The organism is Arenibacter troitsensis (assembly GCF_900177645.1).
Lineage (GTDB): Bacteria > Bacteroidota > Bacteroidia > Flavobacteriales > Flavobacteriaceae > Arenibacter > Arenibacter troitsensis.
In genome coordinates this window covers 57,672-111,212 of the sequence record NZ_FXAO01000012.1, presented here as the reverse complement: position 1 = coordinate 111,212, position 53,541 = coordinate 57,672, and the positions used below count along the sequence as shown (strand labels likewise).

Here is a 53,541-nt window from a genome sequence, read left to right as displayed (position 1 = left end):
CTCGCCGCCGTCAAGGACCAGTACTACCTTGTCCGTACCCTTGCCGTCCACGGTGGCCGTGGTCCTGGCAAAATCGGATATAGTGGCAGTGGGACTTTCCCTTAGAAACACCAAACCGGCAATAATGGCCAGGGAAGCGGCCATGGCCATGCCTAGGGCATACCTGGCCCGACGCCTTCTGGTATTCAGCGAACGGACGGACCCTAGGATCCGTGTTCTTAACTCTTCCCTTTCCGCCTCGGTCAGCACTACGGGATCCATGGATCGTGACTTATCTTTTCTCAAAATACATTGTTTTAAAGGTAATCCCATAAAAAATGGGACCCCCCTACAATACTATAAGTAAATATTACTCCCTATATAGACAGTATTGACAAAAAAATATGAAAGTGATTCATTCTAAATCAACAGTTAACCATTGGAACTGCACTAATGGAACCAAGCTTCAAGGCACACAATATACCTGATTACCCCCTTGGTAACTGCCAACCGTTGTGGTAATGGGCGTTTATCAGTGTATTCGAAGCAGCATCCGAAAATTGCCCGGAAGTATTGTCCCAATATATCCTATTGCCGGTTTTAAAAGCTATATTTCCCATATGGCAAACCAAAGCCGCGTCATACCCCACTTTTAAAGGAGCTTTTAATTTAGATCCGTCCCTAGATTTCACAGCTTCAATAAAATTCACGGTATGTTTATCCAATCCGCTACCTTGGTTTTTTTGTAATGGAATGCTCTTCATCTTATTCTTTTCCGATATTACCTCCCAACCATTTCGATCCAAAACTAGTGTTCCGTTATTGCCAATAAAGGAAATACCATGATTGCGACCGTAATTACCATTATCTATCCCTGTAGCATGTTCCCACAAAATTGAAAAACCATCGTACTCATAGACGGTCTGCAAGGTATCCGGTGTTTCCGAAGCATCTTCGGGATAGGCAAACTTACCGCCCAGGGCCATCACCGATTTAGGAGTGTGGGCCTTCATTCCATATAGGGCATAATCCATTAAATGAACTCCCCAATCTGTCATTAAACCTCCGGCATAATCCCAGTACCATCTAAAATTAAAATGAAACCTATTGGCATTAAACGGTCTTTTCGGAGCGGGTCCCAACCACATGCCATAATCCACTCCAGCAGGAGCTGCAGTATCGGGCAAAACAGGAATAGACCCCTTCCAACCCTGATAGGCCCACGCTTTTGCCAAACGAATTTCCCCTAATTTTCCGGAATGGACAAATTCTATTGCATCCACAAAATGAGGCTGACTTCTTTGCCACTGCCCTATTTGTACCATTCTGTCACTTGCCTGAACAGAATTTAACATAAGGTTGCATTCCTCTATGGAATTGGCCAAGGGTTTTTCACAATATACATCCTTACCAGCGTTAACGGCATCGGACAGCTGTAGACAATGCCAATGGTCGGGCGTCCCTATAATTACCACATCAACATCCTTATCCTCCAATAATTCCCTATAATCCTTATATAACTTTGGCTTTTTTATTCCTGCCTTATCCAAATCGGATGTTCTCTTTTTTAAAACACTATCATCTACATCACAAAGTGCCACAACTTGTATTTCACTCATTTTAAGCATGGAAGTCAAATCGCTAAAGCCCATACCATTACACCCTATCAGGCCTACACCAATTTTGTCGTTTGGACTTATATTCCCCCGTATGGAAGCCAATAGCTCCATCGGAAATAAAAATGCCGCTCCGGTCCCCATTGCCATAAGACCGCTCTGCTTAATGAATTTTCTTCTGTTGTGAATCATGAAATTATGGATTTAATAAGTCCTTAATGTACAAAATTTTACAACAAAAAAGCACCAACTTTTGGTTGGTGCTTTCTAAATTATTTAAGAAAAAAATTACTTCTTTTCAGGTGCGTTTACTTTTTTGCTCATCTCCATAGATATGGCAGTACGGTCAAATTTTATTTTCCCGGCCATGGTTTCTATAACACAGGAAAAATCACTGTCATTTAAATCCACAACTTTTCCGTGCATACCACTCTTGGTAACAACTTTATCTCCCCTTTTTAATTCTTCGGCAAATTTCTTCTCTTGTTTTTGACGTTTTCTCTGCGGTGCGATCATAAAAAAATACACCACCACAAACATTAATATCAGTGGAAGATATGGATATTGTTCTAACATAATTTTATCTACTTATTTAACAGGACCTACCGGACCTGCTCCTTTTGGAGTTACAAATGCTTTAATTGTAAGAGTTTCAGTACCTTTGCTAGTGTTGGCGGTAACGGTAATATTTTTGGTAACCTGATTTTGTCCAGAACCGTTAAACTTAACCAACAACTCACCTTTTTCACCTGGCGCTATTGGAGTATTTTTTGGATATTCCGGAATAGTACAACCACAGCTACTTTTTGCATCCGTAATAATCAAAGGAGCATCACCAGTATTCGTAAATGTAAAAATTGTTTCCTGCGGGGCATTTTGATCTATTGATCCAAAATCGTGCTCAACTTTATCGAACTCCATAACAGGAAGACTTTTTGCAGCCGCATCCCTTTCGGCAGCAACTTCTACATTGGAAGCTTCAATTTTACTGGAGGCCTTTTCCTTACAGGAAGAAAGGACAAGAACAGAAATAATACTTAAGGTTAAGAATATTCTTTTCATCTGTTTAAATTTAATTATTTATTAAAAGGTAAAATGTAATTCGCCATTAATAATCTTGGTGGATTTCAAGAATTAATATGGTTCTTTTCATCCCTATTAATTTTTATTTGCGCAAAATTAAGGAATATTTGTTTATAACAAACCCCTACCAACTTTTTTTAGTTTTCCATCGTCCTTATATTCCCTTACCAGCTTATCCAAAATTCCATTAATGAATATGCTACTCTTGGGAGTGGAGTATTCCTTGGCAATCTCTAAAAATTCGTTTATGGTAACCCGTTCCGGTATGGATGGAAAATTGAGCAGCTCGCAGATTGCCATTTTTAAAAGTATGGCATCAATGTCCGCAATTCGATCCTTATCCCAATTGGGGGTTTTCCCCTCTATCTCCTGTTCCAATTTGGAATTGTTCAACAATGTTTTCGTTAAAAGCCTATTGGCATATACCATATCGTCCTCATCCTTAAATAGGGGCGGCAAAAAATAAGACGGAACAGTGCTTTCCTTCACTTTTTTAAACTGCTTTAAAAGAAAGGTATTTACAATGGGGATGTCGTCTACCCATGTTAATTTGTCATCTTCAAAATAATCGTATATCTTCTCGTTGGGTGCAATTATATCCCGGAACAAATCTATAATAAGCTTTTTGTCCTCTTCATAAGTGCTATCCGGATTGGACATATATTTGGCATATATATCGCTTTCCATAACCTCATTGTAGATTATCCTGATATACTCTTCGTTCAAATACCAGTTGTTCAATTTTCTTTTGGACAATTCATCCTTTAGCGTCTTGTTCTCGGCAATTTGAAGCAAAAGTTTATTCCTCAGGAATTTTTCCTTGTTGGGATAAGAATCCGTAGTGTTTTTTAGATATTTTTTTGAGGAAAGGCTTAACTGATTCTCTGCCCTTTCATGCAACTCTATAAAAAGGCTCAGCATCAACAGGTAAAGCGTGTACATGTTCTCTATGCTTACTTTTAAAAATTTCTCTTGTTTTTCAAGGGAATCATCCTTCGATTGCGTCAATGCATAAATACATTGCATAACTTTAACCCTAATGTGCCTTCTTGTAAGCATTTTTAAAGAACTTTAGTAAGATATATAAAACTTTCGGGTACAAAAATAGGATTATATTTTTTAATCCTAACTACCTTTTTGGGTATTATCTTATGTGTTTTATAACATTTGGTTAAGATTCAAAAAACTATCTTTGCCGAATTGTAATCCAAATTCCTGCAATTCCTGTTTCATAACCGATGAAAGAACTTCAACATCTAAATAAATATTTTAGGAAGTACCGATTTAAGCTTCTTGTTGGTATCATAATTACTATGGTTGCCCGTATTTTTCAATTGGTCATGCCCTCATATGTAAAAAAATCCATTGAAGTTGTTGAAGGTTATATAGGTAATAATATCCTGAAGTCCGAAGCCAAGGAAATGTTATTGGAATACATACTGATTATAGTAGGAGCAGCACTGTTGTCCGGTTTTTTTACATTTCTGATGAGGCAGACCATTATTAATGTTTCCCGGTACATTGAATATGATTTAAAGAATGAAGTATTTGACCATTACCAACTATTGAGTCTTAATTTTTACAAAAAAAATAGGACAGGTGATCTAATGAATAGGATAAGTGAAGATGTAAATCAGGTAAGATTGTATGGTGGGCCGGCCATTATGTACGGCATACAAACACTAACTCTTTTTGTTTGCCTGGTGCCGCTAATGTTTATCAAGGCTCCCGTTCTGGCTTTATATGCCTTGCTACCCTTACCCATACTTTCCGTATTGATCTATCAGATCAGCAAAATCATACATAAACGCAGTACAATTGTACAGGAATTTTTGTCAACCCTTTCCACTTTTACCCAGGAATCCTTTTCAGGAATTTCGGTCATTAAAGCGTATGCCTTGGAACCCAAAGTAAATGCCGAGTTGAACAATTTGGCACTGGACGGAAAAAGCAAAAGTATGGATTTGGCCAAAGTCAATGCCTGGTTCTTCCCACTGATGATTCTGTTGATCGGGATCAGTAATATTTTTGTCATCTACATTGGTGGCAAACAATATATAGATGGAGAAATAGCCTCTATTGGAATCATAGCCGAGTTTATCCTATATGTAAACATGCTTACCTGGCCGGTAGCCGTTGTGGGTTGGGTTACCTCCATAGTGCAACGGGCGGAAGCCTCGCAAAAACGTATAAATCAATTTTTGCAGGAAGAACCCAACATCGTAAGTACGGTTAAGGAGGAAACCCCTATTAAAGGAAAAATTGAGTTTAAAAATGTAACCTTCACCTACGAGGACACCAACATTACTGCCCTTAACAACATATCTTTTACGGTAAACAAGGGCCAGACAGTTGCCATATTGGGAAAAACCGGTTCAGGGAAATCAACCATATTGGACCTAATTGCCCGTTTGTACGATATTGACTCCGGAGAAATCCTTATAGATGACGTACCAATTAAGGAATTAAATCTGCAAAGCCTGCGACAATCCATTGGGGCGGTACCCCAGGATGCTTTCCTTTTTTCGGATACCATAAAAAACAATATTAAGTTTGGAAAAGAAAATTCAACAGATGAGGAAATTATTGCCGTTGCCAAGAAAGCGGTAGTACATGAGAATATCATGGGTTTCAACAAACAGTACGAGACGGTTTTGGGAGAAAGGGGCATCACTTTAAGCGGGGGTCAAAAACAACGTGTTTCAATTGCACGCGCCCTTCTTAAAGACCCGCAAATCTATCTTTTCGATGATTGTCTTTCCGCTGTGGATACCGAAACGGAAGAAGAAATTTTAAACCAACTAAAAAAAGAATCCAAAAACAAGACCACCCTTATAGTAAGCCATAGGGTTTCATCAGCTAAAAACGCGGATAAAATTATAGTTTTGGAAAATGGAAAATTAATACAGGAAGGTACACATGAAGAATTAAATTCCGTAGAAGGATACTACAAGGAGCTTTATATGCACCAACTTTCTGAGAAAGAAAAATAGAAAAATGTTGTTATATTAGGTTTTTTTTTCCACTTTTGACAGATATATACCTATGAAAAATTAACTATACACTAGACGAAATGAGCGATAAAGATTTAATGGACCAAGAAGAAATTTATTCAAAAGTTTTAAGAGCAGGAAGAAGAACTTATTTTTTCGATGTTAGAAGCACAAAGGCAGGAGATTACTACTTAACGGTTACCGAAAGCAAAAAGTTCACCCATGACGATGGTTCTTTTCATTATAAAAAGCACAAGATTTATTTATACAAGGAAGACTTTACTGCCTTTAAGGAGAATTTGGATGAGATGATGGATTACATTATCGATGAAAAAGGAGTTGAAGTTATTTCCGAACGTCACCAAAAAGATTTTAAAAAGGAAGATTCCGAGGAAAATGGATCTATCAGCTCTACAGATAGTTTTACAGATGTAAGCTTTGACGATATTTAATCATCCTATTTTTTATAAGAGCATAACGGTCCCAGTAAATTGGGGCCGTTTTTATTTTAACCCGGTTTTTAGTCTTTCCACCACAATTTAACCAGGATCACGTATAGAGCTATATGGGCAATGCACACAGTTAAAGCAAAAGGCCAATTCAGGAAAGTAAGCAAGCCGGCAAACAATAAAAGATAAAAAAAAGGAAAAAATATTAAGCCGTACATAAATCGCACCGTACTCAAAAATTCCGGTTCACTTACCTTTGGTTTAATCACTTTTGACCAAATAACGATCATTGGAATATTCAAAACAAAAAGTAACCCCCTTAAAATGTAATACTTTGGCCCAATTTCTCCTTTTCCAATTGACCCATGGACAGGGAAGGCCTCTTTTTCCAAAATAATATTAACCCGCACAGGATCTAAATAATCTACATTGGCCCTATCCAATTTACCTACTATGTCCCCATAACTTGATTCTTCATCTATATGGGTGGTGAGCTTTTTTAATTGATGATACACCTCCTCCTTAAGTCGGCCTACAGATCCTGTCAAATCCTCTTTATTGAAAAAATCCTGGACCCTTATCTCTTTGCCATAATACAATGCAGCCTTGTCGGGAAACTTTTCGGCGTTGGCATAATTCACACCAATGGGCACAATACCGATATCCAATGACGGATTATTTTCCAAAGCCAGAAATAAAATACGGGTAAACCCTTTGCTCAATGGCCGAACCCGACGTTTTAACGAATGGTTTCCTTCTGGAAATAGAAGAATGGCCTCTCTTCCTTGGAGCAATTTGGAGCAGCGTTCAAAAATGGCATTATTGCCCGCCAGTGAATTCTTTCCGTCCCTAATCCTGTACACGGGAATCATCTGTAAAAATTCGAAAAAGGACTTTAGAACGGCCGTCTTAAATACATCGGACCTAGTTAGGAAATAAGGTTTACGACTACAATGGGTTGCTATCAATAAGGCATCTAGCAAAGCGTTTTGATGATTTGCCAAAAACATTATTGGTTTTCCCGAAGGTACATTTTGCAACCCTTCGATCTTTATTTTGGAAAAATAAAAAGTCAAGGCCGTACGTATCCAAACCCAAATAATAAGATAGCCCAGTCTTCTCAAACAAATTCTTCTTTATCAATTGGAAAATAACCCCAAAAAGTAGCGATGGCCAAACCGGATATCAAGTGCCATATACCCCAAAAAGCAGCCAAAAGTGCCATGCCGCCCATTCCGTCAAAAAAAGTAAATATGAGCAATAATCCCAGACCTGAATTCTGAATTCCGGTTTCAATGCCAATTGTTCTTTTATCCTTCTGCGAAAGCCTAAAAAAATTGGCCACCGAATAGCCTGTAACAAAAGCCAACAGGTTGTGTAAAACTACTATCCAGAATACATAGAGCACATATTCCATAAAAATATCCCTATTATCATACAAGGCAATAAAAATGAGGGTTATAAAAAACACCAAGGAAAGTACTTTTAGAACCTTGGCAATTTTAGAAGCAAATTTTGGTCTGATATGGTTTAACCACATCCCTAAAAACAATGGCAATGCCAAAAGCAATGCCACCAATTTCACCATGGAAAAAGGTGCAATGGCTACTTCTTTAAGGATTGATGCTGTTGGCCCATAAAGGGAACCCCACAACTGTAGGTTCAATGGGGTCATAAAGACGGCCAGTAAGGTGGCCATAGCCGTTAAGCTTACGGACAAGGCCGTATTGCCCTTGGCCAAATGAGTGATAAAATTGGAAATATTGCCCCCGGGACATGCGGCTACCATGAACATTCCCAAAGCAATACTCGGCAGGGGTTCCACCAACAAAACCAATATAAAGGTTACGGCCGGCAATAACACAAACTGGCTCAAAACACCCACAAAGAGTGACCTGGGTTTTCTTGCCAAACGTTTAAAGTCATCTACGGAAATATCCAAAGCAATCCCAAACATCACTAGGGCCAACGCCATATTGAGCACCCAGAGTGATTGTTCGTTAAAATCTATATGAATCTTATCCAGGGGGATAGTTACCAAAAATTACGAAATTTTAAGTCCATTGTCAACTTCGGCCTGCGGCTGCAACAATATTACATCGGAACCGTCAACAGCCCCTAATATAAGACATTCGCTCATAAAATTTGCAATTTGTTTTTTAGGAAAATTAACCACCGCAATTATCTGCTTCCCCAATAGTTCTTCCTTGGAATACCTTTGCGTTATTTGTGCGGATGTTTTCCTAATGCCTATATGCTTGCCAAAATCCACATGAATTTGATAGGCAGGTTTCCTAGCCTCTGGAAAATCTTTAATTTCAATAATAGTGCCCACTCTCATATCTATTTTGGAAAAATCGGGCCAAGTAATAGTTTCGTTCATCTAACAATTCAAAGTTTATCAATTATTTTACAGGGAACAATTACATCCTGTGTCCATACAACATGCGCCAAAAGTGGCAACTTCTTTGCCAACCCTTTGGTAATCCAGTTCGTTTGATCCTACACATCCACCATAGTAAATCACATTTATCATCAACCCACAAAGGTACCCCAATTCTTATTTATACTCCAGTGCTACATATTACATGTAACCGCATTTTATTTTGAACGCGTATAGCCTCTTTCATCTTTAATCAGCTTTTAACTTTTTACAGTTCATCACAAAATAACAAATGCCGGAACTGTATACAAGTATCTAGCATTTCCTTTAACTTTGTATAAGACCTATAAAAAAAATTAAAGTCATGGCCAATACACCCAGTAATATGCTTCCTTTGGGCACATTAGCACCCAACTTTAAACTACTCGATACCACTACGGACCAACACAAAAGCCTCCAAGACTTAAAAGGCTCCAAGGGCACCGTAATATTGTTCATCTGCAATCACTGCCCTTTTGTTAAACATTTGAACGCCGAAATCGTCAAAACCGCATCGGAATATCAAATTAAAGATATTTCTTTTATAGCAATTTCAAGCAATGACGTAGAAAACTATCCTCAGGATGCGCCCCATTTAATGAAACTTATAAGTAAAGAACAGAAATACACCTTTCCTTATTTGTACGATGAGAGTCAAGAGGTGGCCAAAGCGTATGATGCGGCATGTACCCCTGATTTTTATTTATTCGATACCGATTTAAAGTTGGTATATAGAGGGCAGTTTGATGACTCCCGCCCCGGAAATGGTCTACCCGTTACAGGGGAAGATCTAAGAACGGCGATGGATGCCCTTCTTAGTGGTACCGAAATAAGTGCGAAACAAAAACCGAGTATGGGCTGTAATATAAAATGGAAAAAACAGTAGCTTACAGCTGCGTTTTTAAACTACTGGCTAGGTCAGGTAAATGGCTATACCACCAAATTATACCCTAAGAAATTATGGGCAACTCCATCCCTTCCTATCAATGATTCCTTCTATATGGGCCAAATGATGATTGCCGTGCCAGGCGTATTTTCCTATATTCTCCAAAAGGCTTACAGCTATATGACCATCGGGATGTATGTATACCCTTTCCAAATCTGCCTTGGACAAACCTTTTAATAGATATACCAACTTTGCATGCAGTGCCTTAAGATAGTTTAAGGAAAGTATTATTGGGGCATTATTGGCATCAGATAGCTTGCTCCATTCCTTCTCATCATAAGCTTTGATAATAGGATTATCCTCGGTCAAAGCCCATTTAAATCTAGTATAACTATTGTGATGGCTATCTCCAATATGATGTACCAACTGCCTAATTGTCCAACCACCTGGCCTATACGGTGTATTTAATTGCTGTTCGCTTAGGTGAACTACCAAGTCCTCCAAACGGGTGGGCAATGCCTCCAATTCGGAGATCCAATCGGACAGCGTTACATCATTTACCATCTTTGGAAATACAAAATGGCCAATGGGATATTTCAATTCTTCTAAGGTGCTTTCTTCCATAATATAAAATTAAAGAAGTAAATTGAATAAAAACAGTAAACACAATAAATAATAGGGCTCAATTTTAATATTGCTCCCGTATATTATTAGGGTTGGAATATTGTTGGCGCAATGGAAGCCCTCTATTCACAAAAAGGAGAACTTCACAAAAAAAACAAAGCATATGATGCAATAATAATTGATAGTATCTGAATTTCAGTAATTTAAAAAACAAGGGCGAAATATGCGATCAAACAAAAAAAAGACTAGGAGCCAGCTATTTTTTGTTAAATTTTAATACATTTTTAACCTTAAAAAAAAGTTGGTTCCAATATAATCTACTAATTTTATAGGATAATAAAATTTTAATTAAAAACACTAAAATATGGCAACAATAAGATTGGGCGACGTAGCCCCTGATTTTACAGCTGATAGTTCTATGGGAATGATCAATTTATATGATTATTTGGGTGATGGATGGGGAATTTTATTTTCACATCCGGCGGATTTTACCCCAGTATGTACGACCGAATTGGGTACTGCCGCAAAATTCAAAGGTGAGTTCGATAAACGAAACGTAAAAATGCTGGCACTAAGCGTTGATGGGGTTGCATCTCATGGTGAGTGGATTAAGGATATTAATGAGACACAACATACCACAGTTAATTTTCCCATTATTGCCGACGATGATAAAAAGGTTTCTACCCTATACGATATGATCCATCCAAATGCGAACGACAGTTTAACCGTACGTTCCGTTTACATCATAGCCCCGGACAAAACGGTAAAACTAATAATCACTTATCCTGCATCCACAGGACGTAATTTCCACGAATTGCTTAGGGTAATAGATTCCTTGCAATTAACCGCTTACCACAAGGTAGCCACCCCTGCAAACTGGGAAAATGGAGATAGGGTAGTAGTAAGTCCGTCTATCAATACAGACGATGCCAAAAAAATATTCACCAAAGGCGTGGAAGAGATTAAGCCGTATTTAAGGATGACGCCACAGCCGAACCTCTAATTTTCAAGTAATGTAACTATAAGCATTATCAAATAATGGAGTCTTCCCTAAACCGGGAAGACTTTTTTATTTATAACCCAAGGTAATCTCCCCACCTCTCCAAAAATAAATTGTGTGTACCTATAGAAATAAATTTCCCCTACACCTTATTAGATAACAAGCGGAACAAAAGAAAGGTAAAAAAAGAGGAAAACAATTATGGAATCAACACCTGTAACACACAGTTGTATAGCCCGTTACTTTCTTACACACAAGTCGTGAAAGATGATCTAAAAAAATATAACTATCAAAAAATCATGTAGTTAAATTATAAAACCTTATCTTGTCGGCTAATTTAATTTTTTTAATATTTTATAATGAATAAAGGAACAGTAAAATTCTTCAATGACTCCAAAGGTTTCGGATTTATCACTGAAGAAGGCTCAAGCGAAGATCACTTTGTACACATTTCAGGTTTAATCGACGAAATTCGCGAAGGTGATGTTGTAGAATTTGAACTACAACAAGGTAAAAAAGGATTGAACGCAGTAAATGTAAAAGTGATTTAATAATTACGGTACAATTTTTTTTAAAAAATAGAGCCCATCCTATCGGATGGGTTTTTTATTGGGCTTGGGCACCAATATTGATCTTACGACAACAATTTACAACCACTTCTTTTCTATTCCAGATCTTCTATAATTTCACCTCAAAATGTAATATTTATAATTTTTACGCAACCATTCCCATCATTTATCATCTTCACTAAAAACACTATACATACACCATTATAAATATCTTGAGCATGACCACTTTTTTCACCATTCTACTGTCATTATTGGTAATAAATATAGCCCTTTTGGTTTTAAGCCTTAATAGGACCAAAAGGTAAAAAGCTATTAAGAAATTGCCAATTATGGTTTAACCCCATATTTAACAGCATGGGGTTGAATATTTTTGTCGACTCTAAATTTTACAAAACTTTAGAAAAAAAAAAAAGACCCCAATTTCTTGGGGTCTTTTTTTTTTACATAATAATTGGAATTTATCCTATCCCCATTAATTCAACATCAAATATAAGGGTGGCATTTGGCGGTATAACTCCTCCTGCACCTGCACTTCCATAGGCTAAATTGGAAGGAATAACAAATCTAGCTTTGTCACCAACCTTCAATAAACCAATACCCTCGTCCCATCCTGGAATAACTTGGCCTACACCCAATTGAAAACTAATGGGTTCCTTTCTCTTATAGGAGGAATCAAAAACTTGACCGTTCAACAAGGATCCTTCATAATGGACCGAAACATTTTTTCCATTGACAGATTTGGGTCCCTTTCCCTCTTGCACTATTTTATATCTAAGTCCGCTTTCCGTTTCATTGAATCCTGCGGCTACCTTGTCCAATTCAGCAGCTATTTTTTTCTTTTCCTCGGCCAGTCTTTTTTCCCTCGAACCCTCAAAAGTCCTAAAGGCCTCAACCGCGTTCCATTTATCGGCTTCCGCGCCAATTCTTTCTATGGTCAAGCTTTCTATTTTATCACCTTGTTTAATGGCATCTACCACCTCCTGACCTTCTACTACGTGCCCAAAAACAGTATGTTTGTTATCTAACCACGGAGTAGCTACATGGGTAATAAAGAATTGGGTTCCATTTGTACCTGGACCCGCATTGGCCATAGAAAGTACACCTGGTCCGTCATGGGTAAGGTCTGGATGAAATTCATCATCAAACTTATAACCTCCGTCACCCGTACCAGTTCCCAGCGGACAGCCACCTTGAATCATGAAATCGGGAATAACCCTATGGAATTTTAATCCATCATAGTAAGGCTTACCTTGAGCTTTGATACTATTTTCTAAATTACCTTCCGCCAAGGCTACAAAGTTACCCACAGTTCCAGGGGTTTTATCATGGGTAAGCTTTACCAGTATTTCTCCTTTCGAAGTATTGAATTTTGCGTAAATTCCGTCTTGCATATCGCTGTTTTTTAATTAGTCCGCAAAGGTAAGGATAAGTTTTCTGTTTATAAAAAGCTCTGTAAATTAGAAAACATTCATCTTTCTTCTTTTAGACATAAAAATCTATAAACTTTCTTCCGCCACGTAGTCTTCTTAAAAATACAGGAAGCTAGTAACTATTTAATGCCATATTGATCAAAAAGGTAGATTAAACTGGCCATTGAAGCAGCTCCAAGTTCCAATTCCCGTTTATTTACATGGGCAAAGGTGTCGTTCGCTGAGTGGTGGTGATCAAAATACCGCTGACTATCCGGTCTTAAACTGGCTAAAACAATAGTATCATTTTTTAGCGGTCCAATATCCGCTCCACTCCCGCCTTTTACAAACAGATGTACCAAATAAGGCTCAAACAAATCTTTCCAACTCTCTACCTGTTTAAAATTGGCCTGGTTACAATCAAAAGAAAAACCTCGGGGTGTAAACCCTCCGGAATCACTCTCGAGGGCAAAAATATGTTTCTCATTGTTTTTGGCTGCTTGCTCCGCATAGGTGGTTCCTCCTCGAAGTCCATTTTCCTCATTCATAAAGAGCACCACCCGTATGGTACGCTTTGGCCTATACCCTGTGGCTTTAAGCAACCTCAGTACTTCCATGCTCTGCACACATCCAGCTCCATCATCGTGCGAACCATCACCCAAATCCCAAGAATCCAAATGTCCGCCCACTACCAAAATTTCATCTGGATAGGTACTCCCTTTTATTTCCCCAATTACATTGTAGGAATCCACATCTGGCAATATTTTACAATTTTGCCTAAAGAAAAAATTTATGTCCGGGTTCAGTTTTAAGGTGGCACTAAGCAATTCGGCTCCGTTAGTACTTATGGCTGCTGCGGGAATCCTGCTTGCTATGGGGGTGTCCCCATAACTCATGGCCCCCGTATGGGGAAAATCGTCCAATCGAAGGTTCAACGACCTTACTATAACCCCTACCGCACCGTATTTGGCAGCTTCGGCCGCACCCGAGTATCTTTGGTCGGAGCAACTGCTATAGGAATGAAAGGTGTTAACATTGGTTGGGTCCATGGCCTTATTAAAAAACACGATCTTCCCTTGAATTTTTTCTTTCCCTAATACCTTTAAGCCTTCAATACCCTGCACTTCCACCACTCCTGCCTTAACACCGCCAAGAGGCGTTGCTACAGATCCTCCCAGGGCACAAATAGGGACATTGTTTGTCAATCCAGGATCGCTCTCTATATAAGCAAATTCCGGAGCTCCCCTCACCCACTTCGGGACTTTTACAGGCTGAAGCCAAACACGGTCCAGACCCATGGAATCCAATATTTTTTTTGTGTAATCCACGGCCTTTTGAGCCTGCAAAGAACCAGAAAGTCTTCCGCCGATCTGGTTGGACAAATAATTTAACCAAACATAACCTCTTCCACTGGTGAGGGCCGTTTTATATATTTCATCAATTTGTTTTTGATCTTTGTTCTGCGCTTCAACTTGTATAGCAATTAGTAAAAATACCAACAATAAATACCTCATTCGTTTTCCAGTTGTTTTTTATATTCTTCTAAATTAGCCTTTATTTTTTCATCCAGTTCCGGTTCCCTTATATCTTTGTATTTTTTTAACTCTTCAAGTAAAATAGTGGCTACTATTAACCGTGCCGCCTTTTTGTTGTCCGCAGGAATAACGAACCAAGGTGCATGCGGATTTGAGGTATTGTTAAGAGCTTCTTCATAGCATTTTTGGTATTGATCCCAAATAAGTCTTTCCTTTAAATCGCCAGGGGAAAACTTCCAATTTTTCTTTTTCAGTTCCAATCTTCGCAATAATCTTTGTCGCTGCTCTTCTTTGGACAAATGAAGAAAGAATTTAAATATGATAGTCCCATTTTCCGCAACATGGCGTTCAAAATTATTTATCTGTTCAAAACGTTTGTCCCAAAAACTTTGGCCTATATCATCTACACTGGCGATCCCTGGAATATGTTCGTTCATTATGTATTCCGGATGCACCCTTGTCACCAAAACATTCTCATAATGTGTACGGTTAAAAACCCCAAATTTTCCCTTAGCAGGCAGGGCAATATAATGTCGCCAAATATAATCGTGTTTTAATTCCAGTTCAGTGGGCACCTTAAAACTGTGGACCACCACTCCCCTTGCATTAAAATCTTTAAACACTTCCCTGATCAAGCTGTCCTTCCCTGCAGTATCCATACCCTGCAAACAAATTAAGACACTGTACTTGGAGTGGGCATACAAGGTGTCCTGAAACTCTCCCAGCTCAATCCTAACGCTTTCCAGTGCTTTCCTTAATTTTTTATCGGAAGATTCTAAATCTTCCCTCGTATTTAGATCGGATAATCTAATTTCGCTATCCACCCTATAGGTCGCTGCTTCTATGTTCTTCATGAATTGGTTTTAGTGCTACATTGCTGAGCAATTGAAAATAAAAAATATATGAAATTTTTCAAATTACCTAAAAGTTAGGGCCTGAATGCCCTAAGCAGTCAAATTTCCTCAATTATTGCCCAATTCTAGCTGTCACCGAAATCAAATCCCTTGGCAGGCCATTAGCACTAAAACCAATTAGGAATCATCTTAACTTTCAATAGGGTAACGTAATCCATAATGGACTTCATCGATGCTTAATAAAGGATTCCAAATCAAAACCTAACCTTATATCCATGAAAAGTTTCAGTTGGTCTAAAAAAATGGTCCAATTCTGTACTTCGTCGAAAAAATCATAAAATAATAAAGTCGGACGATTACCTTTACAAGGTTATATTTCCCAGTATAACAATGAACTAAAACCTACTTTATGAGACTTTCCGTTATAGCTGTTGGTTCTTTGGCAGTGTTTATTTTTTCATCTTTTAGAAGTAACAAAGCCTGTGAGTATGCCGGTTCCAACATTGGCTACATTCAATCACAAACTGAAAAGGCAATAGCCACAGAGGATATTAATATGTCCAAATATTTCGCGTATAAGGCGCTGAACGCCATAGTGAAATCAAAATCGCAATTAGAGGATTGTGGATGTGAGCACGCCATGGAGCTTTTACATGAAAGTTCTACCAACTTAACCAACGCCACTAAGGCCACCTCTATGCCAAGTGTAAAGATTTTATTAAAAAAGGCATTGGATAATGCTTCGGGAAGCATGGAGGCATTGGACGAACATGATTCCCACAACAGCAAGTACAATAATGATGTTTTGGCTATGAACACCAAGACTTCCATTGCCGAAAAAGATTCACAAAAGCCTATGGATAAGAACAACATGCAAATTAAAGTGGATATTGCTTTGGAAAAGTTCAAAGCATCTTTGGACAAGGTGGTAGAATCCGTAGATTGTAAGGAGGCCAAGGCATTTACACAAAATGTGTACGATATTTGTGAACAGCAACTTCTTAAGCCCAATCTTTCGGAAGGTAAAAAATATTACAACCTAAAAACCAAGGAAATTGCGGCCAATGCCCTTAAGAAGTTGAGTAGCTGCAAAAACTAGAAATTTGTACGCATCCATAAATAAATTATGTGTGCATTACATCCTAGGCAGCCAATGATGTTTCAGTCTTTTTTTTTTAGATACACATTGATAGCTTTTCAATATTCATTAACATCCTGAATTATTTTGAAAGACTTTCTACAATATAACCAAAACTGTTTATTTACTGGCAAAAGATTTTACGTCTTCATCGGTTACTTCATTGCCCCCAAGTATTATAAGGCGCTCCACAACATTTCTCAATTCCCTAATATTTCCAGTCCAATCATATCCTTTTAATAGGTCTATTGCCTTTGCCGAAAATTTTTTGGGTGCGGTACCCTGTTCAGCGGCTATTTTTTCCGAGAAATGCTTAATGAGTAAAGGAATATCGTCCCTTCTATCGTTTAGGGCAGGTACCTTAATAAGAATTACAGCCAACCTATGGTATAGATCTTCACGAAACCTTCCGCCTTCTATTTCCTTTTTTAAATCCTTATTGGTTGCGGCCACTACCCTAACATCTACCTTAATATCCTTATCCGATCCAACCCTGCTTATTTTATTCTCCTGAAGTGCCCTTAAAACCTTTGCTTGGGCGGAAAGGCTCATATCGCCTATTTCGTCCAAAAAAATGGTGCCATTATTGGCGGCCTCAAATTTACCTGCCCTATCCTTAACAGCAGAAGTAAAAGCCCCCTTTACATGTCCAAAAAGTTCACTTTCAATTAATTCTGAAGGAATTGCCGCGCAGTTGACCTCTATCAAAGGATTGGCATTGCGTTCGCTTTTTTCATGGATCCAATGGGCCACAAGTTCCTTACCGGTACCATTGGAACCCGTAATGAGCACTCTCGCATCGGTTGGGGCCACCTTCTCTATCATTTCCTTGATTACGGAGATTTCCTTACTATCCCCGATCATTTCATAGTTTTTACTCACTTTTTTCTTTAAGATCTTGTTCTCAACCACCAAATCCTTTCTATCCAAAGCATTGCGCACTGTGGTCAACAACCTGTTTAGGTCCGGTGGTTTTGAAATATAATCGAAGGCCCCGAGTCTCATGGTATTCACGGCCGTATCCAGGTCTCCGTGTCCGGAAATCATAATAAAAGGAATTTCAGGCTTAATTTTTCTCGCAGCTACCAAAACCTCTACCCCATCCATTTTTGGCATCTTTATATCGCACAGGACAAGATCGAAATCCTCTTTTTTTATTGCTTCCAATCCCATCAACCCATCTTCCGCCTCCTCTACTTTATAGTTTTCATTTTCTTCCGAAAGGATTTTCACCAAAACCCTTCTAATGGCCGATTCATCCTCTATAACTAGTATTCTAGACATATTAAATTATTTTAAATTCCAATTCTAAAACCTGTCCTAAAATAGAAACTAGGTTGGTCGTTCAATGTAAAAATATCATTTCGGTCCTCATCCCTAAGCACCCCTGCCTGAAACAAGGTGTGGCCTGCGTAACCATAAAAGAAAACATTTTTGGCCACTGCATATTGGTACCCCAACGTAAACAAAGCCACCGAGGTGGAAATGGAAGAGGCAACACCAGAATCCGAGCTAATCACCGTATTTTGTAAATTAACGTAATATCCATCCAAAATAAACTCTGTTTGCAGCATATGGTTATCGTTAAAAAAATACTTCATACCACTTTTTGGAGCTCCAACCACATAGGCCCAATTGGGATGAAATCTCTTTTCATAATAGACCAAGGGCAAGGGCACTCTAACGGCCACTGTAGAGTTATAAGCTATTCCCAATACCAAACGGGTTGGTTTCTCAATTTTTGGCCTATCCCGAAGCGCCCCTATGGTCATATTTACGGAGACATCTCCCTGACCAATATCGTTGGTCAAAGTTGAAGACAATCTTGGCGTTACAACCCCAACAAAGCGCCAATCCTGATTGTATTGCAATATGTAGGCCATATTTAAATCGGCTACATGAAATGTTTCGGTTATTACATCGTCATAAGGTGTTTTACGGTTTAGATCGTATTCTATGCGATTGTATTCGCCCCCTACAATAATATTGTCGTTCTTCCCCACTTTAATTGGTAAATTGGCTACCAATTTAATTCTGGACAATTTTGCTTCCGCCGTATTTCTTGGCATTAGCATATACTCTAACCTAAAAACATCCGGTGTTTGGGCAGAACAAAAATTGATCGACAAAAAGAATCCCAATAAGAATTCCCATCCTTTTATTCTAATTCCCATTCCCAATATTCTTATTTTCAACTTGCTTAGTTTCCATTGGACCGGATTGAAACACGTGAACATCCCTTTGGGGAAATGGAATACTTATATTGTGTTCCCTAAATTTAGCATCAATGATATACCGCATAGCACTTTTAATTTTTGGATCTCCATAACTATCATTAATGAAAAAATTGATGGAAAACAATAAGGCAGAATCCCCAAAATCTTCAAATAATACAAAAGGCTTAGGATTTTTTAAGATCCCTTTTTGTTCACTAGCGATATCTTCCAAAATTTTTGTCACCAAAACAACATCGCTTCCATAGGCTACACCAACCTTAACGCTCTCCCTAGTACTTTTATGATTTTGGGTGTAATTATAAATACTATCCGTCAAAAATTGGTGGTTGGGGATTATGATTACCTTGTCATCCCTTGTAAGCGCCCTGGTAGTCCTTAACCGTATTTCAAAAACCCTACCCACTTTTTGATTTACCTCCACGATATCCCCTACACGTAAGGATTGATCCGTAATGATTAGTATACCAGAGATGATATCCTGAAACAAGTATTGAAGGGCAAATCCCAAACCTACAAACAGTGCCGCAGATGCGGTCAATAAAACCGTGAGATTAACTCCAGAGGTATGTAGGATGACCAATACCACAATTATGTAGAACAGGTATCTTAAAAATCCAAAGACACTGATAAATTTATTCTTGTCCTCCTCGGGCAACTTTGCAGTGACCAATTTGTGAATCAGTTTTAATAAAAAATTCACTACGATTATAGAAATTATAATGGTTAAAAAGGTAGCTGCCGTTAAGTCCACCTTATCCCCATTCCAAATTTTATAGCTTAGGAATTCATTTAGGCCATCAAAAAAATTCTTTAATTTTTCCATACTAATATTTCAGCCATTTAAGCAAATCCCTATACGAAGGCTTTTTTCCGTACATCAATATGCCCACCCTATATATTTTGGCCGCCAACCACACGATACCTATAAAAGTGATCATTAAAAGAAGAATTGAAACGGCAACCTCCCAAACAGGTACACCTCCTTCACCGATACCCCCGGGAAGACGCATGAGCATTACGATAGGCGATGTTAACGGAAATAATGAGAATCCTACAGCTATTGGGCCATGAGGGTTGTTGAAGACGGAAAAGAAACCTACATAAATGGCCAACATTAAAGGTAATATAATAGGAAATATAAACTGTTGTGTATCCGTTTCGTTGTCCACCGCTGCCCCGATTGCCGCATATATTGAGCTGTATATTAGGTAGCCCAAGACAAAATAGATGACAAAAAAACAAATAAGCATTATCCAAGGAATCCTAAATAGTTCGTTCGCATATAATTGCATGGCAGAATCGGATGCTGCCACATAGGCAGCCCCCCCTATCAAGCCAGGGGTATTACCTGCCCCGGAATTAAGGGCGGATGGATCAATATCGAATACCAGAATCAATACACCGAACATTACAAAAGCGGATATAATCCAGATGGCAAATTGGGTAACTCCTGCCAAGGAGGTCCCTATAATTTTTCCCAGCATAAGCTGAAATGGTTTCACCGAAGAGATAATGACTTCTATTATCCTGGTTGTTTTTTCCTCAATTACACTACGCATAACAAAACCACCATAAATAATAATGAACATCATAATCAGGTATCCGAATGCCCCCCCTATAAAAGCCTTGATTTCGGTTATTCCTTTCAAGTTCTGTTCCCCGGTAAAGGTAGCAGTCTTGATTTCAAAATTATTGTCAACACTTTCAAAATCGGATACCGACACCCCTAATTTCTGTAATCGCTGCAAACGCAAACGGTCTTTAAACACATTTTCCAAATTATTTAATAGGGAAGAACCCGGAGCATCTTTGCTGTAAAAAAAGGATCTACTTGCCACTTGTTCCAAGTCCTGTTCATTAGGAATGTATAGCAAGCCGTAAAATCCCATTTTTTGAATTGAATCCTTAGCCGCCTCCAAGCCAATGCCCTTAAACTTTACAAACGAATTGCTTTCCGTTCCCTGAAAATCCGTAGAAAAATAATTGCTTTCATTTAATATGCCAATAGTCCTTATTTCGTTATCATTGATCTTGGTCAAATAAACAATAAGTACCACCATCCCTACCATGAGGATAGGACTCAGGAAAGTCATGACCACAAATGATTTATTTCGAACTTTTGCTAAATATTCGCGTTTTATGATTAGCGATAACTTACCCATAAATATTATTTGGATTGAACGGTTCTAATAAATATGTCGTTTGCCGATGGAATCGTCTCCATGAAATTATTGACATTTGCCTTACCCGACAAATGCGATAGAAAGGGGCCTGTATCATCGGAGGGCAATTGTACCGTAAAATTTAGTTGCGATCCACCGTCCAGATATTCCGAAGATAGAATCTCGAATTTATCCTTTAGATCCTCCAAGAGTCCATTGGCACTTTGCACACCTAGCCCTACCTTGTAAATATTATTTTTATACGCCTTTTTAATATCGCTAAGTTTACCATCCAATATTTTCTCAGATTGATGCACCAAGGCAATATACTCGCATAATTCCTCAACAGATTCCATTCGGTGGGTAGAAAAAATTATAGTAGTTCCCTTATCCCTTAGTTGAAGGATTTCATCTTTAATAAGGTTGGCATTTATAGGATCAAAACCACTAAAGGGCTCATCAAAGATCAGAAGCTTTGGCTCGTGCAAAACCGTAACAATAAATTGGATCTTTTGGGCCATCCCCTTGGAAAGTTCCTGAATTTTCTTGTTCCACCAATCCCCAATCTCCAATCTATCGAACCAATATTTTAACCTGATTTTGGCGTCGGATTTGGACAGTCCCTTTAATTGGGCAAGATACAGGGCCTGCTCCCCTACTTTCATGCTTTTATATAATCCCCTTTCCTCTGGTAAATATCCAATCTTGGCAATATGCTGGGCCTGCAAAGGCTTACCATCAAAGTATATGGACCCTTGATCCGGATAGATTATCTGATTAATTATACGTATTAAGGTGGTTTTCCCCGCTCCGTTGGGTCCTAACAGACCGTAGATACTATTTTTGGGAATTTCCAATGAAACTTTGTTGAGAGCTATATGGCTCCCAAACTGCTTGGAAACTTCCTTAGCGACCAATATATTATTCATGCACGCAATTTCCCCAAAGATATATAATTGCGATTTAAGAGATAGGCTGGATATTTATAAATTATTCCTTTTTAAGTTTTTTGGCACATTTTAACTTCGATCATTGTAGTAGGTCTGATACTCTGTAGAATTATGAGACAGGCAATTCCAAAAAACGTAGAAATCAGAAGTCTTCAAAATTGTGAAGTAATTCCATGTTTTGCTGAATCCATACTACCCACCTTGCCTATTCAACCCCCTTCGGAGCTTGGATACACTCCAACCAAGAGATCCCGCCAAGGGGCGGGATTAGTTCATCCGGCCATGTTCATTGCGATCTTACGGAGCTTACAGACACTCCAACCAAGAGATCCCGCCAAGGGGCGGGATTAGTTCAACCATCCATTTTTATTGCACCCCTTCGGGGCTTACAAAAACGGGGTTTCACTAACATAACCCACCCGGCATAACGTTAAGATCCCGCCGAGGGGTAGGATTAGTTCATCCTGCCATGTTCATTGCGATCTTTCAGAGCTTGCAGACACTCCAACCAAAAGATCCCGCCAAGGGGCGGGATTGGTTCATCCTGCCATGTTCATTGCGATCTTACGGAGTTTGCAGACACTCCAACCAAGAGATCCCGCCATGGGGCGGGATTAGTTCATCCTGCAATGTTCATTGCGATCTTTCAGAGCTTGCAGACACTCCAACCAAGAGATCCCGCCAAGGGGCGGGATTAGTTCAACCATCCGTTTTTATGACACCCCTTCGGGGCTTAAAAAAATGGGGTTTCACTAACATAACCCACCCGGCATAACGTTAAGATCCCGCCGAGGGGCGGGATTAGTTCAACCATCCGTTTTTATGACACCCCTTCGGGGCTTAAAAAAATGGGGTTTCACTAACATAACCCACCCGGCATAACGTTAAGATCCCGCCGAGGGGCGGGATTAGTTCAACCATCCGTTTTTATGACACCCCTTCGGGGCTTAAAAAAATGGGGTTTCACTAACATAACCCACCCGGCATAACGTTAAGATCCCGCCGAGGGGCGGGATTAGTTCAACCATCCGTTTTTATGACACCCCTTCGGGGCTTACAAAAACGGGGTTTCACTAAAAAACAAAACCCACCCTCAACGAATCAAGGATGGGAAAAAAAATTGCTATGAAAAAGAAAATAATATTGGTTTCCCAATATTATCTCAAATATACGTTTTTTATTTAAAACGTTAATACCTGTGCTAAGAGAACATGTCCTTGACCTTTTCAAAGAAAGATTTATCCGATTTCTCGGGTCTTGGCTCAAAATTCTCGTTGTTCTGCATACGTTCGAAAAAATCTTTTTGCTCCTTGTTCAATTCTTTGGGTGTCCAAACATTTACGTGAACCAATAAATCTCCACTGCCATATCCGTTAAGACTGGTAATTCCTTTACCTCTCAGTCTTAATATTTTACCGGACTGTATCCCAGCTTCCAGTTTAATCCTCACCTTGCCACCTACGGCATCAATTTCTTTGGACGTACCCAAAACTGCTTCAGAAATACTGATATATAGATCATAATGAAGATTATCCCCTTCCCGTTTTAGCGTATCATGCTCTTCTGTCTCAATGGCCACCAATAAATCCCCTGGAACTCCATTTCCGGGGGCATCGTTTCCTTTGTTGGGCACTTTTAACTGCATACCATCCTCTACCCCTGCTGGTATATTGATACTTACAGTTTCCTCTGCAACCTTTAATCCATTGGCATCCGCATCACTGGGTTTCTTATCTATTATTTGTCCACTACCGCCACAGGTACTACAGGTAGCGGCAGTCTGCATTCTTCCCAGGATGGTATTGGTTATTTTGGTAACCTGTCCACGACCTCCGCAGGTCCCACAAGTCTGATAGGTTACCCCTTCTGCCTGAACTTTTCTCCTTACTTTTATTTTCTTTTCAACTCCATTGGCAATTTCCTCCAAGGTCAATTTAACCCTGATTCTTAAATTGCTACCCTTAACCCGCCGTTGGCCACCGCCACCACCAAATCCGGAAAAGCCACTAAAACCTCCGCCGCCAAAAGCGCCGCCAAATATATCTCCGAACTGACTAAAAATATCATCCATGTTCATACCGCCACCGCCAAATCCGCCGCCGCCTTCAAAGGCCGCATGGCCATATTGGTCATAGCGCGACTTCTTATTGGGGTCACTTAATACTTCATAAGCTTCGGCAGCTTTTTTAAACATTTCCTCCGCCTTGGCATCCCCGGGATTTTTGTCAGGATGGTACTCGATTGCTTTTTTGCGATAAGCCTTTTTTATTTCAGCCGCAGTAGCATTTTTACCAATGCCCAAGATGTCATAATAATCCTCCTTCATAAAATATTTTTAATTTCCAACAACCACTTTTGGATGGCGTATAATTTTGTCACCTAATTTAAAACCCTTTTCAACCACATCCACTATTTTCCCCTTCAACTTCTTGTTTGGAGCTGGAATTTGTGTAATGGCGTCATGTATTTCCGCATCAAAAGCATCTCCTTGCGTGACTTCAATTTCTTGAAGACCCTTATTTTTTAAGGTTTCCTTGAATTTGTTGCTGATTAATTCCACTCCCTTGAACATTTCCTGATCCTCGGACTTGGAAATTTCCTTCAAAGCCCTATCAAAATCATCAATAACAGGCAATAAAGACACTATAACTTCTTGACCAGCCGTTTTAAACAAATCCATTCTCTCCTTGGAAGTACGTCTTTTGTAATTCTCAAATTCTGCAAAAAGACGTAAGAATTTGTCCTTTTCTTTACTAAGATCTTCCTTCAATTGCTCTTCCAGGCTGAGTTCTTCGCTATTTTCCAAGTCTTCGCTTTCAGTAGATGAACTATCTTGTTCCGAATCTTGATTCTCTATATTGTTCAGAACATCATCTTCCATCTCTTCCGTTTTATTTTCGTTGCTCATTTAAAATACATTTATATACTTCCGATTTCAGATGGCAAAAGTACTGCCAATTCTTTAAAAATGTCATAATGTCATAAAACTTTATAAAAAAACATCCGCCAGTGGCGGATGTTCATTGATTATAAAATAATTCCAATTGTTATTCCTAGGAGATAAACTCATTGCGGTAAAGTGCATCTGTTGCCGTTTGCCCTCCCTTATCCAAATAAATATTTTCCAATGCCCTGCAGATATTGGGATATATAAAATCAAATCCCGAATCTTGAATTTTTTTACTACTTACACGCTGACTTGCAAATAACAAATAGGCCATTTCACCCAAAACCAAATGCATTACCGCTCTTGGAATATTGGGCAAAAACAATGGTCTGTCCAAAACTCTTGCCAATTCTTTGGTAAGCTTTACATTGGTTACCGGATTGGGAGCTACGGCATTATAAACCCCAGTTAGATCCTTTGAAACTACATGTAAAAATACGCGCCCAAGATCCTGTAGATGAATCCATGATTGCCATTGATTGCCCGATCCCACAGCAGCCCCAACGTAATATTTAACAGGTTTGGCCATTTCTGGCAAGGCCCCACCTTTATTGGACATCACCAATCCTATTCTAATCTTGGCAGTTTTAATATTTAATTTCTCAAAGGCATCCACTTCCTTCTCCCAAATGGACACCACCTCCCCCAAAAAACTATCATCCACTTCTTCTACATCTTCCCTGTAATACTGGGACAGGGAATTGGGGTATATCCCTATTGCCGAAGCAGAGACTATTGTTTTTATGCCATGGGCTTTCACCTTGGATATAGCTTCCGATAAGGTCCTAAGGGATTTAACCCTACTGTTAAGAATCCTTTTTTTATTTTTTCCTGTCCATCGCTTGGAAATACTGGACCCTGCGAGATTGATAATTGTAGTTACACCACTGAAGCAATTTGCATCTATTTCATTCTTATCCGGATTCCAGTAAAAGCCATTATAACCCGTCTGGAAAACGATTTTATCCTTGTTGGTGGTCAAGTAATTAACCGAGATATTGTTTTGCTTGCACAATTTTACAATTTCACTTCCCACCAAACCCGTTGCACCTGTTAACAAAACCTTCATACCCTTGCTCTCTTTCTGTCGACTACGATATAAATATATGGGTTTTAAAGAATTAAACAGTTGACTTTAGATTAGGTTTAACAGTCCAAACCCTTTAGTTGTTAAGTAATTTATAATAATGTCCCAACAATTATGAAACCTTTAAGGCCCGTAGCATTTCTCTTTTCCCTGGAGGCCCCTGTAAACGCTCCACAACAAATCCTACAGCCTGCATAGCCCTCCTAACACTTCCCTTCGCCGAATAGGTAACCAGCAAACCATCTTTTTTCAGTGCTCTGAACATTATGGCAAAGACTTCCTCCGTCCAAAGTTCTGGTTGCACCCGGGCGCCGAAGGCATCAAAATAAATCAGATCAAACTGATCAACGTCTGCTATCTCCCTAAAATCGATCTGTTGTTTTATCAAAGAAAAATTGGGCAAAATTAGGTGTGGTTGCCCCCATGAAATTTGGTGCATATTAAAAAAACAATGTTCCATGTCCCCTGCATCCAATGCTTCTATATAATCCAATTGTTTCAGTTCTTCCCGAACAACGGGATAAGCCTCTATACCCTTATAAACTATATCCAAACCTCGTTTTTTAGATTCCAATAAGGTTATAAGTGCATTTAAACCTGTTCCGAAACCTATTTCCAAAATAGATAATGGTTGGTCATGGAATAAGGACAAACCGTGCTTTATAAAAACGTGATAGGCTTCCTGAATTGCACCATGAACCGAGTGGTACTGCTCGTTCCAATCCTCTATCTGAATGGTTTTGGAACCGTCTGCCGTGGTTATTATTTTTCTTTTCAAATTATTCTTTTATCAGTACGCCATCCGCCTCAAAGGCATATTTTTTCTCTACATGGATGATACCCGCAATTTCCTCTTCCGTTTTTCCCGCATCACGGGCATAATGTCTTTGATCCTTTATATTCATTTCTTCAACAAAGGCCAAACCATTAACAATCACTTCTTTCCCAACAAGTTCCTTTGGCACAAAGAATCCATAGTCCTTAAATTTAACCATTGTTTCTTTGCCCTCCCCCAATTGCAACTTCATCCAACATCCTTTTACCTTGCATACCTCCATGACTAGACCGGAAAACTTGGATGCCAGTGTATCCTTTGTGGACATTTTTTCATAATTCCCAAGCATTTTATCACTGGTTAGCACATCGGCATCGGTAAAGTGGGTTCCAAAATAAGAGTTCCCACCATCAATCTGGGATGCTTTGGCATTTACCAAGGGCTTATTTTGAGCCATACCGGCCGAAAACACCATAAAAGTCACAATCAAAATGTTAAATTGTCTCAAAATATTCAGAATTTATATCACTTTACAAAACTGGGTATTTTTAGACGAAAAAAGAAGTACTACTAATGATATTTGCTTAATTTTATTGCTTTAAATCAGAATTGTATGCAAACTGTTTCAAATTCAATAATAGTTGAGAAAGTTAAACACTCGAAAATTGATAAAGTAGATTTTAATAATTTATCGTTTGGAAAATATTTTACAGATCATATGATGGTCTGTGATTTTAAGAATGGCGCATGGGAAGTACCAAGAATAGTTCCATATCAACCCATTTCGCTTGATCCGTCCGCCAAAATATTTCATTACGGACAATCTGTTTTTGAAGGAATGAAGGCCTATAAGGACAAGGATCAAAATGTTTGGCTCTTTCGTCCTTTGGAAAACCAAAAGCGGATCAACATTTCGTCCAAAAGACTTGCCATGCCGGAATTCCCTGAAGATTACTTTATGGACGGCTTAAAAGCACTTTTAAAATTAGACCAGAAATGGATCCCAACTGCCGAGGGAAGCTCCTTATATATTAGACCATTTGTATTTGCCTCTGGATGCGGATTCCACGCTTCCCCCTCGGATGAATACAAATTTATTATTGCCTGTTCCCCATCAGCCTCCTATTTTGCTGGGAAGGTAAAGGTTTTGATAGAAGAGAAATATTCACGATCGGCCAATGGTGGTGTAGGTTTTGCCAAAGCAGGCGGCAACTACGCAGGACAGTTTTACCCTACACAGTTGGCAGTCGAAAAAGGTTATAATCAGGTAATCTGGACAGACGACAATAACCATGAATACATTGAGGAGGCCGGTGCCATGAACATTTTTGTTAGGATAAACGACACCTTGATTACCAGTCCTACAAGTGATAGAATATTGGATGGCATAACCCGAAAGAGCATTATAGACATTGCCAAGGACGAAAACATAGCTGTAGAAGTTAGAAAAATTACCGTAAAGGAGGTGGTTGAAGCTTCAGAAAATGGTAGCCTCAAAGAAATGTTCGGAGCAGGTACCGCCGCAGTAATTTCCCCTATTGCCACTTTTGGCTACCAAGGAAGGGATTATGACCTACCCGAAATTAAAAATAGTTATGCCTCCACATTAAAGAAGCGTATCACGGATATTCAATATAATAAGGCGGAAGACAAATTTGGGTGGAGATACCAAGTAGAAGTGTAATTCAAACTTTTATGACCTTATAACAAACCCCTCGTCTTTTAAAGTCGAGGGGTATTTTATTCTAAAACAAGGCCTTGCCTCCTTTGAGGCCTACCTTTTATTAAGAATATCCACAATATTGGGCTTGAAATAATTTGGTCCCTTAAGCACTTTTCCATCCTCCCTGTAAATTGGTTTACCATCTTTCCCCAATTTACTCATGTTACTTCGCTGTATTTCCTCAAATACTTCCTCTATTTTATACTGCATACCGTGTTCCAAAATAGTTCCACACAATATGTACAGCATATCACCAAGAGCATCGGCAACTTCAACCAAATCATTATTGTTTGCCGCTTCCAGATACTCCCTATTCTCTTCATCCATCAAATTGAAGCGAAGTAAATTCTTAGCCTTGCCCAAATCGGCCCTTACTTCTTTAGATACACCCAACCCAAACGAATTATGGAACAATTCTACTGCATCAAGTTTACTTTTCATAATTGTATTTATTTAAGTTAGATTTGCGTAAAAATATAAATATGTTCAGTACGGGACAATTAATTTTTGCCGGGCTTTTTTTTGTTGGTTTTGTAGTAATTACCATACTTTCTTATCAAAAAGACAGAAAACTTCATGAAAAAAACTATAGAGGCGTTAAATGGGTAGGATTTTTCTTCACAATATTCATAGTAATTTTGTTTGTTATTAAGTTTTTTCTTAAAAATTAACATTATTTTTACGTTCGCTACAAAAAGAGCCCTTCCGAATATCATTCCTAATTATTACATCGTTTAATATACGAAAAGACGTAATTTTGCGTTGAATAACTAAATCATTTAGTTGTATGGTAACTTTTTTCAGTATTTTGTTAGTTCTTATTGGTATAAATGCATTGCTTTTTTTAGTAAGTTTTAACAGTAGTTCCAAAAAGAAAGAAAAGTCCGTCAAAAATATTTCAGAATCTACCACAGTAATCTTCCCCCTAGATTTAATTAACTCGAAATATAAGAAGGCAGTTTAATTCTTGTCTAAGGAAATTTATGCATCTTTGCCTAAATACTATATATCCATAGTATTTATAGTTGCGCTATACCTATTGTTAAGATCTTTATATATGATAATTTTTATTTACTTTGAACAAGAAATAAAAACTATTTGTACATGAAGCAATTTCTACTCGTCTTTCTTGGAGGGGGCCTAGGTAGTGGCTTACGGTTTTTAATAAGCAAAACTTTCAACCACACGTTTCACAATTTTTTTCTCGGCACTTTTATAGTCAATATAATAGGTTGCCTACTTATTGGTTTTATACTGGGCCTTTCCCTAAAAAACAATTTCCTTACCAACAATCAGACATTATTATTGACCACAGGTTTCTGTGGTGGCTTCACTACTTTTTCCACATTTGCCCTGGAACAACACTCCTTTTTAAAAACCGGGGACTTTATCAACTTCGCCGCTTATACCCTTTTAAGTATTGTAATTGGAATCCTTGCAGTTGCCTTCGGATTCTGGTTTTCCAAGCTTTAAGCTTCATTTTAATTTTTTAACACATTTAAGGTCTATCTACTTTTTTTAATGTTATTGGCCATTTTTCTGCATTATCAATAGCAAATTACCTAAAAAGACGCGATTTTTTCAGTTTTTAACCTTAACAAGTGTTAAAAGTTTTAACATATCAACATTATATTTAGTCTGAAACACAATACCCTTAAAATTTAAGGGTCATTTTTATATAAACCATAAATCTGAAGCTAATACCCCTCAAAAAATAGGGGGGTATTAAATTAATATATATTTTTGTTTCATAAATAATAAATCAATTATGAAAAAAATCGAGGCAATTATTAGGAAGTCAAAATTTGATGACGTAAAGAAAGCGCTACATCAAATTGGAGTAAACTTTTTTAGTTACTGGGACGTAACTGGAGTCGGAAATGAAAAAGAAGGGCATGTCTATAGAGGCATCTCCTATAGCACATCCGACATTCAACGTAGGTATCTTTCCATTGTAATATCGGACGATTTCTTGGAAACTACTGTAAACACTATTCTGGATACAGCATATTCAGGTAACGTAGGTGACGGTAAAATTTTCGTTTCCGAAGTTTTGGAAGCTTATCGAATCAGAACAAAGGAAAGCGGAAAAGCAGGAATCAACTAAAAAATTTAAGAACCAACAAACAAATAACAACATGGACGTAGGATTATTTACAGCAAATAACGTTTGGATGATGATATGTACGGCTCTCGTATTCTTCATGCATTTAGGGTTTTCTCTTTTGGAAATCGGACTAACCAGACAAAAGAACACAATTAACATCTTATTTAAGAACGTATTCATTATATGTATAGGCTTGCTCCTATATTATATTGGAGGGTTTAACCTTATGTATCCCGGTGATTTCAATGGTTATCTTGGTTTTGCAGGATTCGGCATTGAAGCCCCAATACTACCAGATGGTAGTTTGGATCTTACCTACAATGAAGGATACACGTATTGGACAGATTTTCTTTTCCAAGCGATGTTTGCGGCAACCGCTGCAACCATAGTTTCCGGAGCAGTGGCAGAACGTATTAAGCTTGGTGGATTCATGATATTTACGATTATTTACGTAGGCTTGGTATATCCTATCGTAGGATCTTGGCAATGGGGTGGTGGATTCCTTTCCACTCTTGGCGGTGATGAAGGCGGTTTCCACGATTTCGCAGGATCTACATTGGTACACTCCGTAGGGGGATGGGCAGCTTTGATTGCCATATACATATTAGGACCAAGGATTGGCAAGTTTGGCGAAGATGGAAAACCAAATGCGATTCCAGGACACAATATTCCTTTGGCAGCAGCAGGGGTACTTATTCTATGGTTGGGCTGGTTCGGCTTTAACGGTGGATCAGTATTATCCGCGGATCCAGCTGGAACTTCAATAGTATTGGTTACCACATGTTTGGCAGCTGCCGCAGGGGGAATAGCGTCTTTTATTTTCTCTACTATACTATACAAAAACTATGACGTTACCATGATGCTAAACGGTATCTTGGGCGGTTTGGTAGGAATTACTGCCGGAGCCGACCTAATGTCTCCCTTTGAATCCATTATTATAGGTCTAATAGCCGGTGTAGTTATTGTATTGGGCGTTGCCTTGGTGGACAGATTAAAATTGGACGACCCCGTTGGAGCGGTTGCAGTACACTTAATCTGCGGAATCTGGGGTACTTTGGCCGTAGGAATCTTCGGTGTTAAAGCCGGTGTAACTCAATTTTTGTATCAATTAACAGGAGTAGCCGCTGCAGGTGTATTCTGTTGCCTGACAGCATTTATAATTCTTTTCGCTATCAAGAAAACTTCTGGAATAAGAGTTTCCAAAGAAGAAGAATTGGAAGGATTGGATATACATGAGCACGGAATGGATGCTTATGCCGACTTCAGAATGAACCAACACTAATAAACACAACAAAAGGTAACGGAGCGTTTTGCAGAACGCTCCGTTTATAACCCTTTTTCATTACAACAACTCAATAATAAGCTAACATCCTTTAAAAGGATATAAACAATTGAATTATGAAAACGATTATTTATACAAAATACGTAAAAAATTTACTATTATTTGCATTTGCCCTTGCCTCAACAGCAACTTTCGCTCAGGAAGAGGAAGAAGCCAAGAAATTTAGCCTAAGCGGAAGTGTGGATGCCTACTACAGAACCAACTTGAACGGTGACAACGGTTTTGACGATGCTTCTGGCCTGCCTAATGCAGCTCCAGGATCTTCATTCGCCAACTTACCCGGGTTTGCTTTGGGAATGGCCAATGTTATAGCCGCATATGAAGGGGAAGATGTTGGATTTGTAGCCGACCTTGTTTTTGGACCTAGAGGAACAGACGCTATCTTTGCTTCCCCTCTATATTCAGCTACTGGGAATATTGTAAACCAATTATATGTTTATTGGAATTTAAGTCCATCGGTGAAATTAACATTTGGTAATTTCAACACCTTCTTAGGCTACGAAGTAATTTCTCCTGTTGCCAATTTCAACTACAGTACCTCTTATTTGTTTTCTTACGGCCCTTTCTCCCATACAGGTTTAAAAGCAGACTTTACATTATCTGATGACTTTAGCCTTATGTTGGCGATCATGAACCCAACAGATCAAACTGAATTGAACCCTACCGAAAAATATGCTTTCGGAGCCCAATTGGGATACAGTGGTCAATTCCTGAATTTCCTTGCTGATGACGGGGCGTTTGAAATTGACTTCACAGGTGGTTTCGATTTGTCCGATGAGTTCTTCTTGGGAATCAATGCTGCCCTTTACGATAATGACGATATTGGATTTGCCGGTGTAGCCCTTTATCCACAATACGCTACTTCCGACAACTTCACCATAGGATTAAGGGGAGAATATTTCGCAGAAACAGGAGACTATGGCGCTATTGGAACCGGAGTTGAAGATTCCAGTGTTTTCGCTGTAACACTTACAGGTAGTGCCACTATAGGTAATTTAATCATCAAGCCTGAATTGCGTTTGGACAGCGCATCCGATGATTCCTTTAATTTCCTTGATTCGGATCTGGCCGCACAAAAGAGTTTATCTTCATTTGTACTAGCTGCCGTATACTCTTTCTAAATAGAATTGACTTTATTATTTATAGCCCCGCTTAGAGCGGGGCTTTTTAATTTTTAACCCTTTTTAAACGCCTTTACCCCAGCCGCAATAGCAATATCCAATCTGTTCTGCTTGGGAACCAACGGACAGGAATACTTTGGATTGTAAGCACAGTATGGATTATAGGACTTATTAAAATCCAAAAGAATGGTATCTCCCTGGGGAATGGTCAGGTCTAAATATCTGCCCCCACCATAGGTTTCTTCCCCATTGGTAAGGTCCGCAAAGGGTAAAAACAAATAATCCCTATATTTCTCCTGCTGCCTTAATTCCTGATTTTGATAAACTTCCAATTTGTGGGTACGGCCATGCAGAGTAAAAGATATAATCCCAAACACAACCTCCTCTGTCTGCCTTTCTGTAGTGGTCGGCATCATAAAAGGTATGGCCTCGGGGGTTCGGGTAAATTTTGCCATGACCCTATAGGACGTATCCGGCTCAAAAAAATCCAAAGTCGTAAAATCCTTTCTGTACCTATCTGGCAAGGGAGAGGTTTCGGGATCCTTGAATTCCATGTTCATTTTTTTCTGGAATTGCATAATGTCCTCCATGGCTCCGGACACATGTTTCGGCACATTGTTTTGCTCCTGATCATGATACCTTTTTTCCTTACAACCCAAGGACAATAAGAATAAAACCAAAAATAACTGCTTCATTTTCCTGCTTTTGGTATAAAAATACAACATCCATTTTTCTGGATAAAAGAAATTTGGACACCAATCCTAGCCAAGGCCGTTTTAATATGTCAAAAAACCTTAGCATAATATACCATTATTATACCTCTAAAAAAAGTTGGTACTTACATGATGAACCCACCTCTATGGAACGGGCGGGCAATGGTCGAGTTATTGAACCTAGATCCCACCGAAATAGGTGGGATTGGTTCCACTTGCAATTTTAAGTGCGTCTCACCGACTTCTCAAAATTGAGTTTCACTAATAAATACAAAACTATTGACGGTAGGTTTTTTACACAAATAAGATACAGTTAAAATATAGGTAAGCCATTACTTGTAGGCAGCCATCAAATCGGATCTAAATCCGTCATATGGCACATTATTAAGGATACGGCCGTTAAAAAAATATTATCTCCTCCAAGACAACAGCTTATTCTTCGATGATGTCGTAACGGGCATCTTTTAAGTATTTTGCCACAATTTCGTTGAATTCCGGGGTAATGCGCAGCAATGCAGTATTTTCCAAACTATATAATTCGGCTTTGTCCGTATACCCTTTCTTCAATAATTCCTCCAAATAAAAGAGGGAGGTTCCATAATCTTCCATTTGAGCACTATTCGCAATTATTTTAAGGTAATAGCTATAATCCGCAGGCTCTGTTATGGTCTTTAGCATCCATAGCAGACTCAAGACCTCTTGATCTACCTGACTTCCTGAATTGACTATGTCCAAATTATCTTCGATCAAGGCATTTACATAACCCAAAAGGCGTTTGCCCATTTCTCTTTCTGCCTCTATTTTACTGTTATCGTATTTCTTCAACTCACCCATTTGATAAATCCACCAACCCAAGTTATTATAATTATAGGTCGCTAAATCTTCCTCCAAATAATAGACATAATCTTCCTTAATAAAAGATTCCTTCATTAAAGTATTGTTCTCATTTCGGGTCATGGTTTTAAAAAGCTTATTTTTATTAAGCTCCCGCTTTATTCTTTTAAGGGAATCGCTATCCTTCAGCACCCTATATACAGCAATGACTTCATCCAATACATTATCGGCCTGAATTAATTTGTTGGACCTGATTAAACGATCTATTTCCTCCAAATTTTGGGCATAAGTTTCATTTATATAAACTTCATCTTTCTCTAATTGGCCCTTCGCCATGGCAGATAAATTGAAAATTTCCAAGGCCTTTTCAAGATATTGGCTATTGGGCCATTCATGCCCCCCATTGAACACCAACAAATGATTAGGAAATTTTAAACGTCCCATAAGGGACTTCCCTGCCAGCATTTCTGGATAGGCATAATCTTCCTTTCCTACAATACCTATAAATTGAAATAAATTGTTCGTATTCAATATGTCCATATTGGGGTACACGGCGCCACAAGAAATTACTCCGGCAATAGCTTTTACAAAAATGGGCAGCACAGATGCAAATCTAGCTCCGCTATCAAACCCAGCACTATAGCTCCTATTCTTATGAATGGGCAAAAGCCTAATAATATCGTTGAACATTCTTCCCGTAACCAAAATATTCTGGGAAGTGGATAAAGAATCATTTACATTGTTCGGGGCCGCTAGAATATAGCCTTGTTTCTCAGCTGCTTCCTGGAACATACGTACGGCCCTTTTACCTTTACCTTCCATATCAAAAACTAAAAGTATGGGCCAATTCCTATCCATTTCAAAGCTGGTAGGCAGAAATAGGGAATAACTTTCGGAAATGGAATCCTTTACCGGAATGGAATCGATTACGATACCTTTTTTCAAGGTCATCTGTTGTGAATTGCCCCATAAACCTGCCCCTAGAAACAGAAATAATATAATTTTTTTCATAGAATTATAGTCATCAAATATCTAGCCAAATTAAAAAAGTATTACATCCATTCCTATACGCAATTGATACAAGCAATATTTCCCAAGGGTTACAAGGCCACTAACTCCTTTTGCACCTAAGCTTTACAATGCATTAAATTTAATAATAAAAATATAGCGCCAAAGCCGCTTGGTTATTTTAATTCCAATTTACCAATAACCAACTACTGTTACACCTCTCTCTTTTTAATGGGGGCATTGGACACTACGTCCGACAGGATAATATGAGTGCGTGTCTCCCCATATTGTATAAGCTTATCTATAAATTTTTCCAAATGAAATTGATCCTTTAAGACCACTAGCATTATAATATTTTCATTACCCGTAATCCTATAACAATTAACCACCTCTTCGTAAGTGTTTACTATATCTAAAAAAGGCCGTAACTTCCCCATAAAGGCACGAAGCGTAATTATAGCTTTTAATTGATATCCGGTATGCGAATGGGATACTACAGCCTTGTATCCTGAAATAACCCCAATATCCTCCATTTTCTTCACCCTTTCCGCAACGGCAGGGGGCGTTAAACCCACTTTCCTACCAATATTGGCAAAAGATTCCCTGGCATTTTCCTGAAGTAATTTTAGAATCTTCCAATTAAGGACATCTATCTTTGTATTCAAAATAAAATGTATTAAAAATATTAACTTTCAATAGCTAAAATACAATTTTACTTTGTTATATAAACTCAATTTTACTAATTTCGACGTAATTTTATATAACAGAATTTGTCATAAAAATGCCTTACAAAAACTTAAGTACGATTCCGATTTATCGCAAATCCTTGGATCTTTTACAGATGAGCAGGGAAATTGCATCGTACCTATCCTATAACAAGGATCTTCTTAAGTTATATCAATCCAACAGCCATAGGGATATTATGGTAGATTCCTTATTGACCGATTCCATCTTGATTCCCCAACAAATTGAAGCAGCCGAGCGCTCAGAATGCTATGCTGCCCGAATGAGAAGCGCTACCTTTATCAATGTGATCATAAGAAATATAAATTCTTATTGTACCGGTTTGGAAAAAGACGGTGTAAAGGAAAAGGAATATTTAAACCTTTTAAGGAGCGAAATAAAAAGTTTCAGAAGATTGTACAAAGTATGGCGACGATCTATTCGAAGCTAAACCTTCCCAAATACCTTCTAAATAATTAAATAGCCTATATTTTACCCAAACGGTATTAAGAATTGGCCTATTGGTAATTATAACCCTATCCTTACAACTACATATTTCTCCTGTACTGACCCCCTACCGCAAATAGTGCATCTGTAATTTGTCCGAGGGAACAGTACTTGGTAACCTCCATCAACTTTTCAAAAATATTCCCATTTCTAATCGCCAGTTCCTGTAATTCCTTTAATTGGGTCCCGGCAGATACCCCCATCATAGCATGTAAATGCTCCAAGGATTCTATTTGTGCCTTTTTTTCCGAATCTGTTGCACGGATAATTTCTGCCGGCAAAATGGTTGGGGACCCTTTAGAACTTAGAAATGTATTTACTCCAATAATGGGAAATTCGCCATTGTGCTTTAGCGTCTCGTAGTAAAGGCTCTCCTCCTGAATTTTAGATCTCTGATACATGGTTTCCATGGCCCCCAATACACCGCCCCGTTCGGTTATTCGGTCAAACTCCAATAACACGGCTTCCTCTACCAGATCTGTTAATTCTTCAATTATAAAGGAACCTTGCAAAGGATTTTCGTTTTTGGCCAAGCCCAATTCTTTGTTTATAATCAATTGAATGGCCATTGCCCTGCGAACCGACTCTTCCGTTGGAGTGGTTATTGCCTCATCATAGGCATTGGTATGTAATGAATTACAATTATCATAGATGGCATATAAAGCCTGTAATGTAGTTCGGATGTCATTAAAATCTATTTCTTGCGCATGCAAGCTACGCCCCGAGGTCTGGATATGATACTTTAACATCTGCGCCCTGGGGTCTGCTCCATATTTAAGATGCATGGCCTTTGCCCAAATGCGACGCGCAACCCTTCCGATTAGCGCATATTCAGGGTCTATCCCATTGGAAAAGAAAAACGACAGATTGGGACCAAATTTATTGATATCCATCCCCCTACTTAAATAATACTCAACATAGGTAAAACCGTTGGACAGCGTAAAGGCCAATTGGGTGATTGGATTGGCTCCTGCTTCCGCAATGTGATATCCCGAAATGGAAACAGAATAAAAGTTCCGTACCGAATGCTGAATAAAGTATTCCTGCACGTCCCCCATAAGTCTTAAGGCAAATTCAGTTGAAAAAATACAGGTATTCTGAGCCTGATCCTCTTTTAGTATATCTGCCTGCACCGTACCCCTAACCGTATTTAGGGTATTCATTTTAATTTCCGCATATATATGTTTGGGCAAGACCTGGTCACCAGTAACCCCCAATAGCATTAAACCCAGACCGTCATTTCCTTCCGGTAATTGACCCCTGTATTTTGGCCTTGCAAGACCTTTAGCCCCATATAACGCAGCAATTTTACCTTCAACTTCATTTTCCAAACCATTTTTCAAAATATATTTCTCACAATTCTGATCAATGGCGGTATTTAAAAAATAACCCAGCAACATGGGTGCAGGTCCATTGATGGTCATGCTGACCGAGGTAGTAGGACTACAAAGATCAAATCCTGAATACAACTTTTTAGCGTCGTCCAAACAGCAGATAGACACCCCGGCATTGCCAATTTTTCCGTATATATCTGGCCTGTAGTCTGGATTTTGACCATACAACGTTACCGAATCAAATGCAGTGGATAAACGTTTGGCAGACAATCCCATACTAACATAATGAAAGCGCCTATTGGTGCGTTCAGGACCACCTTCTCCCGCAAACATTCTTGTAGGATCTTCCTCTGTTCTCTTAAAAGGATAGAGTCCGGCCGTATAAGGAAATTCCCCAGGCACATTTTCCTGGAGGATCCAACCCAAAATATCGCCCCATGCCCTGTATTTAGGAAGGGCTACCTTCGGAATATCGGTTTGTGCAAGAGATTTTGTATGGGTTTCCAATGTAATTTCCTTTCCCCTTACCTTATATATAAAGGTTGGCTCTTGGTACCGTTTTACCTTTTTTTCCCAATTTAGGATCAATTCCCAGTTCTGGAAATCCAAATTCATTTTTATTTGGTCGAACTCTTTGAACAAAAGCCTCAATAATTGTTTTTTGTCCTCGGTCAGGGAAAACTCCAAAATTGCTTCCGTATTTAATCCTTTCTTGTCAAGAAATAAATTAAACTCCAAATTGGAATCTACCTGGGATATAGTTTGAATGGTCTTAAAAACACCATACAACCGTTGGGCCAATTCCGCCTGCTGAAAGGACTTTTTATCATAGGCCCGATTGCTTTCGGCTATTTCCGATAAATAACGTGTACGCGAAGGAGGTATTATATAAACCTTCCCATCATCGATATTTCCATTCTGGAACTGTGAATTAATGACCGCTCCGATTTTTGAAGCCAATTTATCCATTACGGACAAATACAATCGATTCATCCCCGAGTCATTGAATTGAGAGGCTATGGTTCCAAAGATAGGCAATTCATCCTGATCCGCCTCCCAAAGACCATGGTTGCGCACGTATTGTTTTTTAACGTCCCTAAGTGCATCTAGCGCTCCTCTTTTATCAAACTTATTAATAGCCACGACATCCGCAAAATCCAACATATCTATTTTTTCCAACTGGGTAGCTGCCCCAAATTCCGGTGTCATAACATATAAGGATACATCACTGTGTTCTATGATCTCCGTGTCCGACTGACCAATCCCTGAAGTCTCCAAGATAATCAAATGGAACCCTGCCACTTTTAGAACTTGAACTGCCTCGTCAACGTGTTTGGACAAGGCCAAATTGGATTGTCTAGTAGCCAAAGATCTCATATAGACCCTAGAGTCGTTGATGGCATTCATACGTATTCGATCTCCCAACAATGCACCGCCCGTTTTCCTTTTGGACGGATCAACAGAGATGATTCCAATGGTCTTATCGGGGAAATCCAACAAAAATCTTCTTACCAGTTCATCTACCAAACTTGATTTTCCAGCACCACCCGTCCCAGTTATACCCAGTACGGGCACAGCACCTTGTATTACCTTTAAACCTGAAAAATGACTTACAAAGTCCTCGTGCCTATTTTCTGCCAAGGTAATGAGTCGTGCCATGGCATTTACATTCCTTTCTTCCAATAATTGCAAAATAGACCGGCCCTCAGGAATTTCCAAACAAGGAACAGGAAAATCACTTTGTTCCACCAAATCGTTTATCATTCCTTGTAGCCCCATGGTCCTGCCATCATCTGGAGAATAAATTCTGGTTATACCATAATCCATTAGTTCTTTTATCTCCTCAGGAAGAATTACCCCGCCGCCGCCGCCGAAAATCTTAATGTGGCCGGCACCCTTATCCATTAATAGATCGTACATATACTTAAAATACTCCATGTGCCCACCTTGATACGAAGTTATGGCAATGGCGTTTACATCCTCTTGGATGGCACAAAAAACCACCTCGGACACACTACGATCGTGGCCCAAATGAATTACTTCCACCCCAGTGGACTGAATTATACGCCGCATCATGTTAATAGCTGCATCGTGACCATCGAACAAGGAGGCTGCTGTTACGATACGAACTTTATTTTTAGGAATATATGGTGGCTTCCGGTTCATAAAAACAATTCTAATTTCCTTTAATCAATTTAATAAAATACCCCTATTCACCCGAACCCTTAAAGGCGATTGTTGAAAGATTTGAATTAACGAGGCGCTATTTTTTTAAAAGACAAAAAAAGGACCATTATACGGGTGCAATTTAACAAAATAGCAAAAATTAGATTGATATAATTAGAATTTTATAAAAATATTCCTCAACCAGAGTACTTCATTCCTAAAATCCTAATTTTGCCACCTAAAACCGTTAAACTTTGAAGACAACTATCCTCATAAATTGCCCCGACCAATCCGGAATTATCAGTTCTGTAACCGGATTTATACACAGAAAAGGTGGTAATATTATTTATATCGATCAGCACGTAGATAAAGAAGCGGGTGTGTTTTTCATGAGACTGGAAAGCGATTTTGAAAAGAACATTCCAGCCGTTAAGAATTTAAAACAAGAATTTGAAGAAGAATTGGCCATACCACACCAAATGGAGTGGAGTTTGTATTTGGGATCTGTAAAACCTAAAATGGCGCTTTTTGTTTCCAAATACAACCATTGCTTATACGATTTATTAAGTAGGTACAATTCCGGGGAACTAGAGGTTGAAATACCCTTCATTTTAAGTAACCACAGCGATTTGGAATATGTGGCCAGACAATTCGATATTCCCTTTTTTCATGTACCTGTAACAAAAAGTACAAAAAGTGAAGCAGAAAATAGGCAATTGACACTACTGAAGGAATATCAAATAGATTTTATAGTATTGGCCAGATATATGCAAATTGTTAGCAGCAAGGTTATTGACCACTATCCCAATAAGATAATCAATATTCACCATTCCTTCCTCCCTGCCTTTGCCGGTGCTAAGCCATACCATGCCGCTTTTGAGAGGGGGGTTAAGATAATAGGTGCCACTAGTCATTACGTTACCGAGGAATTGGATGCCGGCCCCATTATTGAGCAGGATGTTACCACAGTAACACATGCACATAGCATCAAGGACTTTATTACCAAGGGTAGGGATTTGGAAAAAATTGTACTATCCAGGGCCGTAAAGCTTCATATTAACAGGAAAACCATGGTCTACAACAACAAGACGGTAATTTTCTCTTAGCTTAGGCACTAAATCGTATCAGGATAAGTTATAGGTATAACTTTAAAATTATAAAATGAAAAAAATAATATTAGCCGTAGTCTTATTCCAATTTATTGGATGTTCGGAATTACAACAGGTAGTCTACCAATTACCTCAAGGAGGCTCTTTGGGCAATGACGAAATTGCAAACGGATTAAAGGAAGCCCTTAATATGGGAATAGACAAGCAGGTAAGCAAACTAACCCAAACCGATGGTTTTTTTATGAACGAACTGGTAAAAATTATGCTTCCCGAAGAATTACAGAAAGTAGACAAGACCCTCAGGGACATTGGACTTGCCAATCTAGCTGATGAAGGCCTAAAAATATTGAACAGGGCTGCAGAGGACGCTGTTGGTGAAGCCACGCCCATATTTGTAAATGCCGTAAAGGGAATGACCTTTAATGACGCCAAAAACATTCTTTTGGGTTCGGACAATGCAGCAACCATGTACCTTACCAATGCTACGCAAACAGAACTCTACAATAAATTTAACCCAGTAATTAAAAATTCCTTTTCAAAAGTTGGAGCGGACAAAATCTGGAACAACCTAATTACGCGATACAACAGCATACCGCTTACCAATAATGTAAATCCAGACCTAACAGATTACGTTACTCAAGAAGCCTTAAAAGGCGTATTTACGATGATTGCCGTTGAGGAAAAGGAAATAAGGAACAAGGTTTCCTCAAGAACCACAGAGGTGCTGAAAAAGGTTTTTGCCCTACAGGATTAAAAATGATCTATTTATAGTCAATTTACACAATATATCCAATTGCGTTACGTTACATTTAAACAAGCACAGATTACAACTTTTTAGTTGTCTAAAATTGCAATCTAAGTTATACCAAAAGAATTTGAGTTAGTATTTTTTGAGTTAGTTAGTTTAAAACCGGTGGGAGCACCGGTTTTTTTGTTGGTACACCAATCCATTTGCGCTGATTACCACATACACAAGGCCCCTGGCATATGGTAGGATACAATTTGCGCCATTCCTGAAGGCAATGGTTACATTATTTTATCAAGAGGTAGCGTATAACCGTATCGTTAAAGAACTGGGGCTGCTCCACATTCACAACATGCCCACAGTTCTGGACCACTATCAGCTCTGCACTTTTATGATCCTGCACTATTTGTTGAATAGTAGGCAAGAACAAATAGTCCTCTGCCCCCATTACGTACAGCGTAGGTATTTTTATATCTACCGTTCTAAAAAAATGTAGCAATGGGTTAATCTCCGAGGTTAACTTAAACCATCGAATAAATTCCTTTTGGTACAATTTTTTAGCCTCTCGAACAAAAAGTAATCGCGATTCCTTATGGTTCTTATTGGGCATTATTACAAAAGCAAAAAACTTGTACAGCCATAAATAAGGGACTATAGATTTTAAAATTACACCGAGTCTCATCAATATTTGCGACCTGAGGTTCAATTTCATAATGGCCCCTCCCATAATCATGCTCTCTACCCGATGGGGATGCTTCTCTGCCAAATTTCGAATTAAAATTGTTCCCAGGGAAATTCCAATAAAATGGGATTTTTCAATCTTTTCAAAATTGATCACCTCCAATATATCCTCGGTAATATTGTCAAAAGTATACTTGCTCTTAAAGGCGTCCTTTAAATGCATCTTGGAGTTCCCATGGCCCCTAAGATCCAATAGAAGTACATTAAAATGTTTTTTAAATTCCCTAAGCTGCTTGTACCAAATAGTGGAACTACCTCCTGCACCATGCACAAAAGTCACCCATTTTTGGGAGGTATCATGACTATGTATATTATAACTGATCAATATTCATTTTTTATAAATGTAGTGTTAATTCCAATGCACTTGAAGTGACCCTAAAAGTTCAAAATATATTTCCCAACATTAACCCAAGGTTAAAAAATAGACAAATTACCTGATTATTAGATAAATGCGCTTACCCACAACCTCCATTAAACCCTTATTCCAATTATATTTGTTAGTAAAAAAAAAAATATGGAAAATCAATATTGTAAAGTGGGTTCCGTATCCACTATTACCAATGCTTATAAAGAAATAAGTTTTTTGGAGCACCAATATCAAAGTTTCATGGACAAGGCTAGCAGTACAAAATACTCCAATTCAAAACTTGCCGAATTTTTTGAATTGAAGGCCGCTAAGATCCAAAAAATCATTCAAACCTTAGCGCATTAGGCATCTTAGCGCTTTTTAAGCTCCAAACTCATTTGCTGCTGCAATTCTTTTGCCTTTTCGGCAGAGGCCTGCGCAAAATTTTCTTGGTCCGAAGCATAAATAATTCCTCTGGATGAGTTCACCAAAAGACCTACATTATCACTCATTCCGTATTTGCACACTTCCACCAAACTACCTCCTTGTGCCCCTACACCTGGTACAAGAAGAAAACTATTTGGAATAATATTTCTTATTTCCGTTAAAAAAGTTGCCTTGGTAGCACCTACCACATACATTAGATTTTCAGAATTTTCATAGGTTTTGGAAATCTCCAGTACTTGCTTGTACAATTCCTTTCCTTCTAGCTTTTTTGTTTGAAAATCGAACGCTCCTTTATTGGAAGTTAGTGCCAGTAATATGGTATGTTTATCCTTAAACGCCAAAAATGGCTCCACGGAATCCCTTCCCATATAAGGTGCAATAGTTACAGAATCGAATCCCAAATCCTCAAAAAAGGCTTTGGCATAACGAGTGGAGGTATTGCCAATATCCCCACGTTTGGCATCTGCAATTGTAAATATTTCCGGATAATTGCTATTTAAGTAGTGGATAGTTTTTTCCAAGGCCTGCCATCCTTTTATCCCATAAGCCTCATAAAAGGCGGTATTGGGCTTATAGGCCACACATAAATGATGTGTGGCATCAATTATAGCCTTGTTAAAAGCAAAAATGGGATCTTCCTCTTGTAATAGATGCTTTGGAACCTTATCCAAGTCCGTGTCCAACCCAATACAAAGAAAGGATTCCTTTTTTCGAATCTGTCCAACTAAAAAATCAGTGGTCATAGGAATTAAAAAATCTCAGAGGCTTCCTTTAGTTTCTCCGTATTCTCAACCAAACTTAATTCGTCTATAATACGTTGAATATCGCCGTTAATAATGTTTTGCAAGTCGTATAGCGTTAATCCGATCCTATGATCCGTTACCCTACCCTGTGGGTAATTATAAGTTCTAATTTTAGCCGAACGGTCACCACTACTTACCTGCGAATTTCTCTTGGCAGCATCCTCCTCTTGTTTTTTGGCCAATTCCATGTCGTACAAACGGGAACGCAATACCCTAAATGCCTTTTCCTTGTTTTTGTGTTGTGATTTCTGATCTTGGCACTGCGCTACCAAACCTGTTGGAATGTGGGTTAATCTTACCGCAGAATAGGTGGTGTTTACGGATTGACCTCCAGGTCCCGAGGAACAGAAAAAATCTATACGCACGTCCTTGGGGTCTATCTGCACATCAAAATCCTCGGCCTCGGGAAGTACCATAACCGTAGCGGCACTGGTATGTACCCTACCTTGGGTTTCGGTCTGTGGAACACGTTGTACGCGGTGTACGCCCGCCTCAAACTTAAGAGTGCCATACACATCCTCACCGGTAACCTCGAACTGAATTTCCTTGTAACCACCGCTCGTACCTTCACTTAGGTCAATGACATTTGTCTTCCACCCTTTAGATTCACAGTATTTGGTGTACATTCTAAATAGATCGCCCGCAAAAATACTGGCTTCATCCCCTCCGGTACCTGCTCTTACCTCTACCACTACGTTCTTGGAATCCTCCGGATCCTTTGGTATTAGCATCAACTTGATCTCCTCTTCCAATTTGGGCAATTTTTCCTTGGCTTCTTCCAACTGCATTTTGGCCATGTCTACCATTTCGGGATCACTGCCATCGGCCAGAATCTCCTCTGCCTCGGCAATATTATTGGTATACTCCAAATAAAGACCCCTCTTGTCTACCAGCTGTTTTAAATCCTTATATTCCCTGTTTAGTGCCACATAACGCTTTTGATCAGCAATAATATTAGGCTGAATTATAAGGTCCGCAACCTCATCAAAACGTTGCTTTACTATGTTTAATTTATCTATCATATACAATCTACACTTGGACTGCGAATTTACGATAATTTTGTACATTTAGCCATATCCTATTCAATAGATGAATTCTATTTTCAATTTTAGAACCTATGAATTAAGTTTCCGCTTTGCCAAACCCTACCTTTGGATATCCTTTCTTGTTATGGTTTTTATGCTTTTTAGTGGGAGTGTAATTTTCAAGATATCCAACTTAAATTCCATGGTCTTGAGTTTCAAGATATTATTCTATCTAGGGGTCTTCCTTTCGCATTATGATGTTGCCCGGCGAAAACGATTGACATTTTATCAAAATTTTGGTTTGTCCAAAATAGTCCTTATCCTAAATTCATTTCTAATAGATATTGCCCTAAGCCTAATATTTATTAACCTCATCCGTTTATTTTGACCTTGGAAATTGACAGTGTTGAACTGGAGTTTGATGGAAAAAAGGTCCTATACGGTATCTATATAAAATCTGAACGCGGAAAAGTTACCGGTATCCTTGGAAGAAATGGCTGCGGAAAAACGTCCTTATTGAGAATTCTATTTGGGGATTTACAGCCCAAATACAAGAATATCCGCAGTAATGGAAAGTGTTTTCCAGGACCTATGTACACAACCGGAAAAATAGGGTACCTGCCCCAATATCCTCTTTTGCCACGACATTCAAGCTTAAAGTACGTATTTGGATTATTCAATGCTTCCTGGGAGCAATTCACAAACCTCTTCGAGAGTTTTGGAGAATACGACAAAAGTAGGATCAAGGATTTATCCAGTGGTGAAATTAGGGTTATTGAAGCTTACTTGATACTCATGTCCAATAAGGAAATTATACTTCTAGACGAACCCTTTTCATTCATTGCACCAATATTTGTTGAGAAATTCAAGGCCCTTATCCACCAGGTAAAGAAAAAGAGCATTATAGTCTTGACCGATCATTTTTACAATGATATTTTAGACGTAAGCGATACGGTCTATCTTCTTAAAAACGGTTGTTCCAAACAAATTGAGGATAAGAAAGAACTGAAGAGCGAAGGCTATATCAATTAGGACTTAATTGAAAAGGATCCCACTACTTTTGTGCATTTTGTTGTTATCATCCACAATGATTGCCTCGGTTCCCTTTAATTGATTAATCAATGCCAATCCCGAATCAACGCCAAGTACAAAAATAGCCGTAGCTAGGGCATCCGATAATTCAGCGGTTTTTGAAAACACCGATACGCTATATATTCCCGAAATAGGGTTTCCTGTTCTCGGATCAAGAATGTGCGAATATTTCCTTCCATCAAAAGTGATATATTTATCGTAACTCTCGGAAGTAGCTACCGAGGACTCCAAAACAGGGAGCCACGAAAATATTTTTTCCTTACTTAGAGGGTTTGCAATACCTATCAACCATTTTTCACCGGTAGCCTTTGTACCCCAAGTGGTTAGGTCACCCGCGGCATTGATAACCCCTGCACGCACCTGCTTCCCCACCAACAGTTCTTTGGCCATATCGGCAGCATATCCCTTTGCTATCCCTCCTAGACCAATCTTCATTCCTTTCAATTGTAAAAAGACGGTATGATCTTCCTCGTTCAAGATGATTTTTTTATACCCCACCTTGCTTACGGACTCTGTTATTTCGCTCTTGGTAGGCTTGTACTTCATGGAGCCGTCAAACTGCCATACCCTATCCAAACCCGCAAATGTAATATCAAATGCACCATTCGTTATCTCGGAAATCTGATTGGCCCTTTCAATCAACTTATAAAGTTCCACACTTACCTTTACCGGTTTTATACCTGCATTTTTATTGATTTTTGAAGTTTCGGATTCCTCGTCCCATGAAGATATCAGTTTTTCTATCCTTTTAATTTCAGAAACAGCCTCTTCTATGTTTATATAGCCAATTTCCTCATTATCCGCTACTACGGTGATATCAAATCTATCACCCATTAAGTTCACCGATCGCTGAACGGTCACATAATTAAGCCCTTGGGCATGGCCCATAAGTACCATGCAAAATATTAAAAGAGAAAATGTAGCCCTCACCCTAGAACAATATTAAAAATGGAACTTTTTTTTATCACGACCTATAACAAATGAATTGCCCTTGGAAAACCTAGATCCACTGAAAGCAAACCAAAATCCAATAATCATTACCTCATTTTTTGACACGAGATTTGCAACCGACCTTCCTATGCAAAAAGACTGCAAAGAAAATGGTAAAAAGATGTAAAATAAACATCCGAAGAGCGATCTACAGGAAAATCCCATGCAAGCAAGTAGTTAAAAAAGTTTTGATTATTCAAAAACACGAAGGATCTGCCCTTCTAATTCCGTATTAAATATTTTAAGGGGTTTGGCAACATCGTTACCGATATGATTTAATGGGGTACCGGTCTGACTAAAGGTAGAACCATGGGTGGAGCATTTAAAATAACCTCCATTGTCTGTTTTAAAACTTATCCCGTCTGTCTGTTGATGACTACAAATTTGGCTTGCGGCCACAAATTCGCCCTCCAAGTTTTTAACCACTACCACATAATTCTTAACTATAAAATCGCCATTGTTTTGCAATTTGGCTCCTTCCGCAGAACTTAAATCAATGGTAAAATCCACGCCAGTTGGCACGGGTTTGGGGTCTATAGCTTCATCGCTATCCGACGAACAGCCATGCAAGCAGGGAAAAGCGAGGGCAAATGCCGCTCCGGTACCTAAAGTCCTTAAAAACTGCTTTCTTTCCATAACGTAATTTCTTTATAAAACAACGTAGGAAAAAGGGTATTCGTATACCCTAATAAACAAAGGTGCCGTACTCGCTTTTAATTGTGAGTTTTTTAACAGCATTTCCTTCTACCCTACCCACAATTTGGGCTGCAACCCCAAAGCTCTCCGAAATGGCAATAAGGTCGTCCGCAATAGCGGAATTTACATACAATTCCAATCTATGTCCACAATTAAAAACCTGGTACATCTCCTTCCAGTCCGTCTCCGATTGCTCTTGAATTAATTTAAACAAGGGAGGAACAGGAAATAGGTTATCCTTAACAATATGTAGGTTATCTACAAAATGAAGAATTTTGGTCTGTGCACCGCCACTGCAATGCACCATGCCATGAATATCGTTCGCAGAATACTTACTTAGAATTTTTTTTACAATAGGAGCATAGGTCCGGGTTGGGGACAGCACCAATTTCCCCGCATCCAAGGGAGCGTCGGGCACTGCATCGGTCAATTTTACAGTACCGGAATACACCAAATCTTCTGGCACGGCCGCGTCAAAACTTTCTGGATATTTTTCCGCCAAGTATTTGGCAAAAACATCATGCCTGGCAGAGGTAAGCCCATTGCTACCCATACCCCCGTTATATTCCTTTTCATAGCTAGCCTGCCCAGAGGAAGATAAACCAACGATGACATCTCCAGCTTCTATATTGGCATTATTGATCACCTCACTCCTTTTTAATCTTGCCGTTACCGTGGAATCAACGATAATGGTTCGCACCAAATCCCCTACATCTGCCGTTTCCCCTCCAGTTGACCTTATGGTTATCCCATGTTTTTCCAAATCCTCGATCAACTCTTCCGTACCATTTATGATGGCCGAAATGACTTCTCCAGGAATTAAGTTTTTGTTTCTCCCTATGGTAGAAGACAACATAATATTGTCCGTTGCCCCAACACAAATAAGATCGTCCACGTTCATGATTAGGGCATCTTGCGCTATTCCCTTCCATACAGTGATATCACCTGTCTCTTTCCAATACATGTAGGCCAAAGAGGATTTCGTACCCGCACCATCGGCGTGCATCACCAAACAGTACTCTTCATCATTGGTGAGGTAATCGGGCACAATTTTACAAAAAGCCTTAGCAAACAGGCCTTTATCAATATTTTTAATGGCATTGTGCACGTCTTCCTTGGAAGCGGAAACCCCTCTTTGATCGTATCTTTTGCTGTTGGATGAGCTCATGAATAAAAGTTTGCGACAAAAATAGAAGAATCCACAAAAAAAAGCCCACTAATCATGGGCTTTTAATTCATAAATTAATAAATCTTCCTATTATTTAATGAACAATAGTTCCCTATATTTGGTTAGAGGCCAATATTCATCACCTACCAATTGTTCCAATTTATCGCAGTGGTAACGAATTTCGTCAAAATAAGGCCGCACGTTATCGCAATAGGCAAAGGCCTTCTTGCTTATATCGGATATATTATTGGCTTTCTTCCTTTCGTCTACCATAGCGTCTGTCTTGATCTTAATAGCGCGGATATGTTCGGAAATACGCTCAACAATATCCAACTGGCTTTCGGACATTTTCTTGTGGGCGGCACCGTAAATTTCTTTCAGCCCTACCACATTTTTTATTAACTTATTCTGATACTCCACGGCGGCCGGTATGATATAGCTATAAGCAAGCTCATTAAAGACCCTACCTTCAATTTGAATATGAAGGATGTATTCCTCCAATTCCACCTCTTGTCGCACCCTGACCTCAATTTCGCTCATAACGTTCATCGACTTGAACAGTGCCAAACTTTCTTTGGAGGTAAGTACTTGCAATGCCTTTGGGGTATTCTTATTATTGCTCAAACCACGGGATTTGGCCTCATTCTCCCATATTTCACTATAACCATCTCCCTCGAATCTTATTCTCTTGGAAGTTTTTATGTATTCCCTAAGGACATTAAAAATAGCCTCATCCTTCTTTAGGCCTTTCTTGTCCACCAATTGGTCCACCTCCTTTTTGAAGGCCATAAGTTGCTTGGCCACAATGGTATTAAGTACCATCATGGGTTTGGCGCAATTGGACTTGGAACCAACCCCCCTCATCTCAAACTTGTTTCCGGTAAATGCAAAGGGCGAGGTACGGTTACGATCGGTATTGTCCAGAAGTATTTCCGGAATCTTACCTACCACGTTCAACTTCAATTCCGTTTTTTCCTCAGGGGACAATTTCCCTTTGGTTACGCCTTCCAGTTCATTTAACACCTCATTTAATTGTTCCCCTATAAAAATGGATAAGATGGCTGGAGGCGCCTCGTTGGCTCCCAATCTATGATCGTTTCCGGCGGAAGCAATCGAAGAACGCAATAGCTCCTCATAATTATCCACTGCCTTTATCGTATTCACGAAAAAAGTTAAAAACTGAAGGTTTTTCATGGGTGTAGATCCAGGGCTAAGCAGGTTAACACCGGTATCTGTGGACAAAGACCAATTGTTGTGTTTGCCGGAACCATTTATTCCCCTAAAAGGTTTTTCATGAAAGAGCACTTTAAAGAAATGCTTATCGGCAATCTTTTCCATAACATCCATGAGCAATAGATTGTGGTCTACGGCCAGATTGGTTTCTTCAAAGATAGGAGCCAACTCAAATTGATTGGGGGCAACTTCATTATGTCTGGTTTTAACCGGAATTCCCAATTTGGTACATTCCTTTTCCAAATCTTTCATGAAATTCAAAACGCGATTTGGAATAACCCCAAAATAATGATCGTCCAATTGCTGGCCTTTTGCGGCGGATTGACCAACCAAGGTACGACCGGCCAGACTAATATCGGGTCGGGAAAAAGCCAAGGACTTGTCTATTAAGAAATATTCCTGCTCCCAGCCCAATGTGGCATATACTTTCGTAACATTTTTATCAAAAAATTTGGCTACCGCAGTCGCGGCCTCATCCATGGCATTCAGCGCTCTCAAAAGTGGGGCTTTATTATCCAGGGCTTCCCCGGTATAGGCCACAAAAACGGTTGGTATACATAGAGTGGTACCGTAAAGAAATGCCGGTGAAGTGGGGTCCCAAGCCGTATAGCCCCTAGCTTCAAAAGTATTGCGTATTCCTCCATTTGGAAAACTGGAAGCATCCGACTCCTGCTGCACCAATTGGCCACCCCCGAACTTCTCCATTACCCGTCCTTCCGGTGAAAAATCAAAAAATGCATCGTGTTTTTCAGCAGTGGTTCCTGTAAGAGGTTGGAACCAATGGGTGTAATGGGTTGCTCCCATCGATATAGCCCATGTCTTCATCCCTTCCGCTACTTGGTCCGCAACTTTCCTGTCTATTTTAACACCGGATACTACGGCCGCCTTTACCCTGTCATAAGCATCCTTGGTCAAGTATTGCAGCATACGTTCCTCATTGAACACGTTCATTCCAAAATACTCCGAACGTCTTCCAGAGTCTTCCACAACTATTTCCGTTCTGGTATGACTACTAGTTATGGCCTTAAATCTTTGATTTGACATAAATACATTTTTTGACAAAAATAACAATTCATTAAAATAATCCACATAAAATACATATTTAATAATATACCCCCAAAAAAATAGGGGTCTTCAAAAAAATATCAACATTATCATCAATTAACCCACTAAAAAATGGCATATATGATGAAAATTATTATTTTTGTCTGCGTTAATAATAAAAATCAACAATACATATTATGAGCAAGTCTAAATTAGAATACATTTGGTTGGACGGGTACGAGCCCACACAAAACATGAGGAGTAAAACCAAGATTGAGGATAACTTCAGTGGTAAACTGGAAGATTGCCCTATCTGGTCTTTTGATGGAAGTTCAACCCGCCAGGCCGAAGGAGGATCTTCTGACTGTGTGTTAAAGCCCGTAGCAATTTATCCCGACCCGCATCGTGTTAATGGTTACCTTGTAATGACCGAGGTTATGAACCCTGACGGAACCCCACACGTATCAAACGCTAGGGCAACCATTGAGGACGAAGACAATGATTTCTGGTTTGGATTTGAGCAAGAATATTTCATAATGGACACCAAAACAGAGTTACCACTAGGATTTCCTAGAGGTGGTTACCCAAAACCACAAGGTATGTACTACTGTTCCGTTGGTGGTCTAAATACCCACGGACGTGACTTGGTAGAAGAGCATGCAGATGCATGTATCGCCGCCGGTCTAAACTTTGAGGGAATTAACCAAGAAGTTGCATGTGGACAGTGGGAATTCCAGTTATTTGCCAAAGGTGCCAAAAAAGCAGGTGATGAAATTTGGGTTGCAAGATATCTATTGGACAGATTGACCGAAAAACACGGTTACTATATTGAATACCACCCCAAACCTCTTGGCGACACCGATTGGAATGGTTCAGGTATGCACGCTAACTTCTCCAACACTACTTTGAGAACCTGTGGTTCTAGGGAAGTTTACGAAAAGATTTGTGAGGCCTTCCGTCCAGTTGTTAAAGAGCACATTGCCGTTTATGGTGAATTTAACGAACAGCGTTTGACAGGAAGACATGAAACAGCTTCTATAAATGACTTTAGTTATGGTATTTCCGATAGAGGTGCCTCTATTAGAATTCCGATCATTACAGTTCAAAAAGGCTGGAAAGGTTGGTTGGAAGATAGAAGACCAGCTTCCAATGGTGACCCATACAAAATAGCAGGAAGAATCGTTAAAACGGTTAAATCCGCCAAAATATAAAGAGTAAAAAAATAATTGTTGATTATTTTTACCGACCGTTCCTTTTGAGAAAGAGGGGCGGTTTTTTTATGTACATTATTTTATGACAGCACCCTCATTACGCAGTGGAGTGTTCATCCAAAAATCACTGTAATTATCAGGTTTAACGATGGGTTGACCCTGGAAAATGGGCCAATTTTTATCCATATAAAGATGCTTGTCAGGATATTGCACCACCGGTTTTCGCTGCTGAACAAAAAATTCCCTGAATTGCATTAAGGAATACGTCTCGGAGTAATCCAACTTGTTCCCATCCATATCTATAATGTTATCCATGACTATCCGAAAATCATCTTTGGCTATTTCCCCTGGTTCTTTGTAAAACACCTCCAAGGCCTGATCTCCAAGGTTTATCTTGGGATACAACTGTACGGTTGCACTATCCGCCAGAACAACCTTCTCGATATCTATACCCTTACCCTTATAACTAATATTGTAATTTTTGTCCTTAAGCACCTTGAAATGCAAGGGCACCCTGTTGAATGCAATTTCAAATCGCTGGTTTTCAAAGTCTATAAGCACGTTCTTTGCCGTAAAAACCGGTGGCACCTTTACCTCA

Annotated in this window: 52 protein-coding genes (1 of these 52 cut by a window edge); 17 read left to right on the top strand and 35 right to left on the bottom strand. The window is 39.1% G+C overall.

The features are described from left to right. The 5 genes from B9Y87_RS20315 to nusB all read right to left on the bottom strand — a co-directional run. A partial coding sequence (locus tag B9Y87_RS20315; RefSeq protein ID WP_139827301.1) for a DUF3379 domain-containing protein occupies positions 1-285 on the bottom strand: 285 nt, incomplete at its 3' end. Positions 286-467: 182 nt separating this feature from the next. Further along, entirely contained in the window at positions 468-1,787 is a 1,320-nt protein-coding gene (locus tag B9Y87_RS20310; protein WP_085500792.1) for a Gfo/Idh/MocA family protein, read from the bottom strand. 96 nt (positions 1,788-1,883) lie between these two features. After that, positions 1,884-2,171 carry a preprotein translocase subunit YajC gene (gene yajC, locus B9Y87_RS20305; RefSeq protein WP_085500791.1) on the bottom strand — a complete coding sequence of 96 codons (288 nt, stop codon included), beginning with the start codon at positions 2,169-2,171 and terminating at the stop codon, positions 1,884-1,886. Positions 2,172-2,183: 12 nt separating this feature from the next. Then, entirely contained in the window at positions 2,184-2,657 is a 474-nt protein-coding gene (locus B9Y87_RS20300; protein ID WP_085500790.1) for a DUF1573 domain-containing protein, read from the bottom strand. A gap of 132 nt (positions 2,658-2,789) precedes the next feature. Next, positions 2,790-3,737: a transcription antitermination factor NusB gene (gene nusB / locus B9Y87_RS20295; RefSeq protein WP_085500789.1), complete on the bottom strand. Its 948-nt coding sequence runs from the start codon at positions 3,735-3,737 to the stop codon at positions 2,790-2,792. A gap of 179 nt (positions 3,738-3,916) precedes the next feature. On the opposite strand from nusB, the gene B9Y87_RS20290 reads away from it, so the two are divergent. Together B9Y87_RS20290 and B9Y87_RS20285 are read left to right on the top strand one after the other, a co-directional pair. Continuing rightward, entirely contained in the window at positions 3,917-5,671 is a 1,755-nt protein-coding gene (locus B9Y87_RS20290) for an ABC transporter ATP-binding protein (protein ID WP_085500788.1), read from the top strand. A gap of 80 nt (positions 5,672-5,751) precedes the next feature. Next, complete coding sequence (locus B9Y87_RS20285; RefSeq protein ID WP_072864583.1) at positions 5,752-6,123, top strand: PUR family DNA/RNA-binding protein; 372 nt, start codon at positions 5,752-5,754, stop codon at positions 6,121-6,123. Between the two features lie 68 nt (positions 6,124-6,191). Here B9Y87_RS20285 and B9Y87_RS20280 read toward each other — a convergent pair whose 3' ends face one another. The 3 genes from B9Y87_RS20280 to B9Y87_RS20270 all read right to left on the bottom strand — a co-directional run bounded on the left by B9Y87_RS20280 (position 6,192) and on the right by B9Y87_RS20270 (position 8,503). After that, the gene (locus tag B9Y87_RS20280; RefSeq protein WP_176225693.1) at positions 6,192-7,244 is read right to left on the bottom strand and encodes a lysophospholipid acyltransferase family protein; all 1,053 of its coding nucleotides are present in this window, start codon (positions 7,242-7,244) and stop codon (positions 6,192-6,194) included. Beyond that, positions 7,241-8,095 carry a bile acid:sodium symporter family protein gene (locus tag B9Y87_RS20275; RefSeq protein WP_085500786.1) on the bottom strand — a complete coding sequence of 285 codons (855 nt, stop codon included), beginning with the start codon at positions 8,093-8,095 and terminating at the stop codon, positions 7,241-7,243. The genes B9Y87_RS20280 and B9Y87_RS20275 overlap by 4 nt, the downstream gene beginning before the upstream one ends. A gap of 69 nt (positions 8,096-8,164) precedes the next feature. Then, on the bottom strand, positions 8,165-8,503 hold the full coding sequence (locus tag B9Y87_RS20270) for a tRNA-binding protein (protein ID WP_085500785.1): 339 nt from the start codon (positions 8,501-8,503) through the stop codon (positions 8,165-8,167). 364 nt (positions 8,504-8,867) lie between these two features. Here B9Y87_RS20270 and B9Y87_RS20265 point away from each other — a divergent pair, with 364 nt between their 5' ends. Next, entirely contained in the window at positions 8,868-9,428 is a 561-nt protein-coding gene (locus B9Y87_RS20265) for a thioredoxin family protein (protein WP_085500784.1), read from the top strand. Positions 9,429-9,500: 72 nt separating this feature from the next. Here the strand turns inward: B9Y87_RS20265 and B9Y87_RS20260 are convergent, their stop codons facing one another. After that, entirely contained in the window at positions 9,501-10,052 is a 552-nt protein-coding gene (locus tag B9Y87_RS20260; protein ID WP_085500783.1) for a YfiT family bacillithiol transferase, read from the bottom strand. 364 nt (positions 10,053-10,416) lie between these two features. Between B9Y87_RS20260 and B9Y87_RS20255 the strand changes: the two genes are divergently transcribed. Continuing rightward, entirely contained in the window at positions 10,417-11,055 is a 639-nt protein-coding gene (locus B9Y87_RS20255; protein WP_072864594.1) for a peroxiredoxin, read from the top strand. 356 nt (positions 11,056-11,411) lie between these two features. Next, positions 11,412-11,603: a cold-shock protein gene (locus tag B9Y87_RS20250; protein ID WP_026812084.1), complete on the top strand. Its 192-nt coding sequence runs from the start codon at positions 11,412-11,414 to the stop codon at positions 11,601-11,603. A gap of 476 nt (positions 11,604-12,079) precedes the next feature. Here B9Y87_RS20250 and B9Y87_RS20245 read toward each other — a convergent pair whose 3' ends face one another. The 3 genes from B9Y87_RS20245 to B9Y87_RS20235 all read right to left on the bottom strand — a co-directional run bounded on the left by B9Y87_RS20245 (position 12,080) and on the right by B9Y87_RS20235 (position 15,419). After that, the gene (locus B9Y87_RS20245; protein ID WP_085500782.1) at positions 12,080-13,012 is read right to left on the bottom strand and encodes a peptidylprolyl isomerase; all 933 of its coding nucleotides are present in this window, start codon (positions 13,010-13,012) and stop codon (positions 12,080-12,082) included. Between the two features lie 158 nt (positions 13,013-13,170). Further along, positions 13,171-14,544 carry a M20/M25/M40 family metallo-hydrolase gene (locus B9Y87_RS20240; RefSeq protein ID WP_085500781.1) on the bottom strand — a complete coding sequence of 458 codons (1,374 nt, stop codon included), beginning with the start codon at positions 14,542-14,544 and terminating at the stop codon, positions 13,171-13,173. Further along, positions 14,541-15,419: a PPK2 family polyphosphate kinase gene (locus B9Y87_RS20235; protein ID WP_085500780.1), complete on the bottom strand. Its 879-nt coding sequence runs from the start codon at positions 15,417-15,419 to the stop codon at positions 14,541-14,543. The genes B9Y87_RS20240 and B9Y87_RS20235 overlap by 4 nt, the downstream gene beginning before the upstream one ends. Before the next feature lie 409 nt (positions 15,420-15,828). Here B9Y87_RS20235 and B9Y87_RS20230 point away from each other — a divergent pair, with 409 nt between their 5' ends. Continuing rightward, entirely contained in the window at positions 15,829-16,518 is a 690-nt protein-coding gene (locus B9Y87_RS20230; RefSeq protein WP_085500779.1) for a hypothetical protein, read from the top strand. A 159-nt stretch (positions 16,519-16,677) separates the two neighbouring features. Here B9Y87_RS20230 and B9Y87_RS20225 read toward each other — a convergent pair whose 3' ends face one another. The 10 genes from B9Y87_RS20225 to B9Y87_RS20175 form a co-directional block, all read right to left on the bottom strand. Beyond that, complete coding sequence (locus B9Y87_RS20225) at positions 16,678-17,841, bottom strand: sigma-54-dependent transcriptional regulator (RefSeq protein WP_085500778.1); 1,164 nt, start codon at positions 17,839-17,841, stop codon at positions 16,678-16,680. A gap of 11 nt (positions 17,842-17,852) precedes the next feature. After that, positions 17,853-18,731: a DUF6268 family outer membrane beta-barrel protein gene (locus tag B9Y87_RS20220; protein WP_085500777.1), complete on the bottom strand. Its 879-nt coding sequence runs from the start codon at positions 18,729-18,731 to the stop codon at positions 17,853-17,855. Then, complete coding sequence (locus B9Y87_RS20215; RefSeq protein WP_085500776.1) at positions 18,721-19,617, bottom strand: mechanosensitive ion channel family protein; 897 nt, start codon at positions 19,615-19,617, stop codon at positions 18,721-18,723. Before B9Y87_RS20215 ends, B9Y87_RS20220 begins: the two co-directional genes overlap by 11 nt. 1 nt (position 19,618) lies before the next feature. Continuing rightward, complete coding sequence (locus B9Y87_RS20210) at positions 19,619-20,956, bottom strand: ABC transporter permease (protein ID WP_085500775.1); 1,338 nt, start codon at positions 20,954-20,956, stop codon at positions 19,619-19,621. A 5-nt stretch (positions 20,957-20,961) separates the two neighbouring features. Further along, positions 20,962-21,885 carry an ABC transporter ATP-binding protein gene (locus B9Y87_RS20205; protein WP_085500774.1) on the bottom strand — a complete coding sequence of 308 codons (924 nt, stop codon included), beginning with the start codon at positions 21,883-21,885 and terminating at the stop codon, positions 20,962-20,964. Between the two features lie 1,222 nt (positions 21,886-23,107). Further along, positions 23,108-24,232, bottom strand: coding sequence for a molecular chaperone DnaJ (gene dnaJ / locus B9Y87_RS20195; protein WP_085500772.1), 1,125 nt, complete (start codon positions 24,230-24,232; stop codon positions 23,108-23,110). Between the two features lie 9 nt (positions 24,233-24,241). After that, a complete protein-coding gene (locus B9Y87_RS20190) occupies positions 24,242-24,814 on the bottom strand; it encodes a nucleotide exchange factor GrpE (protein WP_085500771.1) in 573 nt (190 codons plus the stop codon). Positions 24,815-24,959: 145 nt separating this feature from the next. After that, positions 24,960-25,922: a TIGR01777 family oxidoreductase gene (locus tag B9Y87_RS20185; RefSeq protein ID WP_085500770.1), complete on the bottom strand. Its 963-nt coding sequence runs from the start codon at positions 25,920-25,922 to the stop codon at positions 24,960-24,962. A 130-nt stretch (positions 25,923-26,052) separates the two neighbouring features. Next, on the bottom strand, positions 26,053-26,718 hold the full coding sequence (mnmD, locus tag B9Y87_RS20180; RefSeq protein WP_085500769.1) for a tRNA (5-methylaminomethyl-2-thiouridine)(34)-methyltransferase MnmC2: 666 nt from the start codon (positions 26,716-26,718) through the stop codon (positions 26,053-26,055). A gap of 1 nt (position 26,719) precedes the next feature. Continuing rightward, entirely contained in the window at positions 26,720-27,223 is a 504-nt protein-coding gene (locus B9Y87_RS20175) for a DUF4920 domain-containing protein (protein WP_139827300.1), read from the bottom strand. A 105-nt stretch (positions 27,224-27,328) separates the two neighbouring features. Here B9Y87_RS20175 and B9Y87_RS20170 point away from each other — a divergent pair, with 105 nt between their 5' ends. Further along, complete coding sequence (locus B9Y87_RS20170; RefSeq protein ID WP_085500767.1) at positions 27,329-28,399, top strand: branched-chain amino acid aminotransferase; 1,071 nt, start codon at positions 27,329-27,331, stop codon at positions 28,397-28,399. 90 nt (positions 28,400-28,489) lie between these two features. On the opposite strand, the gene B9Y87_RS20165 is transcribed toward B9Y87_RS20170, so the two are convergent. Then, positions 28,490-28,879 carry a pyrophosphohydrolase domain-containing protein gene (locus tag B9Y87_RS20165; protein WP_085500766.1) on the bottom strand — a complete coding sequence of 130 codons (390 nt, stop codon included), beginning with the start codon at positions 28,877-28,879 and terminating at the stop codon, positions 28,490-28,492. Between the two features lie 663 nt (positions 28,880-29,542). Between B9Y87_RS20165 and crcB the strand changes: the two genes are divergently transcribed. The 4 genes from crcB to B9Y87_RS20140 all read left to right on the top strand — a co-directional run bounded on the left by crcB (position 29,543) and on the right by B9Y87_RS20140 (position 33,008). Continuing rightward, positions 29,543-29,911: a fluoride efflux transporter CrcB gene (gene crcB / locus B9Y87_RS20155; protein ID WP_085500764.1), complete on the top strand. Its 369-nt coding sequence runs from the start codon at positions 29,543-29,545 to the stop codon at positions 29,909-29,911. 295 nt (positions 29,912-30,206) lie between these two features. Then, positions 30,207-30,545, top strand: a complete 339-nt coding sequence (locus B9Y87_RS20150) for a P-II family nitrogen regulator (protein ID WP_072864625.1) — start codon at positions 30,207-30,209, stop codon at positions 30,543-30,545. Between the two features lie 31 nt (positions 30,546-30,576). Next, complete coding sequence (locus B9Y87_RS20145; protein WP_085500763.1) at positions 30,577-31,827, top strand: ammonium transporter; 1,251 nt, start codon at positions 30,577-30,579, stop codon at positions 31,825-31,827. Positions 31,828-31,943: 116 nt separating this feature from the next. Beyond that, a complete protein-coding gene (locus B9Y87_RS20140) occupies positions 31,944-33,008 on the top strand; it encodes an outer membrane beta-barrel protein (RefSeq protein ID WP_085500762.1) in 1,065 nt (354 codons plus the stop codon). A gap of 53 nt (positions 33,009-33,061) precedes the next feature. Here B9Y87_RS20140 and B9Y87_RS20135 read toward each other — a convergent pair whose 3' ends face one another. The 3 genes from B9Y87_RS20135 to B9Y87_RS20125 all read right to left on the bottom strand — a co-directional run bounded on the left by B9Y87_RS20135 (position 33,062) and on the right by B9Y87_RS20125 (position 36,228). Next, on the bottom strand, positions 33,062-33,703 hold the full coding sequence (locus B9Y87_RS20135) for a DUF1684 domain-containing protein (protein WP_085500798.1): 642 nt from the start codon (positions 33,701-33,703) through the stop codon (positions 33,062-33,064). 450 nt (positions 33,704-34,153) lie between these two features. Continuing rightward, positions 34,154-35,566 carry an alpha/beta hydrolase gene (locus tag B9Y87_RS20130; RefSeq protein ID WP_085500761.1) on the bottom strand — a complete coding sequence of 471 codons (1,413 nt, stop codon included), beginning with the start codon at positions 35,564-35,566 and terminating at the stop codon, positions 34,154-34,156. A 209-nt stretch (positions 35,567-35,775) separates the two neighbouring features. Then, positions 35,776-36,228 (bottom strand): Lrp/AsnC family transcriptional regulator, encoded by a 453-nt coding sequence (locus tag B9Y87_RS20125; RefSeq protein WP_072864632.1) that lies wholly within the window; start codon positions 36,226-36,228, stop codon positions 35,776-35,778. Between the two features lie 116 nt (positions 36,229-36,344). Between B9Y87_RS20125 and B9Y87_RS20120 the strand changes: the two genes are divergently transcribed. Continuing rightward, entirely contained in the window at positions 36,345-36,737 is a 393-nt protein-coding gene (locus tag B9Y87_RS20120; protein ID WP_085500760.1) for a hypothetical protein, read from the top strand. Positions 36,738-36,834: 97 nt separating this feature from the next. Here the strand turns inward: B9Y87_RS20120 and B9Y87_RS20115 are convergent, their stop codons facing one another. Then, entirely contained in the window at positions 36,835-40,293 is a 3,459-nt protein-coding gene (locus tag B9Y87_RS20115) for a methylmalonyl-CoA mutase family protein (RefSeq protein ID WP_085500759.1), read from the bottom strand. Positions 40,294-40,547: 254 nt separating this feature from the next. Here B9Y87_RS20115 and purU point away from each other — a divergent pair, with 254 nt between their 5' ends. Together purU and B9Y87_RS20105 are read left to right on the top strand one after the other, a co-directional pair. Continuing rightward, a complete protein-coding gene (purU, locus tag B9Y87_RS20110; RefSeq protein WP_085500758.1) occupies positions 40,548-41,399 on the top strand; it encodes a formyltetrahydrofolate deformylase in 852 nt (283 codons plus the stop codon). Positions 41,400-41,454: 55 nt separating this feature from the next. Then, positions 41,455-42,156: a DUF4197 domain-containing protein gene (locus B9Y87_RS20105; protein WP_085500757.1), complete on the top strand. Its 702-nt coding sequence runs from the start codon at positions 41,455-41,457 to the stop codon at positions 42,154-42,156. A gap of 277 nt (positions 42,157-42,433) precedes the next feature. On the opposite strand, the gene B9Y87_RS20100 is transcribed toward B9Y87_RS20105, so the two are convergent. After that, positions 42,434-43,213: an alpha/beta fold hydrolase gene (locus B9Y87_RS20100; RefSeq protein ID WP_085500756.1), complete on the bottom strand. Its 780-nt coding sequence runs from the start codon at positions 43,211-43,213 to the stop codon at positions 42,434-42,436. A 189-nt stretch (positions 43,214-43,402) separates the two neighbouring features. Between B9Y87_RS20100 and B9Y87_RS20095 the strand changes: the two genes are divergently transcribed. After that, positions 43,403-43,600 (top strand): hypothetical protein, encoded by a 198-nt coding sequence (locus tag B9Y87_RS20095; RefSeq protein ID WP_085500755.1) that lies wholly within the window; start codon positions 43,403-43,405, stop codon positions 43,598-43,600. A gap of 5 nt (positions 43,601-43,605) precedes the next feature. Here B9Y87_RS20095 and pyrF read toward each other — a convergent pair whose 3' ends face one another. Next, on the bottom strand, positions 43,606-44,424 hold the full coding sequence (gene pyrF / locus B9Y87_RS20090; protein ID WP_085500754.1) for an orotidine-5'-phosphate decarboxylase: 819 nt from the start codon (positions 44,422-44,424) through the stop codon (positions 43,606-43,608). Between the two features lie 5 nt (positions 44,425-44,429). After that, the gene (prfA, locus tag B9Y87_RS20085) at positions 44,430-45,506 is read right to left on the bottom strand and encodes a peptide chain release factor 1 (protein WP_085500753.1); all 1,077 of its coding nucleotides are present in this window, start codon (positions 45,504-45,506) and stop codon (positions 44,430-44,432) included. Positions 45,507-45,893: 387 nt separating this feature from the next. On the opposite strand from prfA, the gene B9Y87_RS20075 reads away from it, so the two are divergent. After that, on the top strand, positions 45,894-46,541 hold the full coding sequence (locus B9Y87_RS20075; protein ID WP_085500751.1) for an ATP-binding cassette domain-containing protein: 648 nt from the start codon (positions 45,894-45,896) through the stop codon (positions 46,539-46,541). Positions 46,542-46,544: 3 nt separating this feature from the next. On the opposite strand, the gene B9Y87_RS20070 is transcribed toward B9Y87_RS20075, so the two are convergent. The 4 genes from B9Y87_RS20070 to B9Y87_RS20055 form a co-directional block, all read right to left on the bottom strand. Next, a complete protein-coding gene (locus B9Y87_RS20070; RefSeq protein ID WP_245808764.1) occupies positions 46,545-47,498 on the bottom strand; it encodes an FAD:protein FMN transferase in 954 nt (317 codons plus the stop codon). Between the two features lie 285 nt (positions 47,499-47,783). Next, entirely contained in the window at positions 47,784-48,227 is a 444-nt protein-coding gene (locus B9Y87_RS20065; RefSeq protein WP_085500750.1) for a QcrA and Rieske domain-containing protein, read from the bottom strand. A gap of 49 nt (positions 48,228-48,276) precedes the next feature. Then, positions 48,277-49,455, bottom strand: coding sequence for an AIR synthase related protein (locus tag B9Y87_RS20060; protein ID WP_085500749.1), 1,179 nt, complete (start codon positions 49,453-49,455; stop codon positions 48,277-48,279). A gap of 90 nt (positions 49,456-49,545) precedes the next feature. Continuing rightward, the gene (locus tag B9Y87_RS20055) at positions 49,546-51,732 is read right to left on the bottom strand and encodes a glutamine synthetase III family protein (RefSeq protein ID WP_085500796.1); all 2,187 of its coding nucleotides are present in this window, start codon (positions 51,730-51,732) and stop codon (positions 49,546-49,548) included. Positions 51,733-51,929: 197 nt separating this feature from the next. Between B9Y87_RS20055 and B9Y87_RS20050 the strand changes: the two genes are divergently transcribed. After that, positions 51,930-52,943: a glutamine synthetase beta-grasp domain-containing protein gene (locus tag B9Y87_RS20050; RefSeq protein WP_085500748.1), complete on the top strand. Its 1,014-nt coding sequence runs from the start codon at positions 51,930-51,932 to the stop codon at positions 52,941-52,943. A gap of 75 nt (positions 52,944-53,018) precedes the next feature. On the opposite strand, the gene B9Y87_RS20045 is transcribed toward B9Y87_RS20050, so the two are convergent. Continuing rightward, positions 53,019-53,541, bottom strand: partial view of a carboxypeptidase-like regulatory domain-containing protein gene (locus B9Y87_RS20045; RefSeq protein WP_085500747.1) — the 3' portion only. The gene runs 1,103 nt beyond the window's last position; only the last 523 of its 1,626 coding nucleotides appear in the window; its start codon lies off the right edge, out of view — the gene reads right to left on this strand; it ends in the stop codon at positions 53,019-53,021.

Excerpts from the sequence above, each read along its gene's own strand:
- B9Y87_RS20250 (WP_026812084.1), top strand. The coding sequence starts at position 11,412 with ATGAATAAAGGAACAGTAAAATTCTTCAATGACTCCAAAGGTTTCGGA.
- B9Y87_RS20235 (WP_085500780.1), bottom strand. The coding sequence starts at position 15,419 with ATGAAGAACATAGAAGCAGCGACCTATAGGGTGGATAGCGAAATTAGA.
- B9Y87_RS20230 (WP_085500779.1), top strand. The coding sequence starts at position 15,829 with ATGAGACTTTCCGTTATAGCTGTTGGTTCTTTGGCAGTGTTTATTTTT.
- B9Y87_RS20050 (WP_085500748.1), top strand. The coding sequence starts at position 51,930 with ATGAGCAAGTCTAAATTAGAATACATTTGGTTGGACGGGTACGAGCCC.
- B9Y87_RS20060 (WP_085500749.1), bottom strand. The coding sequence starts at position 49,455 with ATGAGCTCATCCAACAGCAAAAGATACGATCAAAGAGGGGTTTCCGCT.
- B9Y87_RS20115 (WP_085500759.1), bottom strand. The coding sequence starts at position 40,293 with ATGAACCGGAAGCCACCATATATTCCTAAAAATAAAGTTCGTATCGTA.
- B9Y87_RS20130 (WP_085500761.1), bottom strand. The coding sequence starts at position 35,566 with ATGAAAAAAATTATATTATTTCTGTTTCTAGGGGCAGGTTTATGGGGC.
- B9Y87_RS20135 (WP_085500798.1), bottom strand. The coding sequence starts at position 33,703 with ATGAAGCAGTTATTTTTGGTTTTATTCTTATTGTCCTTGGGTTGTAAG.
- B9Y87_RS20210 (WP_085500775.1), bottom strand. The coding sequence starts at position 20,956 with ATGGGTAAGTTATCGCTAATCATAAAACGCGAATATTTAGCAAAAGTT.
- B9Y87_RS20290 (WP_085500788.1), top strand. The coding sequence starts at position 3,917 with ATGAAAGAACTTCAACATCTAAATAAATATTTTAGGAAGTACCGATTT.
- yajC (WP_085500791.1), bottom strand. The coding sequence starts at position 2,171 with ATGTTAGAACAATATCCATATCTTCCACTGATATTAATGTTTGTGGTG.
- B9Y87_RS20215 (WP_085500776.1), bottom strand. The coding sequence starts at position 19,617 with ATGGAAAAATTAAAGAATTTTTTTGATGGCCTAAATGAATTCCTAAGC.
- B9Y87_RS20140 (WP_085500762.1), top strand. The coding sequence starts at position 31,944 with ATGAAAACGATTATTTATACAAAATACGTAAAAAATTTACTATTATTT.
- crcB (WP_085500764.1), top strand. The coding sequence starts at position 29,543 with ATGAAGCAATTTCTACTCGTCTTTCTTGGAGGGGGCCTAGGTAGTGGC.
- B9Y87_RS20185 (WP_085500770.1), bottom strand. The coding sequence starts at position 25,922 with ATGAAGGTTTTGTTAACAGGTGCAACGGGTTTGGTGGGAAGTGAAATT.
- B9Y87_RS20270 (WP_085500785.1), bottom strand. The coding sequence starts at position 8,503 with ATGAACGAAACTATTACTTGGCCCGATTTTTCCAAAATAGATATGAGA.
- B9Y87_RS20145 (WP_085500763.1), top strand. The coding sequence starts at position 30,577 with ATGGACGTAGGATTATTTACAGCAAATAACGTTTGGATGATGATATGT.
- B9Y87_RS20245 (WP_085500782.1), bottom strand. The coding sequence starts at position 13,012 with ATGCAAGACGGAATTTACGCAAAATTCAATACTTCGAAAGGAGAAATA.
- B9Y87_RS20070 (WP_245808764.1), bottom strand. The coding sequence starts at position 47,498 with ATGGTACTTATGGGCCATGCCCAAGGGCTTAATTATGTGACCGTTCAG.
- B9Y87_RS20095 (WP_085500755.1), top strand. The coding sequence starts at position 43,403 with ATGGAAAATCAATATTGTAAAGTGGGTTCCGTATCCACTATTACCAAT.
- B9Y87_RS20150 (WP_072864625.1), top strand. The coding sequence starts at position 30,207 with ATGAAAAAAATCGAGGCAATTATTAGGAAGTCAAAATTTGATGACGTA.
- B9Y87_RS20205 (WP_085500774.1), bottom strand. The coding sequence starts at position 21,885 with ATGAATAATATATTGGTCGCTAAGGAAGTTTCCAAGCAGTTTGGGAGC.
- B9Y87_RS20105 (WP_085500757.1), top strand. The coding sequence starts at position 41,455 with ATGAAAAAAATAATATTAGCCGTAGTCTTATTCCAATTTATTGGATGT.
- B9Y87_RS20265 (WP_085500784.1), top strand. The coding sequence starts at position 8,868 with ATGGCCAATACACCCAGTAATATGCTTCCTTTGGGCACATTAGCACCC.
- B9Y87_RS20065 (WP_085500750.1), bottom strand. The coding sequence starts at position 48,227 with ATGGAAAGAAAGCAGTTTTTAAGGACTTTAGGTACCGGAGCGGCATTT.
- prfA (WP_085500753.1), bottom strand. The coding sequence starts at position 45,506 with ATGATAGATAAATTAAACATAGTAAAGCAACGTTTTGATGAGGTTGCG.
- B9Y87_RS20310 (WP_085500792.1), bottom strand. The coding sequence starts at position 1,787 with ATGATTCACAACAGAAGAAAATTCATTAAGCAGAGCGGTCTTATGGCA.
- B9Y87_RS20275 (WP_085500786.1), bottom strand. The coding sequence starts at position 8,095 with ATGGCGTTGGCCCTAGTGATGTTTGGGATTGCTTTGGATATTTCCGTA.
- B9Y87_RS20170 (WP_085500767.1), top strand. The coding sequence starts at position 27,329 with ATGCAAACTGTTTCAAATTCAATAATAGTTGAGAAAGTTAAACACTCG.
- B9Y87_RS20165 (WP_085500766.1), bottom strand. The coding sequence starts at position 28,879 with ATGAAAAGTAAACTTGATGCAGTAGAATTGTTCCATAATTCGTTTGGG.
- pyrF (WP_085500754.1), bottom strand. The coding sequence starts at position 44,424 with ATGACCACTGATTTTTTAGTTGGACAGATTCGAAAAAAGGAATCCTTT.
- dnaJ (WP_085500772.1), bottom strand. The coding sequence starts at position 24,232 with ATGAAGGAGGATTATTATGACATCTTGGGCATTGGTAAAAATGCTACT.
- B9Y87_RS20285 (WP_072864583.1), top strand. The coding sequence starts at position 5,752 with ATGAGCGATAAAGATTTAATGGACCAAGAAGAAATTTATTCAAAAGTT.
- B9Y87_RS20190 (WP_085500771.1), bottom strand. The coding sequence starts at position 24,814 with ATGAGCAACGAAAATAAAACGGAAGAGATGGAAGATGATGTTCTGAAC.
- B9Y87_RS20120 (WP_085500760.1), top strand. The coding sequence starts at position 36,345 with ATGCCTTACAAAAACTTAAGTACGATTCCGATTTATCGCAAATCCTTG.
- B9Y87_RS20260 (WP_085500783.1), bottom strand. The coding sequence starts at position 10,052 with ATGGAAGAAAGCACCTTAGAAGAATTGAAATATCCCATTGGCCATTTT.
- nusB (WP_085500789.1), bottom strand. The coding sequence starts at position 3,737 with ATGCTTACAAGAAGGCACATTAGGGTTAAAGTTATGCAATGTATTTAT.
- B9Y87_RS20300 (WP_085500790.1), bottom strand. The coding sequence starts at position 2,657 with ATGAAAAGAATATTCTTAACCTTAAGTATTATTTCTGTTCTTGTCCTT.
- B9Y87_RS20220 (WP_085500777.1), bottom strand. The coding sequence starts at position 18,731 with ATGGGAATTAGAATAAAAGGATGGGAATTCTTATTGGGATTCTTTTTG.
- B9Y87_RS20255 (WP_072864594.1), top strand. The coding sequence starts at position 10,417 with ATGGCAACAATAAGATTGGGCGACGTAGCCCCTGATTTTACAGCTGAT.
- B9Y87_RS20240 (WP_085500781.1), bottom strand. The coding sequence starts at position 14,544 with ATGAGGTATTTATTGTTGGTATTTTTACTAATTGCTATACAAGTTGAA.
- B9Y87_RS20225 (WP_085500778.1), bottom strand. The coding sequence starts at position 17,841 with ATGTCTAGAATACTAGTTATAGAGGATGAATCGGCCATTAGAAGGGTT.
- B9Y87_RS20055 (WP_085500796.1), bottom strand. The coding sequence starts at position 51,732 with ATGTCAAATCAAAGATTTAAGGCCATAACTAGTAGTCATACCAGAACG.